Raw genomic sequence first — 57671 nt, 5'->3', positions numbered from 1 at the left:
GAGTGCGGCGCGCACGTCTTCCACGCGGCGGGAGGTGAGCGATTCGGGCACCGGCGGTACCGCCACGTCCACGCGCATCAACTGGGTAAGCCCCGCCGTCACGGCACCGAGCATCGACACATCCATGTTCAGACAGATGGCGGCCACGTAATCACCGCGACTGTTCTTCAAGCCGATGGATGTGCTCTTGGCCGGCCGCCCGTCGGGAAACCGGTTGGCGTAGTTCTCAATGACTTCGGGAAAGTCCGGGTCGGCCATGCGCGCCAGACCCAGCTCGGTCACGGCATCGCCCACCTGACGGCCCGAGAGGTTGTTGGCGATGGCGACAACGGAATGATCAGGGTCGGTCAGGTCATGCAACACGACCTCCACCAGTGGCGCCAGGGTCTTGCCCAGCGCCTCGACGATCTTGCGGCCTTCGCGCAGCAGAAGGTGGTTTTCTTCAGCGAGTGTCATGGCATTGACGATACGTCAGTTACTGACATTTCGTCAATATCATGTGGCCTACTCAAAACTCTGCTTACTGGGCGGGCGCGTTGATGAAGCGCACCAGCGCCGTCATGGTCGGCTCAGGCGCTTCTTCCATCAACCAGTGGCCAGAGCCCTTGACGGTGACGCCGTTCACGTTCGTGGCCACCAGCTTGGCCTGCTCGATCAGGAAGGCGCCGGAAGCCTTCTCACCCGCCAGCACGAGCATCGGCATCTTGAGCGGCGTCTTGGCAAAGCCGGCAAAGTCCTCCGCATCCTGCGGGAAGGTGTGGAAATACTCGAACCCCGCAGCCATGCGGCCCGGTTGGCCGTAAGTGCGCGCATAGAACTGACGATCGGCCTCGGGCACCGAGTGCGTCGGATCGGCGGCAAAGTCGTTCCAGAAGTGCTCGAAGTAGATGCGCTCACGGCCCTGCACCAGCTTGAGCGGCGTGTCGCCATAGAAATGGAAGTGCCACAGGTCGCGCAGCAGCCAGACCTTCTGCCAATCCCCCACGCCCGGCAGGAAGGCATCCATGAGGGTGATGCTTTCCACCTCATCGGGGTACTGCGCGGCGTAGGCGTACGCCACCATCAGGCCGATGTCGTGGCCGACCAGCTTGACCTTGTGGTAGCCCATGGCCTGCACCATGGCGTGGATGTCCTGCGCGAGCGTCTTCTTGTCAAAGCCCGAGGCGGGAATCGACGACGTGCCGGCACCCGGCAGGTCTGGCGCCAGCACCACGCGGCGATCGGCCAGGCGTGGGATCAACGGCAACCACATATGACTGGTCTCGGCATAGCCGTGCAGCAGCACGACGGGGGTTTCGGGGCCATTGCCGGCTTGCAGCGTGTGGATCTGCAGGCCGGCGGCATCGACGATGCGGTCGTGCACAGCGGGGGCGGCCTGCGCCTGCAGTGCGGCCAGACCGATCAGCGCGGCGCCCAGGTGGCGCGCCAGGGTAGGAAGAATCTTCATGATGGTCTCCAGCGCGAGCCGCATACAGCGTGCGTGCGGCCCGCAGGAACAAGGGGATGGGCTTAGAGCTGGCTCATGCCGCCGTCGGCAATGATTTCCGTGCCGACGATGAAGGCCGATTCCGGCGCCGACAGGTGCAGCACCGTGGCGGCAATCTCTGCGGGCTGGCCAAAGCGGCCCAGCGGAATCTGGCTCTGGATCTGCGCGGCCGTGGCAGCCAGCGCATCGGCAGGCAGGCCGAGCTTGCCGTAGATGGGCGTGCTGACCGGGCCGGGGCTGACCACGTTGACGCGGATGCCCGAGCTGAGCAGTTCACCCGACAGCGTCTTGGCCAGCGAGATCAACGCCGCCTTGCTCGCCGCATACACCGACGAATTCGGCATGCCGATGCGTGCGTTGATGGAGCCATTCAACACGATCGAGGTGCCCGGGTTCAGGATGGGCAGCAACGCCTGAATCTGGAAGAACGCACCCTTGACGTTGGCGTTGAAGGTGGCGTCCCACATGGCCTCCTCCACGTCCGCCACGGCTGCAAACTTGGCCATGCCTGCGTTGATGAAGACGGCGTCCAGACGCACACCGGCTTCCTGCAACTGGCGTGTCAGGTCGCGTGCAGCAGCCACGGTGCCGGTTTCGTTGCGGATGGCAATCGCATTGCTGCCAAGCGTGGCGCGCGCCGTCTCCAGCGCTGCTGCATCACGCCCGGTGATGACCACGTGCGCGCCTTCCTGCGCAAATGCCTGGGCGGCTGCCAGGCCAATACCGCTGTTGCCGCCAGTGACCAGAACGGTCTTGCCTTCGAAGCGATTCATGATGTCCTCCAGTAGGAAAGTTGAACTTGAACAATCGCGTGACTGCAGTGTGGACGGGGGCAAGCGGTTTGCCATACGATCCGGACGATGAACATGTTCGAAGGAATTGCACATGTTGACGGACGAAGAATTGGCTTTGCTGGAGGCCATCCGCCAGACGGGCAGCCTGTCGCGCGCGGCGGCGCAACTGGGCAAGGCGCCCTCCACCGTGTCGTATGCGGCGCGGCAGTTGGAGCAGCGTTTCGACGCCCTGCTCTTTGATCGGCGCCGCTACCGGCTGCAGCTCACGCGCGCCGGGCTACTTCTGACCGAAGAGGCCGCGCGGCTGGCGCAGGATGTGTCGCGTGTGACGCAGCGCGTGCGGCAGGTGGCCAACGGCTGGGAAGACCGGCTATGGATCGTGACCGACGAGTTGCTGGAGTTCGAGTCGCTCATGCCCGTCATGCACGCGTTTGACGCATTGCAATCAGGCGTGGCGCTGCGCGTTACGCATGAGGTGTTGGCGGGCACGTGGGAAGCGCTGCGCGACGGCCGCGCCGACTTGGTCATCGGGGCAACCAACGAGCCGCCGGCCATCCCCAACTTGGGGTGGTTTGAACTGGGCGTGGTGGAGTGGGTGTTTGCGGTGTCACCGCGCCATCCGCTGGCGGCCATCCAGGCGCCACTCACGCGCGAGGAAATCGCCCGGCACCGCGGCGTAGTGGTGGCTGATTCCTCGCGCCAGATGGCCGGCCGCGCCTATGGCACCGTCGGCGGGCAAACCACGCTGGCCGTGCCGAGCATGCACGCCAAGACGCTCGCGCAGCGTGACGGCCTGGGCGTTGGCTGGCTGCCGAAACATCGGGTGACGTCGCTCCTTGCACGCGGCGAGCTGGTGGAAAAACGCACCACCGACCCGCGCGAGCCCAACCTGCTCTACGTCGGCTGGCGCAGCGGCGATGGACTTGACGAAGGCAGAGCGCTCCAATGGTGGCTGGAGCAACTGCGTCAACCACGCCTGGCCAAGCGTCTCGTGCAAGGCATCGACGCCTTCGCCTGAAGATTCGCCCTGCCGGGTGATCTCGCCTATGCTGGGATGGCGCTGGCGCCGCATCGCACAAAACCGGCGCATCATCCACAGGCCGCCAACTGTTGCGGAATGATCAACACCGGGGCATTTGCCCTCAGACAAACCCTCGGTTTGGTCAACGCAAGTATTCCCCCGGCGTTAATCGGTCACGCACGTATCTCCGTGCCTCGTTGAGGGTCTCGTTATGAAACTGTCTGCGTTGATGTTTTCGATGGGCGCGCTGGTAATGGGCTCGGCGTTTGCGCAAGGCACCGCCGCGCCGGCCACGGCACCGGCCGCAGCACCTGCCGCTGTCCACGCGGTTTGCAAGGACGGCACACCGTATTCCGGTGCAACGCTCAAGGGGGCCTGCCATGGCCACGGCGGCGTAGACAAGAAGGCCAGCGCTGCCGGCGCCTCCGCCCCTGCAGCACCGATGGCCGCAGCGCCCGCCGCAGCCGCCCCGGCCATGCCTGCAGCTCCGGCCGCCCCCGCCGCAGCCACCGCACCCGCCGCCAAGCCAGCGGCAGCAGCAGGCGCTGTCGCCCCCGGCGGCGGCCCCGACAAAGTTTGGGCCAACACCACCACCAAGGTCTACCACTGCCCGGGCGACCGCTACTACGGCAAGACCAAGCAAGGCTCGTACATGACGGAGGCCGATGCCAAGGCCCAAGGCATGCACCCGAGCCACAACAAGGCCTGTACCAAGTAAGCCGAATCCGTCGCGCTCGGAACGTCTAGAGCGCGCCCTGCACGCCGCGGCCCACCTGGGTCGCGTCGTACTCCTTTTCTGCCTCACCGTTGCACCGCATGCCCCCCCGCTACGAACATCCTTCCACCGCCCTCCAGCGCCCCGACCACTACGCGCCGTTGAGCGCGCCGCCACTGCCTGCGCAGCAACGCGTGCTGCGTGACGTGATTGCGGGGTTCTCGATCGCCGGCCTGCTGCTGCCCGAAGCCGTTGCGTATGCAGGGATTGCCAGCCTGCCGCCACAGGCCGGGTTGATCGCACTGCTCTCGGGGCTGGTGGTGTATGCGCTGGTCGGATCGAGCCGCTTTGCGATTGTGTCGGCCACATCGTCGTCGGCAGCCGTGCTGTTTGCGACGGTGCTGTCAGAACCTGGGAACGCGGGCACGGCGCTCACGCTGGCGTCGGCGCTCATCGTTGCCACAGGCTTGCTGTTCATCCTCGCAGGCGTGGGGCGGCTGGGCGGCATGTCGGATTTCATCGCGCGGCCCGTGCTGCGCGGCTTCACCTTTGGGCTGGCGCTGACGATTGCCATCAAGCAGTTGCCGAAGATCCTCGATGTGGCGGTACACCACAGCGACACGCCGCGCATTGCGCTCGACCTGCTCAGCAGCGCAGCCAGCGCCAACCCTTACAGCACGACACTGGGTGCCGTGGCGCTTGCGTTGCTGTTTGGCCTCGGGCGCTGGGGGGGCCGCATTCCGGCCACGCTCGTCGTCATCGTACTGGCCATTGCGGCGGGCTACTGGCTCGACTGGCATGCGTATGGCATTGCCGTGGTCGGCCACATCGACTTGCAGAACATCACCTTCGGCGTGCCGGATCTTGGCCGTGCGGAGTGGATGCAAAGCTTCGAACTCGGCTTCGCGCTCATGCTCATCCTCTATGCCGAGTCGTATGGCTCCATCCGCAACTTCGCGCTCAAGCACGGCGATGGCATCTCCGCCAACCGAGACCTCGTCGCGCTGGGTTGCGCCAACCTGCTCTCTGGCCTGCTGCACGGCATGCCGGTAGGTGCCGGGTATTCGGCGACCTCCGCCAACGAGGCCGCGGGTGCGCAATCACGCCTGGCCGGGCTTTGCGCGGCAGCCGTGGTGGCGCTGATTGTCTGGCTGTTCCTGCCGCAACTGGCGCGCATTCCCGAGCCGGTACTGGCGGCCATCGTGATCTTTGCGGTCAGCCACTCGCTGCACCCGAGCGTGTTCAAACCGTACTGGTCGTGGCACCGGGATCGGCTTGTGGTGATTGCCGCCCTGCTTGCCGTGCTGGTGCTGGGCGTGCTGCACGGGCTGCTGGCCGCGATTGGCGTCAGCCTGCTGCTGACGCTGCGCAAGCTTTCCGAGCCGACCGTCAGCCTGCTCGGCCGTCTGCGCGACAGCCATGACTTTGTTGACGTGTCCTTGCACCCCGATGCCAAGCCGCTGCCTGGCGTGCTGATCGTGCGGCCAGAAGTGCCGCTGTTCTTCGCCAACACGGAGCGCGTATTGGGCAAGGTGCGCACGCTGATGCAGGCACCGCAGCAACCGCCACTGCGCGCAGTCATGCTGAGCCTGGAGGAAACACCCGACGTGGACGGCTCCGCCATTGAGGCGCTGCGCATCTTTGCTGCGGAATGTACGGCGCGCGGTTTGCAGTTGATGTTCGTGCGGCTCAAGCCGCGTGCACTGACGGTACTGCAACGTGCCACGGATGACACGCTGCGGCCCGAGATGCTGCACGAGCTGAGTGTGGATGAGTGTGTGCAGTCGTTGGCGGAAGACGGCGCCGGCCGCTGACGGCGGACTCAGTCGCCACCACCACCCCCACAACCACCGCCGTCGCCGCCGCAACCGCTGCTATCGCCACCAGCTCCGGCGCAACCACTACTGCCACCACAACCACCGTCGCGCTTTCTGCCAAAGCCCTCGATGGAGCCGTCAATGCGGCGACTGGCAAAATCAGCGCCGCATTGCATGACCTCGCCACCGGGCAGGATGGCGGCGCAATCCGGCACGTAGTGAAAGCCATTGGGAATGGCAAGTTGGTGGTCGATGGCAAACAGCAGCGGCAGCCGATCGGGATTGCGCGGGTTGATCGACTCCTCCCGGCAAGCCCACCACCATGTGCGGCGCAGCCCGACGTTGGAACGCTTGCGCAACGGCGAGAGTGCGGCAGAGGGCAAGTGGTGCAGAAACTTGCCGAATGCACGTCGGCAGAAATCGCGGTATTCGCGTGTGTAGAGAATGAACTCGTGCCACAGGTCATCGACCACGCGCGAGGGCATCGACACGTAGTCGCAATCACTGCGCAGGTGGACAAGGAAGAACTGTCGCAACCCGCGCACGACCTGCTCGCGCTGGGCCGGGGTCAGATCGGGATGCTTCTCGGCAAAGCGCTCCAGCAGGCCTGGCGGCCAGCGGTAGTTCTGGATAAACGCTTCACGATGTTCGCTCTTGAAGCGCCCTCGCACTGAAAATGCAGCCAGCGTGGCAACCAGGCCAACCACGATGACCCCGGTTTGGAGTGCTGCCATCCGATCCCCCCGAATCGCGCTAATAGGCGCGGTCATTATGCCGCGCCATCGCGGCCCGCAACGTTATGCGTCCGTAACGCCCGCGGGGTCTTGGTCGGCGGTACTTGGCAGCACGCGTAACTAGTACTGATAGATCAGCTGAAACCCACCCGTCACGCCAGCCGTGTGGAACGTAGCCGGCTTGTAGATTGGCGTGCCGACAAACAAGTCGTACGAGATGGACCCGACCGACGTCCCCCAACCGCCTCGCATACCGATCACTGCACCGGCCAGCTGGGTACCGGCGAGGCCCGATGCTGCCGGCCCATACACGCGCCCGTAGTCCACACCGCTGTAGAGCGATAACCCTGTATTGCCGATCGGCGCCTGGAGTTCGTTCCGCCAGTAGAAGCCTTTGTCACCGGCGAGCAGCGTTTCACCGTCAAAGCCGCGAACGGTGTAGCGGCTGCCGATCGTCAGCGTATCGATCGAGTACAGGCGATCGTTGGTGAACTGGCCGCGGAACGTGGTCACGTAACGCAGGGGCTGCGCGCCCACCTTGAAGGGCACTGACAGGTTGGCATCCGCCACCAGCATCCGGTAGCGCCACGTGGGGCCGCCGCCATCGGCCAGCGTGTCCTCCTGCGCGCCCAGATCACCCACGCCCTGCCGGACCATCAGGCTGCCGTCGAACTGTGCAGCGCCGAAGTAGTGGCGATCCGTCAGCCCCGCCTCGACAATGGTGTTGTTGCGCCGCTGTTGAGGGATCTCCGTGTCTTCGATGAAGCTCTTGCCGAAGCGCTTGGACAAGCGGAACTGCACCCCTAGCACATCGTTCTGCGAGCGTTCGATCACGCGCTGCAGCTTGAAATCGAGGTTCTGCGAATTGCCGCTCGATACGAAGGTCTGGTTGACCCCCGCGATCTGCTGGAAGTACGTGCTGGAATAGGCAGAGATGGTCGCCGTCCAGTACCCCCACGGCATCGAGTAGAAGCCGTTCCAGCCATGCGTGCCGTGGCCCTTATTGCTGAAATCCAGGTCTTGGTTGTAGCCGATGTTGAACAGGTCATTCAGGCCGAGCGGATTGTCGATGCTCACGCTCAGGTTGCCCTGCAGCCGGCCGGTCGACTTTGTGCCGGAGTTATCGACAGAAGCCACCACCGTCCACGGCTTGGCGCGTTTGACCGAAATCACCACATCGCTCACGCCCGGGGCCTGGGTCGGCTCGATCTGCATGTCGACGTCCTGGCTGGCGACGCGCTTCATCTGCTCCAGGCCCTGTTCCAGATCGCGCAGGTTGAGCAGATCGCCCGCGCGCACGGGGAAGGCGGTCTTCCAGGTGCCGCGCATCGCTGGATCAGCAAAACGCACTTCGCCGATAAGGCCGGGCACCAACGCTAAGTGCAGCGCGCCGCTGGAGAGGTTCTGCTGTGGAACCAGCACGCGGGTGGTGACATACCCACGGCTCAGGATCGCTTGCGATACGCCTTTGACGAGAAGTTGCACGCCGTCCTTGCCGATGCATTGACCGCGATAGTGGTCCAGCCATGCCCGGGCGAAAGTGAAAGCGTCTTGCGGCAGGTCCGATGCGCCCTTCGCTCGCGCGGCTTCCGACAGGTCTGGTGAGACCTCCAGTGCGAAACGTTCGATTCGGAAGCACGGCGTTTCAGCGGGAAGCGCGGGAAACTCGACGGGCTCAGCCTGCTGGGCGCGGACCGTTGGGACCTGCACGGTTTGTTCGCGTTCGCGGGCGTCTTGTTGTTGGCGTAGGCGTTGTTCCTGCTCTGCGTTGGCAGCGGCGGCGGATTGCCCGACGGTGCCTGGGGTTGTTTGAGCAAAAACGACATCACTTACGAGTCCCGCCCCGCCCACCAGCGCCAGGATGGTGGGCAATATTCTTTTTGCAAACTGCATGAACGTTCTACTGATGGAGTGTTGCTTACAACGACGAGATGGATAACCCTCACCGCACCCTGAGCATCACCATTGAAGTTAATTTCCTGGACCGATTCAGCCTAAAACTCCCCCACAATTCTCACACCAGAATCATCTTTGATCGCATAAACCTCCTCCATCTGAAATGACAATATAAAAAAAGCCTCCGTTCTTTTATCAATCATTTCCAGAAATTTATGCATTTCCAAACTGCACTTTTCATACTCACCGATCACATAATAGAAGCTCGCTCTAACCCCTATTTTCCAATTTTTCGCAAAATCCGCCCCTTCCGTTCTTGGGGCTACCTGCCCCTCGTCCGCCACCCATCTCACAATCGCATACATGTTCGATTCCGGAAAATTCCCACGGATACTACCCATATCCTCCTCGTACACTAAAAAATGCATGTCTTGCAAGATGCCAAGCACACAACCCTTGTCAGCCCGAACATCAATTTCGATATCAAGAGAAAAAGACAATTTACCCTCCCAGCACGGTCACGCGACCATCCTTAATTATGATGACTGAATTTGCCTTGCCCACAGGGTTTCTTTGAAGATACTGCGCAACCTCAGATGCCGACAGGGGTGAGTCTGCCAAATTGATCACGACATTTGGCGCCTGTTCCGCTGTCTTTTCCACTACCTTGTCACGAATAGTTTGCAGGTTCCCCGACTTCGGCGCGTAAACGTCAGCCACTTGGCCATTTATCGAAAGATCAGGGTTCGGACCAGGCTTTCCCGTATTCGGCAACTGATTCACATCCAATCCGTGATCCGCCAAAATTTGCGCCGCTTCATTCTGGCGGTTTATTGACCTCACCTGATCCTTCGATGCATTGGCGGGAGGGGCCTCAGGACTACCACTCAGCGTCCCCTGCCCTGGTTTAAGTTGGCGCTCCCCAAGAGCAAATTGCGCATCATCCGCAAGAGTTGCTCCACCACCCAAGAAATTTCGATTTGTGGAACCGGTGGGCTGTGTTACAGCAGTCCCATCCGAAGCCAAAGCACCCAACACCTTACCACCCGCGACCCCAACAGCGATGCCGGCCCCTGTAGTAAGCGCGTCAGTTACCAGCGGATTCGGACGCCCTGGCGCGTTCGGGTTAAAGGAGTTAAGCACCGCCTGCCCTTCGGTGGACGGGATACTTCCAGTAATCTGGCCGGTACCAGTGTTGAACTGATTAAGGCCGAGACCAGTTACTCCCGCACCGACCGGAATACCGGCACAGGTGACAGCCGTCGTTGGGCAACCTGCAATAGCCCCCGCTGTAAGCGCGACGCCACCTGCTGTACCAAATACACCGCCAACTACGTTGGCCGCCCCTTTGATCGCAGGAAGGGAGGTGTAGACATCTGTAATCCTGTCCCAAGAGCTATAGGGGATGAACTGTCCCGTCGCTTGAATGGTTTGAATTTCCTTTGTGTATTGTGCTCCTTGCGTTTGCATTGCCTGCAAACGCGCGTAGTTCGCGTCTGAAGCAGGCACACCATCAGCGCAATGGACCAGGTAGCACGCCGCTGCGTCCAATCGATCTTGCTCTGCTGGCGACTTTCCTTTCTTGAGAGCGGCTAGCGATTTCGCTTCCTCTTGGTGCAACTGCCGATTGAAACGATCCGTGTTGGCAGCGGTCGCGGCTCCAGCCCCGCCGCCAACTGCAAAACCAACCCCACCCGCCGCAATATTCGCCGCGAGGTTGCCGATAGCATCATTCAAATCCGTACTGCCCGTGTTCACGCTGCCAGCTACACTCTTGCTCAGGTCCTGCAACTGCGGCGCCAGCTTGGACGACACACCCGCACCTACGGCACCAGCCAGTGCATTGCCTCCACCCAGCCCAGCAATCACCGCACCACCGGCCATGTGCAGCGCAGCGCGGTAGTCACCGCCCTCCTTCCAATTCGCGACATCCGTCTCTGCAGCAGCAATCGCTGCTTTGTTGGCGTCCGAAGGGTTTTGCTTGTAGGCATCATTGGCAGCATTGAGTCGCGCCTGTGCCTCCTTCTGCTTCTTGTCGGCAACATCCCCCACCGTCTTCGCAACCGCCTCACCCGCAGCTTGGGCAGCCGCCATCATGTCAGCCTGCTTGCCCAGGACTTCGTTGAGGTCTGGGTTCTTGCCAACAGTGGTATTGGTCTTTGTCGTATCACGGTTCAGCGTGGCAACGTCCTGCTTCTGCGCATCCTTGTTGGTGATTGTGATAGCACCTTGCGAGACGGCCGCCTGCGCCACGCCATCCTGACTACCGCTGTCGCTCTGCGGAATCATCGGGCTGATACCGCCAGTGTTCTTGCCCGAGGTCTGACCGGAACTCGGCTTGCTGTTGCCGCTGCCTGCGGTGAAACCCGCCGACACACCAACCGAATCGGCGCTGTACTCGGAGTGGTTCTTGGTATCGCTCCACGTCAACGTGCCAGTGGTCAGTTGGTTCTTGTCAGGTGCGGCAGTGCTGGCAATCACGGCCCCCTTCAGGTCCGTATTGCCCTTGACGTTGATGTCGAAGCCGCCATCGCCCGCACGGATACCCGACTGCTCGGTCACGTTGGCATAGTTGCCGTCGGCGTGCCCCTTGCTTGCCGAGAAGTTAGCCGAACCGCCGCCCTGGCTGATGCTGAACCCGCCACCCATGCTTTCCTGCTTGGCGGACATTTGAGCCGTATCCTGGCGGCTGGCCAGATTCAGGTTACCGCCCACGTCCATCGACACCTTGCCCCCGCTGACGACACCGCCCTGCACGTTGGTGTCGTTGCCCGATGCGATCGACACCGATTCGCTGCCGTTGACGTGGCTGTTGACTTGCGTGGCGCTGGAGCTATCCGAGTTCCCCTTGGACTTGGAGGCCGATGCCGATACACCGAACCCGGCACTGTTCTGGCCAAAACCGTACGACACACCAACGCTCGCGCTGCTAGATTCGTTGCGACTGTGGCTTTCGTCCGTATCCGTGGCCGAGACAATGTTGACGTCGTGCGCGGCCTTCAATGCGACCTGTTTGGCGTTCACATCGGAGCCAGCGATGTTGATGTCGCCGGCGGTCTTGTTGCCGTTGGCGTCTACGCCAGTCGCCGTGAGGCTGGCTTTGCCACCCGCCGTCACGGTCGAGCCGGTGTGCTGCGTGGCATCGTCGGTGGACGTCTGCTTGCTCTGGCTGGTGCCCCAAGACAGCGTGGCAGCCGCCCCGGCTGTTGCGCCACCAGGGCCGGTAAGTGCACTTCCTGCGTCAAATGCATCCCGCGCCGATGCAATGCCCCACAGTGCTGCAGCACGGCCATCCTTGCTCTGCCCCGCATTCTCAACCTTCTGCACCGCGCCTGTAGCCGCTCCGATAACGCCACCGGACACACCCAGCGTAAAGCCGCTCTGCTTGACCTCATGGGTCTCGTCGTGATGCGTCGCGCCTTGTGCAGCATCGATCGTCACGTCGGCGCCCGTGCCAGTGAGGTCCTTGGCCGCAATCACTTGACTGCCAGTTACCTTCAGCGCGTTACCCGCGGTCAGATTCACATTGCCGCCGGTGCTGCCGACCATGCTGCTGGTCTGCGTAACGGCGTTGTCGTTGATGGTGTCCTTCTGGTTTCGGTTGCCATAGGAGAGGCCCGAGCCGGTGGCGCCAAAGCCCGACTTGGTGGTCTCCTCGTAGCTGTGGCTGGAGCTTGTGTTCTGCGCCGTGGTAATGGTGAGGTTGTTCCCTGCCTGCAGATTCACATCGTTGGTACCAGCCACGGTTGAACCTTGCACTGTCAGGTCACGTCCGGCCACAGCCGTTACCGAATCGCCGGAGATGGATGACCCAACCGCGTTGGTGCTGCGCGTGTTCTGAATCTTGGTGTTCTGCTCGCTGGACATGAAGCCCGAGCTCTTGTTCTCCAACCAGAAGTCCGACTTGTGCGACTCGGTCACCGCGCCGACCGTCACGTCCCCCGTACCCACAAGCTTGGCAACGCCATTGCCGGTGCTGATGGAAGACCCCAGCACGGACACGTTGCCCGGCCCCTGGTCGCTGACCATCGTGATGCCGTTGGCCTGCAGCACCTGATTGACGACCTGCGTTTGGCCGGCACCCAGCGTTGCGCTGTTGCCTGCCTGAATCGCACTGCCGCTGGCCTTCTCGTCGTAAGAGGACTTGGTGTATTGCGAGCTGCCGCCCAGCGACCCTTCACTGTGTGTATGTGAATCGAGTGCGGCTGTCTCCGTCACATTGCGGCCGGCCACCACGGTAGCGTTATTGCCAGCCTGCACGGTGGAAGACGTGAGCGTTACGTCGCGCCCTGCCACTGCCACCACGTTTTGCCCTGCCGAAACCGTGCTGCCCAGGTTCGAGACGGTCAGGTCATGTGAATAGCTCTGGCCACCGCGCGACACGGTATCCTGGGTCGTGCCGAGCTGGACCGTGCCCAACGTCAGATCACGGCCTGCTACTAGCGTGGCGGTGTTGCCGGCAGTCACCGCACCAGCTTGCATGGTGAGATCGCGGCCGGCCGCTACCGTGGCATTGTTGGTGGCGGAGATCGTACCCACCGAACCCACGCCGGTCGCGCCCGCGCTGTAGTTGTTCGGGCCGATGGTCTGCAGGTTGGAGATCGTCTGTGTGGCGTTGATGACATCGCGCCCGGCGATCACGCCCACGTTCTGGCCCGTGATGGTGCCACCAATATTGCGCACGTCCTGCACGGCCTGTACCGCCGTTGTGCTGCCCGCCCCACCAATCGTGCCCTGGTTGACGATGTTGTCGCCCAGTACCTGCGTGGCAACGTCGCCCACGATGTGCCCGCTGTTGGATACGTCGCCTGAGGCATTAAGGCTGACGGTCTTGCCAGCCACCAGTGCACCTGTCGAATTCAGATCAACAGCATTGGCCTGCGCCAGATACAGCTTGGGCACCAGCACGGTCTGATGCGAGCCATCAGGCAAGGTCACGTCCTGAGACACCAGCCACACCATGTCGGTGGTCAGTTGCGCCATCTGCGCGTCCGAAAGGCCAATGCCGGGGGTGAGGTTGAACGACTTGGCGTACTTCACACCGGCATCCATCAGCCCCCGGTATTCGTCCAGCTGGTTGGTATAGCCAGCCAGGAAGACACGACCTGTCAACTGGGTAATCTGATCGCGGACAAGCTTCTCCTCATAGAAGCCATCACCCAATCGCTTCTGTGTCTGCTGCGGGTTCAGGTTCAGCGCGCTTAACATGTAGTCGCTGGAGATGAACTGGGTGTACTGCGTAAAGCGAGAATCGGTTGCGACCAGGTACGTTGCACTGGGTGCCGGTTGAATGTGGAACAGGCCGTTGATCGGCAGCGTGAGGTTCGGAATGCCACCGGTGGGGGTGCCCAGGGTCTGCGGCGCGTGCGCGTTGCCCGTTGTCGCGCCGACGGTGCTGGTTGCTGTACCGCTCAATGCGCCCGAGCTTGCGGTACCGCTGCCTGCACTACCCACTGCGCTGCCGGAATTGCCTGCCACCGTGCCGGCGTTTGCGGTGCCGCTGCCGGCGCTGCCAACCGCGCTACCGGCGCTGCCCGTCACTGCACCTGCATTGGCCGCGCCACTGCCAGCACTGCCAACCGTGCTGCCGGTGCCGCCCGTCATCGCACCTGCATTGGCCGCGCCACTACCGGCACTGCCAACCGTGCTACCAGAACTGCCGGTCATGGCTCCAGCATTCGCTGCCCCATTACCTGCACTGCCAACGGTACTGCCAGAACTGCCGGTCATGGCGCCAACACTTGTTGCACCTGTGCCGGCACTACCTACTGCGGCACCAGCTGCACCACCGCCCGTCACCCCGCTGCCGGTCACGGTCTGACCCAGGCGGTTGACAGTAGTGACGTTGATGGTCTGTGCCGTGGTCTGCACTGCCTGATTGGACGTAGCAATTGCCGGCAGCGCTGTGACCGTTGTGGAGCCCACGGGCGTGGTCGGATAGGGCACCACCTGGGTGTCCTGCTCGCCGCCAGTTTTCTGATGCCAGTAGAACGTGGATTGCTCAGTTGTGGTGACCGACTGTTGCAGCACGGTGCCCTGATCCGTCACCGCACCGCCAATCGCAGTGCGAACCAGATTGCCACCGGCGGCCATCGTGGACGACTGATTCAGGATCGAGCCGCCATTGCTGTTGATGCGGATGCTGCCCGAGGCACGGATCTTGGCTGGATCACTGGCCGAGATGAGTTGATCCGTGGCCCTGGTCGTGACGGTCGTGCGTTGCGTCTCGTTGTAATCCCGACTGTCGACACCCAAGTCCAGGCGCACGCGAACCTGATCCGGACGCAGGTTCTTGTTTGGATCCCAGTCCGGCCAGAAGGTAATCGAATAGGTGCTGCCGTTGTCCTGGATGGATTGATACCACTGCGTCGCGTTGGTGGTCAGGTTGCGAGTATGCGTTGCATCCTGCCTGCACTGGGGGTCTTCTCTCCCGCACTGGTTGAACTCAGGCGGGTTGATGTACCGCTCGGTGGGTGCCGTGCTAAAGGACAGCGTCTGATTTGCTGCGTTTAGATTGGTCACGGTGGATTTATCGACCGTGATCGTGATCGGCTGCGCCAGCGCGTTAGTCTGGCTTGCGCTAATCGGCGAACCTTGCCCGTCCCAGCTCCAGCTCGGGATGGTGAGGCTTCGATGACTATTGAGGTCTGAGCCCGACAGACCCGCATACCAAGTCACAAGGGTCTGGCTCGTTGTCTGCGGTGTACCCGGCGCCGTCACGATACTGGTGCGCGTGTTGTAGACCGTGCGCGCCGCAATATCAATGTCGCCATCCGCATCAATGGTTGCCGAGCGGTTGGTCAGCGTACCTACCTGATTGGCCAGCAGACCGGAAGCCGGATCTCGTGTGCCATCGCGAGCAATCTGCAGGCTACCTGCGCTGTACAGCGTTGCGCCATCCAGGTTCGATACTGAGTTCGTCGCGTAAATGTTGAGGCTCTGCACTGCGGCCATCAATGCCGCTGCGCCCGAGTTCGTGATGTCACCTGCCTGCACCTGCACCGCGTTGCCGATAATCGTACCGGTGTTGACCAGCGCAGTGCTGTTGGTTTGGACTGCGTTGCCTTCGATACGACCCGCGTTGCTGATGGTGCCACTGGTCGACACAGTGGTTGTAGAGCCTGTAATGTCACCACCGGCCACGTTGACCACGTTCGCGCCTTGCACAGTAGTGTTGCCAGCCGCGCCCAGCACCCCGCTGTTTGTGAACGTACCACTGGCGGACACGGTCATGTTGCCGTCTGCGCGCAAGCGATTGTTGGCACCATTGGTGTAGTTGCCCACAACGTTCAGCGACAGATTGCGTCCGGCCGTCATTTCGCCATCGCCGGAAACAACGCCTTGCACGGAAACGTCTCGGTTCACGCGCACGTTGCCGCCGGCATTCGTCATCGATGCAACGCTGATGGTTGCGTCCTTGCCCCCCTGCAACGAGCCACCGTCGTTCGTGAGCGTGGCGCCAGTCTGGTTCAACGTCAGGCCTTGACCACCGTAGATCAGACCACCACGGTTGTTGACTGCGTTGGTGGTGTTGAGTGCCAGCGCACCACCCGCTGCAACGCTGCCGTTGGTCGTGTTGGTCAGCGTCTGGGTGCCCAGCGTCACGTCACCATTGCCCCCCAGTGCACCACCGGCATTGTTGATGCTCGTGGTTGCGGTAATGGTGGTAGCACCATCCCCCGCGTTGACCAACCGCCCAGCAGCATTGTTCAGGCTGGCACCCGAGACGGTGGCCACGCCGTGTGCGCCGTTGGCGCTGATCACGCCGGAAGCGTTGGTCACCACACCCGACGCGGTGGCAGAAAGGTTGCCACTGGTCTGCGCCGAGCCGTTGGTGTTGTCAATCTGCCCCCCGCTGGCAAGCGTCAGTCCGGTCTGGCCGAAAACCGTACCCTGTTTGTTGACGAGATCGTTTGTTGTGGTAAGCGACGCGGCGCCAAGTGCGGAGACACCACCCAGGGTGTTGTTCAGAGAGTTGGCTTTCGCGACCAGCGCCCCGTTGGTCTGAATCTGACCATGGTTTGTGTTGGTCAGCGCGCTCTGTGCCGTGAGCGAAAGCGTGCCTGTTCCCGCATGCAGCAGCTTGCCGTTGTCGTTGGCAATCGTCTGTCCACTGAGGGTCAAGTTGTTGGCGTTGGCGGCAATCGAGCCGCCCGTGTTGTCCAACGTGCCGCCGGCCTTGAGCGTGCTGTCAGCCTGCCCGAACTGCTGGATCACGCCGCCTCGGTTGAGGAGATCGCCTGTCGTCGTCAGACCAAGCTGGTTGCCTTCGATCTGGCCGGATGTGTTGTTCAACGAGTCTGCGGAGACGTTGGTCGCGTTGCCGGACAACAGACCCAGCTGGTTCGTCAGCGCACCGGCGACGGTGGCCGTCAGCCCGCCACTCGCCGTCGTGCTGCCATTGCTGTTGTCGAACGATTGTGCAACGAGAGTCGCATCACCCTTGGCCGAGATCGCGCCATGGTTGCTCAACGTGCCCGCCGTCACGCCCAGGCTTCCGTTGCCGCCGATCAACCCTCGCCCGGTGACGCCGTTCGGATTGGCGTTGAGCAGGGTCTGTTGTACGGCAACCGTGGTTACACCATCGCCCACGTTCACCACACGGCCTGAGGTGTTGTCCAGCGATACCGCCGATACGGTCAACGTGCCATGCGCACCGTTCGCCTCGATGTTGCCGCCGACATTGGTCAACACGCCGCCTGCCTGCACCTGCGCGTTGCCGCCGGCATGCAAGGTTCCGTTGGTGTTGTTCAGCGCCCCTGGGGTGGTGATCGTTTCGGTGCCTTGCGCGGCAATGAATCCATTGGTGTTGTCGAGCGAACTACCTTGCACCAACAACGCACCGTTGGTCTGTGCTTGTCCGGCGACGTTGCTCAAGGCGCCCTGGCTATCTAGCGTGAATGTGCCGGCACCAGCATGCTGCAACTTGCCGCCATCATTGGTGATCACCTGCGCGTTGATCGAGAGGTTGTTTGCGTTGGCGGCAATCAGTCCGTTGGTACTGTCAAGCGCGCCACCAACCTTGAGCGTCGTATCGGCCTGGCTGTACTGGTTAATCGTGCCGCCACGGTTGATCAGGTCACCCGTGGTCGTGACACCCAGTTGGTTGCCTTCGATCTTGCCCGCCGTGTTGTCCAGCGAGCCCACCGTCAACGCCGTGCTGCTGGCGGACAGGGTACCGTGCTGATTGCTCAGCGCACCCGCGATGTTTGCCGTGAGCGCACCACCTGCCGTCACGCTACCGTTGCTGTTGTCGAGCGATTGCGCCGTGAGTGTCTGGGCGCCCTTCGCGCTGAACGCACCGTGGTTCTGCAGGGTTCCCGCTGTGATGCCCAGTGCACCGTTCCCGCCAATCAGGCCCTGCCCGACGGCATTCGTCGGGTTCACGTTCAGAAGCGTCTGTTGCACGGAGACCGTGGTCGCACCATCGCCCACGTTCACCACGCGGCCGGAGGTGTTGTCGAGCGACACGGCCGACACGTTTAACGTGCTGTGCGCACCGTTCGCCTCGATGTTGCCGCCCACGTTGGTCAATGCACCACCCGCCTGCACCTTGAGCGCATCGCCTGCGCGCACCGTACCGCTGGTGTTGTCGAGCGCTCCGACATTAGCCAGCAACGCGCCGTTGGTCTGCGCCTGCCCGGCGACGTTGCTCAGCGCGCCCTGGCTGTTCAGCGTGAGCGTGCCTGCCCCGGCATGCGACAGCTTGCCGCCGTTATTGTTGATTGCCTGTGCGTTGACCGTCAGGTTCTGCGCGTTGGCTGCAATGGAACCGTTGGTGTCATCCAACGCGCCGCCCACCTTGAGCGTCGTGTCGGTCTCGCTGTATTGATTGATCGACCCGCCACGGTTGACAAGATCGCCCGTGGTTGTGAGGTTCAGTTGATTGCCCTCGATCTTGCCGGAGGTGTTGTCGAGCGAGGCTGCATTGATTGTTGTCGTGTCGGCAGACAACACCCCGTGCTGGCTGGTCAGAGCACCTGCGACGTTGGCGGTAAGCGTGCCGCCCGCGATCGCGCTGCCGCTGCTGTTGTCGAACGACTGAGCGGTCAGCGTCTGATCGCCCTTGGCACTCAGCGTGCCATGGTTCTGGAGCGACCCTGCTGTAATCCCCAACGCACCATTCCCACCGATCAAACCTTGCCCGGTGGCGTTCGTCGGATTCGCATTCAAGAGTGTCTGCTGCACAGAAACCGTGGTTGCGCCATCGCCCACGTTCACCACACGGCCCGAGGTGTTGTCCAGCGAGGCTGCGGACACACTCAACGCACCATGCGCACCGTTCGCCTCGATGTTGCCGCCAACATTAGTCAACACACCACCGGCCTGCACCTTGAGCGCATCGCCTGCGCGCACCGTGCCGCTGGTGTTGTTGAGTGCACCGGCAACGGTAAGCGTTTGCGCACCTTGCGCTGTGATAGATCCACTGGCGTTGTCGAGCGAGCCCGCATTTGTCAACAGCGTGCCGTTGGTGCGAATTTGCCCTGCAACGTTGCTCAACGCGCCCTGGCTATTCACGTTCAGGGCACCGGCGCCCGAGTGCAGCAGCTTGCCACCATCGTTGGTGATTGCCTGCGCGTTGACCGTCAGGTTCTGCGCGTTGGCCGAGATGGCGCCATTCGTGTCGTCCAGCCTGCCGCCAACCTTGAGCGTCGTGTCGGCTTGGCTGTACTGGTTGATCGACCCGCCGCGATTAACAAGATCGCCCGCGGTGGTAATACCCAACTGGTTACCCTCGATCTTGCCGGAGGTGTTATCCAGTGAACCCACCGTGAGCGTCGTGCTGCCTGCAGACAACGTGCCGTGCTGGCTGTTCAACGCACCAGCGATATTGGCGGTCAGCGCGCCGCCCGCAGTCACGCTGCCGTTGCTGTTGTCGAACGACTCGGCGCTCAGCGTCTGGTCGCCCTTGGCCGAGATCGCGCCGTGATTGTTGAGCGTGCCGACCGTCACACCAAGTGTCCCGTTGCCGCCGATCATCCCGCGTCCGGCAACGTTGCCGGGGTTGGCATTGAGCAGGGTCTGCTGCACAGCCACCGTGGTTGCACCATCGCCCACGTTCACCACACGGCCTGAAGTGTTGTCCAACGATGCTGCGGACACGCTCAACGTGCCGTGTGCATTGTTCACCTCGACGTTGCCGCCGACGTTAGTCAACACACCGCCCGCCTGCATCTTGAGCGCATCGCCCGCACGCACCGAGCCGTTGGTGTTGTCCAGCGTGTTGGCACTGGCCAGCAGGGCACCATTCGTCTGCACCTGGCCAGCGACGTTGCTCAGGGCACCCTGGCTGTTCAGCGCGAAGATGCCCGTACCGGCATGCAGCAACTTGCCGCTGTCATTGGTGATCGCCTGCGCATTGATCGTCAGGTTCTGCGCGTTGGCTGCGATGGCGCCGTTCGTGTCATCCAGCGTGCCGCCAACCTTCAAGGTGGTGTCGGCCTGGCTGTACTGGTTGATCGACCCGCCACGGTTGATGAGATCGCCCGTGGTTGTGAGACTGAGTTGATTGCCTTCGATCTTGCCGGTCGTGTTGTCCAGCGAACCCGCTGTCACCGTTGTGCTGTTCGCAGACAGTGCGCCCTGCTGATTGCGCAAAGCGCCCGCAATGTTGGCTGTCAGCGCTCCACTCGCGGTTGCGTTGCCGTTGCTGTTGTCGAACGACTGGGCGGTGAGCGTCTGATCGCCCTTGGCCGAAAGGGTGCCGTGGTTCTGCAAAGCACCCGCGGTGACACTCAACGCTCCGTTCCCACCAATCAGCCCCTGACCGGCCACATTCGTCGGGTTCGCATTCAAGAGGGTCTGCTGCACTGAGACCGAGGTTGCACCGTCGCCCACGTTCACCACACGGCCCGAGGTGTTGTCCAGCGAGGCTGCGGACACGTTCAACGTGCTGTGGGCATTGTTTGCTTCAATGTTGCCGCCAACATTGGTCAATGCACCGCCTGCCTGCAGCTTGAGCGCGTCGCCCGCGTGCACCGTGCCATTGGTGTTGTTGACTGCGCCGACGGCGGTAAGCGTTTGCGCGCCCTGCGCGGTGATCGAGCCGCTGGTGTTGTTGACCGTACCGGCACTGGTCAAAAGCGCGCCATTGGTGCGAATTTGCCCGGCAACGTTGCTCAACGGGCCCTGGCTATTCACGTTCAGGGCACCGGTGCCCGAGTGCAGCAGCTTGCCGCCATCGTTGGTCACCGCCTGCGCATTGATCGACAGATTCTGCGCGTTGGCAGCAATCGACCCGTTGGTGTTGTCAAGCGTGCCACCAACCTTCAGGGCTGTGTCGGTCTGGCCGGTCTGGTTGATCGCACCGCTGCGGTTGACGAGATCACCCGCAGTTGCAATGGCAAGCTGACTGCCTTCGATCTTGCCGGAGGTGTTATCGAGCGAAGCTGCCGAAACCGCCGTGGTGTTAGCCAGCAATGCCCCCTGCTGATTGCTCACCGCACCGGCGATCTGGGCCGTCAATGCGTTGCCGGCCGTCACACCGCCGTTGCTGTTGTCGAGCGTACTGGCTTTCAGTGTGGCGTTGGTCGCCGCGTTGATCTGACCGTGGTTGACCAGTGCGCCCGTGGTGATACCGACCACACCATTGCCGCCGATCACGCCGCCCTGGGCACCATCTGCAGTGGTGCCGGCGGCATTGGTGATCGAAGTACCGGCGACGAGCGTCAACCCATCGGCGTTTAGCGAGATCAACCGGCCTGCGGTGTTGTCGATCGTGCTACCAGAAACGGACAATGCGCCGCCAGCCTGCAGCGTGCCTTGCGCATTGCCAACCGTGCCTGCCGATTGAACGCCAAGAGCCGCCTGGCTCATGAGCTGACCGCCCGTGTTGGAGACACTGCCTGCGTTGATCTGTACCGAGCCGCCGCCTGTCAGGCGCCCAGCGTCGTTGACGAAGGCACCCGTCACATTGGCGTTGATCGAGCTACCCGCGTGGGTAGTGGCCCCCGTAAGATCAGCGTTGCCCGTTGATGTGAGCGCAAGGCTCCCATTCGCGGAGGTCTGGCTGTGGGCGAGGCTGACGCCCGCCCCCTGGAACATCGCGTTGCCACCTGCCACATTGGTGCCGTTGGCTGACAGGGCACCGGTCGTGACAACGTTCAGATCTGCCACCTGGGTGACTGCACCACTCTGCGCCACGCCTGCGCCCAGGCTACCAGTCGAATTCAACGCCCCAGCACTAACAGTTAGGCCCTGCTGTGCTGCAAGCGCTCCGCTGTTCGTGAGCGTGCCATCGGACGATACCGAAACGGCGCCACTGCCGTAGGTTGAACCCGAATTCGTGATATCGCCACGCACTTTGACGCTCAGGTTGCCGGTGGCGCTCGTGGTTCCGGCCAGGATCAGTTGCCCCTGCGAGGTGAGCGTCAGATCGCCCGCCTGTGCAGCGGTGACGCCCCTGAGCGAAACCCCAACGCCATTCTCGGTGGATGCCAGGAAAATCTTGTTGGCATACATACCACCCAACTGGCTCACATCGATACCCAGCGCAGGTGCTGGCCCTGTGCCTGCGATCGGCGTCGTAGCCAACGTGTTGCGATCGACCTGGTTGGCGCCGGCAATCACGTTGAGCTGGTTGGCGTACACAGCCGCATTGGCCTGCACCGCACGGGCAATCAGGTCGACTTGATCGACATTGCTGGCGTTCAAGCCAGCCCCCTGAATCGAGATCTGGCCGCCCGTAACACGGTAAGCATCCAGACTGCCGCTGCCGCCAAAGACTGGCGCCCCAGTGGTCAGCGTCGCGCGGCTCGTATTGATAAAGCCGCCCCCATTGACGAGGATGCCGTTCGGGTTGGCGATCACCACCTCAGCACGCGGGCCGGCCACCTCCAGATACCCTTGCAGCGTGCTGGGCGACGTGCTGGTGACCTGGTTGACGATCACACGTGCAGAACCGCCAGGCAACAGGTTCGGGTTGCCGTTGACGTAGCCTGCCTGCTGCGTTTGCGTGATCGCCGTCGCATTGTTCAGGATGGTCCCTTGGTTCGGGACGTTGAACTGCGAGTAGGTGTTGAGCGAAACACCGCTCCCATTCGGTCTGGCGATGTTGACCTGCTGCAACCCGTTCTGGGTCTGAATCACCTGCGCGCCCGAGCCAGGAGCAGCAACGACCTGTGCATGCACGGTGTAGGACACGCCCATCGCACAAAGCGCCCCGAACAACACGGGAGACATCGCAAAGCGGACGACACCCGCTACCGACGCAATTGGCCTTGCCCCCGACCGCTTTCCTGCGCCACGACCTTTCCCGGTGGACGTTGCGGTCTCTTCAACGGCAACGAGCATGCCGCGTACGGCGTTGAAGACGGTTCGGTAGCAATTCGCGTTCATGACGATCGGCCAGCAAGTTCAGAGCGGCAGCGATCGTTTTGAATGTCTTGTTCAGGCACATCCCCCCAAAGGGTAGCCTTTGGGGGTTTCCGGGTTTTGTATTTCTAAATTCTCATAGAAGTATTTATTACATCTTAGTGACTATCCGGCTTTACGACACATTGTGAAGATTCAGTAAAACGCCATCTTTGGCTTGCATCTCAGCATAAGTTGTACGTTTGCCACATCAGAGATTGATGATGGAGCCGGCCAACTCTGCGGTTAGTGATTGACCTCGGCTCCATCCCACACCCCCGTCTGCACCACCTCCCGCACATAGTCCGCAAAATCACGCGGCGCCCGGCCCAGCGCACGCTGCACGCCATCGGTCACGTGCACGTTGCGTCCATCGAGCACCTCTGCAAACAACCCACCAAGAAACGCCGCAAACTCGCGCGGCACGTAGTCGGAGAGCATTTCCACGTACGCATCCGCCGCCATCGGCTGATAGTGGATATCGCGGCTGAGCGCATCGCTCAGGATCTCGGCCACTTCGGCAAAGGTCAGCGCGCGCGGGCCGGTCATCTCGTACAACTGACCGATGTGGCGCGCGTCGGTAAAGGCGGCGATGGCGGCATCAGCCAGATCGCCAGCATCAACAAACGGTTCGGCGACGTTGCCGCCGGGCAGCGCAATCACACCGGCCAGCACGGGTTCCAGCAGATGGCCTTCGCTGAAGTTCTGGTTGAACCAGCTGGCGCGCAGCAACGTCCACGCGAGGCCGCTGTTCTGCACGATGGCTTCGCAGCGTTGCGCGGCAGGCTCGCCACGGCCCGAGAGCAGCACGAGATGGCGCACGCCGGCTGCCTTGGCCGCCACAACGAATGCGTGGATGGCCGTCTCGGCGCCTGGCGCGGCCAGGTCTGGTTGGTAGGTGATGTAGACGCCGTCCATGCCGGCCAATGCTGCTGGCCATGTGGTCGGGTCCGCCCAGTCAAAGGCCGGGTTGGCATTGCGCGAGCCCTCACGCACGGTCACGCCGTGCGCACGCAAACCCTGTGCAACGCGCGCACCCGTCTTGCCGGTGGCGCCCAGAACGAGGACGGAGGACACGGGGAAAGCTTGGACGATCTGCATGGCAAGACTCCTGAAGGTTTTTGGGTGGAAGACGCCTCCAGTATGGAAAGCTGGCCCACTTCGGATGTGACTTGGCGTCCGCCGTTGATGCTCGATCGTCCAGATCAGCGCACAATGCGCACGTTGTTGCTCAGGATGTCGCCATGACTTCGACAAACACGCCACCCCCCTGGACCCACATCGACCCGCTGGGCGAAGCGCTGCACTTTCTGCGCATGAGCGGCGTGTTCTATTGCCGCTCGGAGTTCTCCGCGCCGTGGGGGCTGGCGCTGCCGCCCATGCCCGACTGCATGATGCTGCACGTGGTGGCCAGCGGCCGTGCCTGGCTGGAGGTGGATGGCGAGCCGGCACGCGCGCTGGCCCCCGGCGATCTGGCCATCGTGCCGCGCGGCACCGGGCACCGGCTGACTAGCCAGCCGGGTGTGGCCTGCGCGGGCCTGTTCGAATTGCCGCGTGAACTGATGAGCGAGCGCTACGAAGTGCTGCGCCACGGCGGCAACGGCGAACCCGCGCAGATGATCTGTGCAGCGGTGCGCTTCGGCCACCCGGCTGCGCAACGGCTGGCGGCAGTGCTGCCGGCGGCGCTCTGCATCGACAGCCGGCAATCACCGCACGCGCAATGGATCGAGCAAACCCTGCGCTTCATGGCCGCAGAAGCCCGCATGCCCCAGCCCGGCGGTGAAACCATGGTGACGCGGCTGGCGGACATTCTCGTCATCCTCGCCATTCGCGATTGGATTGAACGCGATCCGGCTGCACGCAGCGGTTGGGTAGGGGCCTTGCAGGACAAGCAGATCGGCCGCGCGATGGCGCTGATCCATCGCGAGCCCGCGCGGGAGTGGACGCTCGGCGCCCTGGCCAACGAGGCCGCAATGTCTCGCTCGGCATTTGCCGCACGCTTCACTCGGTTGGTGGGCGAACCGGCGATGCAATACGTTGCACGCTGGCGCATGCAGATTGCGTTGGGCTGGCTGCAGGAAGAGCGTCTGCCGCTGGCCGAGGCCGCCAGCCGGCTGGGTTACCAGTCGGAGGCGGCATTCAGCCGTGCGTTCAAGCGGTTCAATGGGGTGACGCCCGGGGCCGCTCGCCGCAGCGCGACCCCGGAAGCGATGGCCTAGCGCGCAGTCGGGCCGGGCGCGCGGGCGCCTTCCAGAATGATGCGTGCCAGCTTGGCGTAGTCACCGTCAAAGTGATGGCCCCCGGGCAACTTCACAAGCTGGACCTGCTTTGGGTCCAGGCCCGGGCAGTTGGTGTCCTTCTCTTCCTTGCCATAGATGCACATGCCCAGGCCAGCCGGCAGCTTCTGCACTTCGGGCAGGATCAGCAGGCCCGACGCGCTGCTCGACACCCAGTTGGTCATGTGGAACTCGAAATCGGCACGCTTGCCCAGGCCCATCATCACAGCGAGTGCCACATGCTCGCGCGATGCCGCAGGCAAGCGGTTGACGATGAAGGGCAGCACATCCGCACCCTGTGAATAGCCAATCAGCAACGCCTTGCTCTTCTTCCAGCGCGCGGCGTAGAAGCGCACCAGGCGATCCATGTCGGCCGCGGCCGAGGCCGGCGTGCGCGGGGTCCAGAAGTAGCGCAGCGAATCGATGCCGACCACGGGCACACCCGACTTGGACAACGCGGCGGCCACCTCCTTGTCGAGCCCGGCCCAGCCGCCATCACCCGACAGCAGGATCGCAAACAGCTCCGACGACGTGCCCGGCTGCGCGGCCACTTCAATGATGGGCAGATCCGACACGGCTGCGGGCGGCTGCGGGGGCGGCGGCTTGCGCTGCGCGTTCAGTTTGGCGAAGGCGGCCTTGAACGGCTCGCTTGCAGTCACAGGGGGGACGTTGGCGGCGCCCGGCGCAGCCGGTTGCACAGCGGGCAGCGCAACCGACTGCGCACCGGAAATCGTGTCGATGAAGGCCTGCGTGGCGCGTGCCTCGCACAGCGGGCCGGAGCGGCGTGCAAACGGTGTGAGCGTACCCGACTGCAGCGCCACCCACGGCGCCGACAACTTCGTGGCCGGCAGCAGCACCACGCCTGCGTTCTCCGGCGGTTTGGTGCGTTTGGCCGTGGTGCGGCTTTCGCTCTGGCGGCGGCTGAAGTGCACGCCCTCGCCCTTGCACAGCGGCTTGCGCAGCTCCAGCACCGGGCAGAACTCCATCGACATGGCTGCGGCAAAGATGTTCGGGCGTGCCTGCGCAATCATTGCGTAGGCCAGCGCACCGCCTTCGTTGTCACCCACGAGGATGGGCGGGTAGTAACCCGGCACCTTCTCGTAGGCTTGCAGGAAGCGGCTGAAGTTTTCCAGATCGCCATCAGGGAAAGCGCAATCGCCCAGGTCTGCCTCGAGGCTTGAAAACAGTGCGGGCGTGGAAAGGCCGGCCACCAGCGCGCCCTGCTCTGCCAGGCTCTGCGCCATGCGCGAGGTGGCAGGCGTCCAGCCCTGATCGCCCGAGAGCATCAGCACGACAGAACGGATCTCGCCCTTGGGTTTATAGACCGGCACATCACGAAAACGCCCGTGCGTGACGAACTCGACGGCGCCGGGCGCGGCAGCCGGTGTAGCCGGCGCCACCACAGGCAGCGACAGCACGCCACCATTGGCAGCCTTGTTGGCGGTCACGGCGGTGGCGCTCATCTGCAGGCGCGGCAGCATTTCGCCTTGCGGCGGCACGGCCGTCACACCACTGGCACCCGTCATGCCCACGGGCGGCACCAGCACCGGCCCCTGCACCGGCGTGGGCTTGGGTGCGGAAGCGGCCGCGGGCGCCTCCGCCGCCACGGTCAACGACGTCGCCACGGTCAACGACGTCGCCAGCCAGCACGCGATTGCCGTGGCGGCCATCGCCACCACGCGCCGCCCGGTGTGTTGCACTCCCCGATGCCGCGCCTCTTGCGTGCGCGGTGCTTGCCAACTCATTTGGAGATCACTCCCTTCAACCCGCCGCCGATCAGCGCGGCAACGTCAGTCAATGTGAATAGCGGCGCCAAGCCGCCGCGCACGAGCAGGTAGCGGGGCTCCCACATCGGCTCGAATTTGTCCTTGAAACTGCGCAGCCCACGGAAATTGTAGAAGCGCGCGCCGTGGCGGAACATCATCCGTCCGAAGCGGTGCCAGCGCGGCGCAAGCTCATGCTCGACCATGCCCGACATCGGCGCCATCCCCAGGCCGAAACGCTGATAGCCCTCGGCCTGGAAGTGCAGGATCAGCTTGCCGAAGAGGAAGTCCATCGTGCCCGGCGGCACGGTACCGCGCTGGCGCATCAGGTCAACGCTTGCCTCAATGCGCAGCACATCGGGACACATCAGCGTGGCAAAGGCGAGGATGGCGCCCTCGCGCCGCACGATGGCCACCGGTTGGCTGAGCACATAGCGGTCTTCAAACGCGCCGAGCGAGAAGCCCTTCTCGCGCGCGTTCTGGTTGTGCAGCCATTCATCGGAAATGGCGCGCAGTTCTTCCAGCACGGCCGGCACACCTTCGGCCGGCACGATCTCGAACGACAGCCCTTCGCGCTCGCCGCGCGTCACGCCATGGCGCAGGTTGGCGCGGCGCGAGCCCTTGAGGCTGAACTCGGGCAGCGACACGTAAGCCTCTTCGCCCAGCTTGTAGGCACGCAGGCCCGCATCGAGATACAACGGCAGCGTTTGCGGGCGCGTCTTATAGAACGCTGCGCGCCCACCGTGCGCATCGGCCATCTCGATAAAACGCCAGATCAGTTCGGGCCACTCCTGCTGCGCGCCAGCCGGGTCGCCCAGCGCCACCCAAGAACGTCCTTGCTTGGCATACATGATGAAAGCGTTGCCCGACGGCGAGAACAGCAGGCTCTTGTCACCCATCAGCGCCAGCACGGCGTCTGCGGCGGGCTGCTTGCGAATGATCTCTGCGGCGCGGGCCAACTCTTCCGTGCTCGGGCGAAGGGTCTCGCCCGACTCGCGGCGGAAGAGCTGCCACATGCCGAAGCCCAGACCCGTGACCGCCACCGCCATCAGTGCGCGAATGGAGCGCGGCGCATCGCCGTCAAAAGTGAACTGCCACCAGAGCTGGTTAGCGTAGGCCACCTCGCGATAGGCGAAAAAGAGAATCCACACGCAGGCGGCAAACACGCACGCCATGGCAACCAGCCAGCCCACCTCCAGCCGCTGCGAGAACAGCGACGACGGCCGATCAAACTGCCGGCGCGAGATGACCAGCAGCACTGCCAGCGTGACCAACACGACCATCTCCGACACCGCAATGCCCTTGGGCAGCGCCAGCACGCCGGTAAGCAACGACAGCACCAGCGCCGCCCACCACGCAGCGTCCAGCCGGTGCAGCAGGCCACGCGCGACAAACAGCATGATGAGCCCCGCCACGCTGCCGATCATGTGCGACGCCTCCACCACGAACAGCGGCACGTGCATGCGCAGCAGGTCTTCGGCTTCATCCGAGGCCGGGGTCACGCCGGAGACGAGCAGCATCACGCCCGCCACCATGGTCAGTGCAGCCAGCAGGCCGGGCGACAGCTTGACCGCCGCGCGGCCGAATGGAGCCCCGGCCCCTGAGCGCAGCTCGAACACCCCCAGCATGGCAGCGGCCACCATGAGCGGCAGCAGGAAATAGATGGCGCGGTAGACGAGCAGCGCGGCCAGCACCTCGGCCGGCGGCGCCTGACCGCTGCAACCCAGCAGGATGACCGCCTCGAACACGCCCAGGCCACCCGGGCTCTGGCTCAACACACCCAGCGTGACGGCCAGCGCGTAGAAGGCAACGAAGGTCGGCAGGTCAACCGCCCCCGCCGGCATCAGCACCCACAGGGCTGCCGCAGCCGCGGCCATATCCGCCGCTGAAATCACGAACTGGCGCGCCGCCAGCCCCGGCGGCGGCAGGCGGATCTCCCACCGGCCCAACAGCGTGACGTGGCGCTGCCGCATGCACAGCGCCAACAGCACCATCACACCGGCCAGCACCAGCAGCGCAACCGCCTCCAGCAGCGCAGCAGGCAGGCGCGTGATGTCAGCAATGTGAGCGGCACCCCAGAGCAAGCCGACCGCGCCGAAGGCCGTGGTGGACACACCCAGTGCACTCGCATCAAAGGCCACCGCCTCGGTCACACGGGCGGCATCCAGGCCGGCCGCCGAGTACAGGCGCGTGCGCACCGACCCGGCCGTAAGCGAACCCAGGCCGATCGTGTTACCCAACGCATAGGCAATGAAAGACGTGGTGGCGACCGTGCCCCGGGCCATCTGTGCGCCGGCGTAACGCAGGCCGGACGCGTCGTAGCCCGTGAGGGCGACATAGCTGAGCGCGGTGGCCAAAATGGCCAGCCACACGTGCGCGCGTGGTGTGGCCTGCAGCGCGGCAACCATATCGGCGTAATGCACATGGTCGAGCAGCGCATACAGGCTGTCGAACACCAGCGCGCCGAGAATCAGCACGATGCAGATCACGGCCCAGCCGCCCAGGCCAACGCTGCGGCCAGCGTCAGAAGCAGAATCCGGGCGAGAAACAACCGCAGAGTCAGCAGGCGCGGGCGCAGCTTGCTTGACCGGCGATCGGTGTGGTTTAGGGCTGGCGTCGTGGGACGCGGCGTCAGGCATGGTGTGAAACGAGATTCCGCTGGCTTGGCTGGTTTGGGTCAGGCGCCCGATCCCAACCTGATGAGCGGAATACGAGCGCCGGCGGTGTGCCATTGGCGAATCCCACGGCGCGCAGACGGGAGACAGCGGCGAGCAAAGCGCCCGACCGCCACATGTGCGGCATCGACATCATGAATTGACCCCGACTTGCCGGTGCTGGCTTATTGTCGTCCGCGCCGGAATCGTGTCCGACCGGCGCACCGGTTGCCCCGCAATACGCGCGCGCTGAATTCGCACGATTGTGTTTCTGATGCCACGTAACACGGACAAAGCCGCCGTTCCGTTGACACGCAAACCCCTATTTTACGGCGATGGCGCGCTCCCCGGCGCTTTCGGTGCCACGTCCGGCTTGCCGGTATCGATGGAAACCGGGTCGCTGGCCGGAAAAGTCTCTTCCAGGCCCTCGTCCAACAGGGCCTCCTCGTGTGAATCCGGCACGGGCGGATGCGGGTTGGCGGGAACAGGGGCGGACGAGACGCGGTCGTCTGGCATGGCGTTCTCCAAGAAGGCTTACCCAGCATAGACAATCCGGGCAACCGGTAATCAGCAGTGACGATGAGCGAAAACCGCTGTACAGCGTGGCACGGGCGAGTGTCGCCGGGTCATGCACTGCCGCACGCGACGTGCTCGACACTCAGGAGATGCTCAGCAAGCTGCGGACCCGGTCTCGACATCAATACGACAACTGCTGCGTCGCAGCGGCCGCGCAAACGATTGCAAACCCGACAAATGCTCTAGGCGATATTGCGTAGCCAGGTGGAGTCCGGTACACAATCAAGACGACGTTTTCAATCGTTTCACTTTCATTTTTCTTGCGAACGCGCATGCCACTCCAGCGCACCATTGGCGCCTTTTTGCGGCACCCACCCCTGCTGATCATCGGTGCCACGGTGCTGTCGCTGTTGCTGGCCGCCCTGACGGCCCTGTCGCTGTGGGAAATGCGCGTGGATGCGCTGGCACGTGCCCGTGACGCCGCCGACAACCTCTCGCTGATCCTGCAGCGCGACATCGCCCGCAACATCGAGGTGTACGACCTGTCGTTGCAGGCGGTAATTGACGGCATGCAGGACCCGAAGATCGTCGCCCTGCCGCCCAACATCCGGCAGCTCGTGCTGTTCGACCGCTCAACCAACGCGCAGGACCTGGGCTCGCTGCTGGTGGCCAACCCGGCGGGCGAAGTCATCATCGATTCGCGCTCGGTACCGCCGCGGCATATCCACGTGGGCGACCGCGATTACTTTCAGGTGCATCAGGGCTCCCCGGATGTCGGCCTCTACATCAGCGAGCCATTCAAGCCGCGCATCAACGGCGTCGAAGCATCACTGGGACTGAGCCGGCGCCTGAACGGGCCGCATGGCGAATTCAAGGGCATCGTGGTCGGCACGCTGCGGCTGAACTACTTCCGACGGCTCTTTGACGGCCTCAACCTTGGGCCGCGCGCTACCGTAACGCTGGTGCGCGCAGACGGCACGCTGCTCATGCGCCGCCCCTACAACGAACAACTCATCGGCCGCAGCGTGGCGGAAAGTTTGGCCTTCCAGCGGCGCCTGCTGTCAACCGAAGGGTCTTACGTAGAACTGGCAGCGCTTGACGGCATCGAGCGCCTGTTCAGCTTCCGCCATATCGGCGAGCAACCGCTGATCGTGGCAGTCGGCCTGGCCACCGAAGACATCTACGCCGAATGGCGGCAGCGCGCCTGGGTGATCGGCAGCATCGTGCTGCTGCTCGATGCAGTGTTCATGACACTGTCAATCTTGTTTGCCGGGCAGTTGCGCAAGCGTCTGGAAATGGAGCAGCAACTGCAATGGCTGGCCAACACAGATGGCCTGACGAGCCTGGGCACGCGTCGCGCGCTGGATGCCGCACTGGAGGTGGAATGGCGCCGCGCCAGCCGCAGCCGCGCACCGCTGGCCGTGCTGATGATTGACGTGGACGAGTTCAAGCATTTCAACGACCGCTATGGCCATGCTGCCGGCGACACCGCATTGCGCACCGTGGCACGCTGCATCAACGACAACATCAAGCGCCCGGGCGATTTTGCCGGCCGCTACGGCGGCGAGGAGTTCTGCGCCATCCTGCCCAACACCGATCTGGCCGGCGCGGTGCGCGTGGCCGAGAACATCCGCGCTGCCGTATTGGCGGCCGACGAGCCCAACGTGGGCAGCGCACACGGCAAGCTGACGGTCAGCATCGGCGTGGCCGCCCACTCGGGCATCGACACAGCCGAAGATACCGCCGAAGACCTGGTGCGGTTGGCCGACGGGCGACTGTACGAGGCCAAGGCTGCCGGGCGCAACACGGTCATCCCGCGTCAGGAACGGCCCAAGCTGGCGGTGGTGTAGGCGCTGCGACTTGCGCAGCAGGCATTGATGCCAGTACCTTATGGCACCCCCACTTCGGGGGCATGCCACCATCGTGCAAGGCTTCTGCACAATGGCGGCTCAGAGGAACTGGCCATGAGCAAACCCCCTCATTCCCATTTCGATACAAGCGCGCTCCCGCGCGAACATCAGTTCGCAGCATGGCGAGACGCCGTCAACGTATTGTTCGACACCCGGTCGGCCGCGCCACGGTCGCACGGCTTTCGCGCCAGCGTGAATGCCTATCTGTGCGGCGAGGCGGGCCTGGGCATGATCAGCGCGCAGGCGCAGCACTATGACCGCTCGCGCTCCAAGCTCGGGCGCGACGGCATCGACGTCTACGTGCTCCAGTACTACCTGGAAGGCAGTTGCGCACAACGCGACGGCGCCAGCGGCACCGCTACCCGGCCAGGGGACCTCTTCATCGTCGATGCCGCGCAACCCCTGGCGACCAGCACCAGCGACAGCCGCTTCCTGAGCCTGGTCGTACCGCGGCGCCTGCTGGCGCCGCAACTGCGCTCGCCTGACGAACTGAGCATGCGCCTGTTGCGCGGCGATGCGCCCATGGTCAGCCTGCTGCGCGACCACCTGTGCGCACTGTATCGAACTGCCGGACAACTAAGTGCCGCAGAAGCGCAGGCCGTCATTCCGGGCACCCTGCAACTGGCGGCTGCGGCCATCAATTGCGAGGTGACGGAAGCCAATGCCACGGCCGTGAAGGAAAGCCTGTTCGCATCGATCTGCCGGCACATACAGCAGAACCTGGCGGATCTCTCGCTCACACCTGAGGGCGTAGCAGTGCAGTTCGGCGTTTCGCGCGCCACGCTATACCGGCTGTTCGAGCGCGAAGGTGGCTTCTTCAACTACGTGCGCCTGCAGCGCCTGCGGCAATGCCATGCGATCCTCGCGGATCGCTCGCAGACACATCGCTCGGTGGCCGAGATCGCGCAGACCTATGGCTTTTCCGACGCATCAAACTTTGCGCGCGCATACCGCCGTGCGTCGGGCATGTCGCCGCGTGAGACACGCATGCTGGCCCTGGAAGGCCGTGCCGCCACGCTGCCGTTCGTGCAGCACAAAGACTGGCGGACATGGGTCATGCAGATGCGCTGAGACACGCGCGCGACGACCCGCCCGACTCCACTCCCCCCACAAGACTTGAAGCGCGCTCGTCCTGAGACGCGCAGACAGGTTCCCGCGACGGCCGTACCGGTTCACCGCCAGTGCGGCGTTCTTCATTGAACCCCAGCCAGCGTGCGTGCGAGCATCCGCCCCGACCTGAATGGCGCCGGCGCGCTTGCGGCAAACACGCCCCACGTGCTCTCTCTTCGTCGGACAGGTCGGAGCGGCGCACGCACCTGCGCCTTGCACAACACACAACGACAAAACGGGGGTCTCGTGAAAGACATAACGGGAAAAACGCTTGCCTTGACGCTGTTCGCCACGGTGGCCTTGGCCGCATGCGGCGGTGGAGATTCGGGAACCAATACGGCAAACAACAGCGGCGGCAACACCGGCGGCAATACGCCACCGGCATCCACCTGTGCGGAAACCGGCGTTGACGCCAAATACGCTTGCCAGACCGGCAGCACAGAGCCGCTGTATGCCTACCAATGGGCACTCAAGCAGGCAACAAGCTTCTTTGCGGCATTCGGTCTGGTCGCCAACGGCACGACCGACATCAACGTGGAAGATGCGCACAGGGCGGGCATCAAGGGCCAGGGAGTGAACGTGCTGGTGCTCGACGATGGCATCGACGTGCACAACGAAGACCTGTACGCCAATGCCAACTCGGACATGACGTACAACTTCGACGATGGCTCGAACGACCCGACGCCTGCGAATCTTGCGGCCAACGTGGAAGCAGCCCATGGCACGAACGTGGCTGGCATCATCGCCGGCGCGCAGAACGGCAAGGGCGTAATGGGCATCGCACCGCGCGCAACGCTGGGTGGTGCGCGGTTCCTGATCAAACCCCTTCCAGACCTCACGGATGCCTATGGCGGCGCCGGCTGGTCGAAGAACGCGCACCTGATCAACGCCTCATACGGCGCCAACCCGCCCGAGCCCATAGATTACGACACTGCGGCCTCCACACAGGCAGCGGTGCGGGCCTTCCCGAACCTGCGCAGCGGGCGGGGACTGGTCATGCTCAAGGCTTCCGGCAACGAGTACCAGGGATTTGTCGAGAACGGGGTGTTGGTCCGTAGTTGCCCCACAATCGGTGGACAATCCGGTCTGATCAGTTGCGAGAACCCGGCCAACGATACCGAGGCGCTGGAACCGGGCGTCATCGTCGTTGGTGCGGCCAATGCGCAAGGCATCAAGGCAAGCTATTCAAATGCGGGGCCCGTCAACTGGATCACGGGCCTGGGTGGTGAAAGGGGCAACGGCGGCAAATATGGAGAAGTCGGAAGCGGTCCGAAGATCTTCTCCACCGATTTGAGCGGGTGCGCGCGCGGCTACAGCCGCACTGGTACCGATGAGACCTACGACTTCGCGGTTCCGGGCACCGCCACCAACACCAAGGACAACGCCAAGTGCGACTACTCCAGCATGGATGGCACGTCGGCGGCCACGCCCACACTGTCCGGCGTGGTCGCGCTGATGCTGTCGGCCAACCCGAACCTGACCTGGCGCGATGTACGTGAGATCCTGCGCGCCACCGCCAAGCAGATCGACCCGAACTACGGCAGCCGCGACAACCGCAACGCCAAGGTGGATCTGACCAGCGGCACACTGACGGCCGACACCGGCACCACCCTGGTCGATGGCGCAACCACGGCTCGCGTGGACTACGGCTGGCAGACCAATGGCGCGGGCTACGCCTACTCCACCTGGTACGGCTTCGGGCTGGTGGATGCTTCGGCGGCCGTCAAGATGGCCAAGGCATACACCGCGTACAAACCTGCCGCTCTCTCGGTACCGGACTTTGCAGCGGCCTTTGGCAACGTCAATCAACTGAACTACGGCTCGGTGCAAAAGCTGGGGCAGTTCAACGTGTCGGGCAGCGACAAGGTGGATGCGCTGCAACTGCGCGTGTCGGGCTCGGTATGTGTGGGCAGTGTCGGCTTCTTCGTGAAATCACCATCGGGTACGGTGTCGGCGTTGTCACTGCCATACAACGGCTACTACAACAACGGCGTCAGTGCCGTGAACAAGTACGGCCTGGGCAGCTATGCCTTCTATGGCGAGAACGCGGCCGGCACGTGGGAGGTCTACGCCGTGAGCGGCGTACCGACCAACGCGTGCTCAACGTATCAGCCCCAGGGTGGTGCACACACCGTGACCCTGACCACGCCGCTGGCCGTGGAGTATCGCGTGATTGCCGCCAAGTAAGCCCGTTCGGAGACCTTTCAACATGATCAATCCAACTGTTATGAAAACCGTGGCACTGGCGGCGCTCCTTTCGATGGGGGCGGCGTGCCAGGCAGCAGACCTGGCGGTCGGCAAACACCTGACGACGCAGGAGCTGGCGCAATATGCAAGCGCACCCGTAGTGCAGCTCGAATCGCAGTCGTTCAAGGTGCTCTCCAGTGGCACGCGCACAAAGTCTGCAGGCGCTACATCCGCGGCCGTCACGCAAGTGGCCAACGAGCGAGGCGTGGTCGGCGAGAGCCGCAACGAGGTGGTTGTCTCGCAAGTGTCGGTCGACAGCGTGCGCCAGGCGGTAGTTGGGCTCTCGGCGGCGCCCGTGTCAGCGGAGTACTACGGCCACCTGAATATCAGCACTCTACGGTTTGCGGTATTCCAGGATGCCGTGACCGCGCGTGCGCTGCTCAAGAAGGCATTGCCGCAGGCGCGCGTGGACGTGCCGATCCAGTATGCAAAACCCGTAGCACGCTAGACCCGCTTCTCGCCAGCCACAACGCCCCGCCCTGCGCGGGGCGTTGTGCGTGAAGGGGCGTATCATCCTGGCCTTTTCCGATACATCGACATCATGGACAAGAGCCCAGGCAGCTTCGAAGCACTGGCTGCACGCGAAGGCGGCTTGCAGCATCGTCTCTCTTCCGCGCAACTCACCATGATCGCCATCGGCAGCGCGATCGGCACTGGCTTGTTCCTGGGCAGTGGTGCAGCCATCCAGTTGGCCGGCCCCGGGGTGATCGCCAGCTACGCCATTGGCGCGGTCATTGCGCTGCTGCTGATGGGATGCCTGGCCGAGATGGTTGTCGCCCACCCCACCACCGGTTCGTTCGGCGCATATGCCGAGCACTACGTCAGCCCGCTCGCCGGATTTCTGGTGCGCTATGCGTACTGGGCGGCGGTCGTCTTCGTGATCGGCGCGGAGGTAACGGCGGTTGCCGTGTACATGGCGTACTGGTTTCCGGGCGTGCCTGCGTGGGTGTGGATCGTCGGGTTCTCTGCCGTGCTGGTATGGATCAACGCGAGCAGCGTCGACGTGTTTGGCGTGGCGGAATACTGGTGCTCGATGATCAAGGTGGTGGCCATCGTCGCGTTTCTGGCGGTGGCGAGCTATGCAATCTATCGCGCGCCCGACGGCGGGCCGATCGGCTTTCACAACTACGTGGATGCGGGCGGCTTCCTGCCGCACGGCTGGTCTGGCGTCTGGTTTGGCGCCGTGGTCAGCATCTTTAGCTTCTTCGGCATCGAGCTGATTGCCGTGGCCGCTGGTGAAGCACGCGAGCCCGAGGCCGCCGCTACCAGCGCGTTCCGCTCCACGCTGTTCCGGCTGGTGTTCTTTTACCTATGCACGCTGGCGTTGATGCTGGCCGTGGTGCCATGGCAGCAGGCAGGTACCGGCAAGAGCCCGTTCGTGCGGGTGATGGAAATCCTGGGCATTGCCGGCGGCGCGGGTGTGATGAACTTCGTGGTGCTCACCGCGGCGCTGTCATCGATGAACGCGCAGCTGTATGTGTCCACGCGCATGCTGTTCAGCCTGGCGCGCGGCGGGCAGGCGCCCAGTGCGCTGGGTGAGGTGAGCAAGCGCGGCGTGCCGCTGCGTGCACTGGCCGTATCCAGTTCGGGTGCGGCATTGGCGGCCGTGCTGAGCGTGGTGCTGCCGGGCCACTCGTTCCTGCTGATGATGTCGTTGGCGATGTTCGGCGCGCTGTTCACGTGGCTCGTCATCTTCGTCACGCACCTGCGTTTCCGTCGGGCGGCGGAGCGTGAAGGACGCGCGCTGCGGTTCCGCATGTGGGGCTTTCCGGTGCTGACCGCCATCGGCGCCATTGCCATGGTGGTCATCATCGTCAGCACGGCGTGGATGGCGGATTTCCGGATGACGCTGGTGGTGGGAGTGCCGTTTCTGGTGGTGATGGCGGGTGTGTTCCGGTGGGTGCGACGCGGGTAGCCGCTTGAGTGCCCCCTGTTCGAGCGTTCGACCAACTCGCTCTCATATGGGGCACGTGCGTGCCCGCGTATCAGCTCTCGGCACGCAACTGATCCTCCACCAGCGCCACCCAGCATGCCGCGCCAATCGGGATCAGCTTGTCGTTGAAATCGTAGCCGTCGTTGTGTAGCGAGCAGCCAACCCATTGGCCTCCCAGACCGTTACCCAGCGCGAAGTAACAGCCTGGGCGCTTCTCCAGCATCCATGCAAAGTCTTCACTGCCCATCTGCGAGGACGGCGGCACCTGGATGACACGCTCTTCACCCAGCACGCTTGCCACAGCGCGGCGCGCAATGGCGGCCTGCTCCGGCGCATTGCAGATGGCCGGCACCAGCCGCTCGTAGACAATCTCCGCTTGCACGCCATAAGACGCGGCCTGGTGCGTAATGACCTCGCGGATGCGCGTCTCCAGCAATTCGCGCACCTCCGGCTTGGTGGCACGCACGCTCAGTTTGAGCATGGCTGTTTCCGGGATGATGTTGTGGGTCGTCCCTGCCTGCATCTGACCGACACTGATGACGGCCGCATCCACCGGCGCGACATTGCGTGAGACGATGCCCTGCAACGCCACCACCGTCGCTGCCAGGGCCAGCGTGGGGTCCACGGCCAAGTTAGGCATGGCGCCATGGCCACCGCGCCCGCTGAAAGTGACCGTCACGCGATCCGATGACCCTCCAAGCGGGCCGCTCTGCACCACGGCCACACCCAGCGGCAACCCAGGCGCGTTATGGAAAGCGTAGATGGCGTCGCAGGGGAAGCGCTCGAACAGCCCGTCCTCCATCATCGCCACGGCACCGGCCAGGCCCTCTTCATCGGGCTGGAAGATGAGGTTCAAGGTGCCATTGAAGTTTCGCGTGGCCGCCAGGTGCTCGGCGGCAGCAAGCAACGTGGCAGTATGGCCATCGTGGCCGCACGCATGCATGCGGCCGGCCACCTGGCTGGCATATGGCAAGCCTGTACGCTCCTGCATCGGCAGTGCATCCATGTCGGCGCGCAGGCCGATGGTGCGCGTGCCGTTGCCCACCTTCAGTTGACCCACCAGGCCGTGGCCACCAACGCTGTGTACGTCATAGCCCCATTCACGCAGTAGGCCGGCGACGAGCTGGGAGGTATTCGGCACATCGCCGCCCAACTCCGGATTGGCATGGATGCGATGGCGCAGTTCGGCAAAGCGGTCAGCACCCACATGCAGGGCCTGCGGAATGCTGGGCGAGTTCGGATCGAGGTACATGGTGCGATGTCAGGAAGGGTTCGGGTTGAAGCAGCAATGGCGCGACTCAATCGCGGCCGGGATATGTCGGGAACAGCGTCAGCGCGCACAGGCTGATTGCACTGCTGGCCAGCAGATACCAGGCCGGTGCCATCGGATTGCCGGTTGCGCCCAACAACCAGGTGACGACGAGTGGCGCAAAACCGCCGAACAGGGTCACCCCCAGGCTGTACATCACCGACATGCCGGTCGCGCGATGCTGACGCGGGAAAGCTTCCATCAGTAGTGCAGCACCCGCGCCATTGCTGATCGCCATGATCGCCACGCCCATCGCAATGAGCGCCATGGTGAGCGCCAACCCCGGCCCGGAAGACAGGAGCATGAAGCCCGGATACACGCACAAGAGGCTGACCGCGGACGCGGCATACAGCATCGGCTTGCGCGTTGGCAGGCGATCGGCCAGCAGGCCAAACAGTGGCGACATGACCAGCATGGTCGACCCCGCCACGCAGGCCGTGAGAAACGCCGTTACCGGTGGCATGTGCAACGACTGGATCAGGTAGGTGGGCATGTAGAAAACGAGGATGTACATCGACGCAGTGGCCCCCGTCATCAGCAGCATGCCTAGCACCAGCGTGCGTGCATGCTGGCGAAGCACATCGACCACGCTCCCGTGTGGGGCGGCCTCGTGCGTCTCCTTCAAATGCCGGCGGATGTACATGCCGACCGGAGCAATCAGCAACCCCAGCATGAACGGCAGTCGCCAGCCCCAGTTCTGCATGGCATCAGGGCTGAGCACGGCGCTCACACCGGCCGCGGTCAACGCGCCGAGCAGCGCCGCAGCACCCTGTGTAGCTGCCTGCCAGCTCACCAGAAAGCAGCGTCGGCCCTTGCTGGCCGATTCCAGCAGCAACGCTGACGCCGCACCGATCTCCCCACCGGCAGACAGGCCCTGCAGCAAGCGACCGAGCACCACCAGTACCGTTGCCGTCACACCAATCGTCGCGTGGCTGGGTGTGAAGGCAATCAACGCAGTGCCGACTGTCATCAACACAATGGTCAGTGTGAGCGCAGCCTTGCGGCCGCGCCGGTCAGCCATGTTGCCGATCAGTACAGCGCCGAGGGGGCGCATGACAAAGCCTGCGCCGAACGTGGCAAACGACAATAGCAGCGAAGCCAGCGGACTGCTCGACGGAAAGAACAACCGCCCGATGGTGGCGGCAAAAAAGCTGTAGACCGTGAAGTCGTACATTTCGAGCCCGTTGCCGATGGCAGCAGCAACAACAGCGCGGCTCGAATGCGAGGTGACGGTGGTGGTGCCGTGGCTGGGGGCACCAGCGGGCACGGCGATCTGGGCATCCATCTCGATAGTCTCCTCCAGTCGAGCGGACTTCTGTGAGCGTCCCGCAATGCGCTGGATTGAAGGGCAATAGTAGGAGCGATCGCCCCGATTGCGCCTCTCGCTTTTTTTCATGGCTATAGCCGTTGGCTATGGCAGGATCGTGCCTGTAAGACGTGCTGCGCAGCCCAACGACCATCGCCCGACATCGGCACTGTCGCTACCTTGGTTGCCCCTGGAGGATTCCGCAGTACAGTTGCCGGCTGGCGGCGCTGGACCTCAACCTTTCCCTGCGCCGTGTATCGAGGACATACATGAAGCTCAACCAGCTACGCGCACTGGTCACCATTGCCGAGACGGGCAGCATCCAGGAAGCCTCGCGCCTGCTTCACGTCACACAGCCAGCGCTCAGCAAGGCCATCAAGGAGCTGGAAACCAGCGTGGGCGCGACGCTTTTCGTACGCTCCAGCAAGGGCATCCGGCTTACGCCATACGGCCAGCGCCTTATCGGGCATGCGCGCTTGATCAACGAAAGCGTCAAACGCGCGCGCGAAGATCTGGAAGACATGAAGGGGTCTGTCACGAGCGAATTGACGGTGGGCGTCACCCCTGTCACCGCGCTCATCGGTCCGGTGGCAGACTGCCTTGTGACTTTCCGGCGCGAGTTTCCCAACGCGCGATTGCGCATCCTGGAGGCACGCCCCGGCCCGTTGCTAGAACTGCTGCGTGAAGGGGCCATCGACTTTGCCCTGACGTCTCAGTTGCAGTCCAGCGAGCGAGGACTCGACCATGACGCCGTCTGCCGCCTGCAAACGCTGATCGGCGTGCGCAAGGGCCATCCGCTGCAGGGCAAGCAGCCTCTGCATGCCCTGCAGCAAGCAGAGTGGCTGGCCCCCGACTCACTCGCCGATGAGCACTCGCCTCTGCACCGACTGTTTTCTAACGCGGGTCTCGCGCCGCCCGCACGCGTGGTTGAGTGCAACTCCATGACACTGCTGCTCGAGCTGTGCTGGAAATCGGATGCGCTACTCCTGCTATCGAGTGAATCGATGCGCTCATCCATCATCCGTCAGACAATCGACTTCATCGAGACCGATCAGCCAATGCCCGAGCGCATCGTCTCGCTGCTCACGCGGGACCGCCACGTCCTGACAGCACTCGGTGCACGCTTGTATGACGCGCTGGCGCAAGCGCTACGGCAAGCGTATCCGGAGCAGCCGTGAGCACGCGAGGTACCGCGCCTGATCAAGCCCGTGCCAACGCTTGATCCAGATCCGCCAGCAGATCGTCGATATGCTCGATGCCGATCGACAGCCGGATGGTTTCCTGCCGCACCCCGGCCTTGGCCAGCTCAGCCTCGGAGAGCTGCCGATGCGTGGTCGACGCGGGGTGTGTGGCCAGCGACTTCGCATCACCAATGTTCACCAGCCGCGTGAATAACTGCAGCGCATCCTGAAAGCGCGCGCCCGCAGCAAACCCACCCTTCACGCCAAACGTCAGCAGCCCCGGGGCCTTGCCGGAGAGATACTTCTTCGCCAGCGCGTAGTCGGGATGGTCATCCAGGCTGGCATGATTGACCCATTCCACCTTGGCATGCCCCTGCAGATGGCGCGCGATGCGTGCGGCGTTCTGCGTGATGCGGTCGATGCGCAGGCCCAGCGTCTCGATGCCCTGCAGGATCAGGAACGCATTGAACGGTGACAGCGCAGCGCCGGTATTGCGCAGCGGCACCACGCGCGCCCGGCCAATGTAGGCCGCTTCGCCCAGCGCTTCGGTATAGACCACGCCGTGGTAGCTCACATCCGGCTCGTTCAGGCGCTTGAAGCGCGCCTTGTGCTGCGCCCACGGAAACTTGCCCGAATCCACAATCGCGCCGCCCAGGCTGGTGCCGTGTCCGCCCAGGTACTTGGTCAGCGAATGCACAACGATGTCGGCACCGTGCTCGATCGGCCGCACCAGGTACGGTGTCGGCACCGTGTTGTCGACGATGAGCGGCACGCCATGCCGGTGCGCAATCTCCGCCAGCGCTGCAATGTCAGTGATGTTGCCCAGCGGGTTGCCGACGGTCTCGGCAAAGATGGCCTTGGTGCGGTCATCGATCAGCGCTTCAAACGAGGCCGGATCGCGCGGATCGGCAAAGCGCGTGGTGATGCCCGACAGCGGCAGCGTGTGCGCGAAGAGGTTGTAGGTGCCGCCGTACAGCGTGCTGGCCGAAACGATGTTGTCGCCCGCCTCCGCAATCGTCTGGATCGCATACGTGACGGCCGCCTGCCCCGACGCCAATGCCAGCGCGCCGATGCCACCCTCCAGCGCCGCGACGCGCTTCTCCAGCACGTCGTTGGTCGGGTTCATGATGCGCGAATAGATGTTGCCCTGAACCTTCAGGTCGAACAGGTCAGCGCCGTGTTGCGTGTCGTCAAAGGCGAAGGCGACGGTCTGGTAGATCGGCACGGCCACGGCCCGTGTGGTCGGGTCAGCGCTGTAGCCGCCATGAACGGCCAGGGTGTCGAGTTTCCAGTTGGGTGGGGTGGGCTGCGTCATCGAGGCGTCTCCGGAGGGTTGATCCGGCGAGCATATGGGCAGCCCTGCGGCGCACAAACGATCGTTTTTGTCTTTGCTTATGCCGCAGTCGCATGGACAGTTTGAGCGATGTTGTGCCCCTGCGCAGCCCGAAGGACAACCGGCCTAGTCCGTCGCGAGTCTTGCGTAGAGCGCGAAGTCTCCCGGCGCGCCCCGGACCATGCGAAACGAGCGCAGCAGTCCCTCGTATTGATATCCGCACGCCTCCAGTACACGTGCCGATCGCGCATTGCTGGCCAAGACCGTCGCCTGCACGCGAAGAAAGCCGTAGTGGACGAACGCCCACGTGGTAACCGATGTGCAGACTGCACGCGCAATGCCCCTCCCCCAGTGTGACGGGCAAAGATCGTAGGCAATCTCCGCCGTCCGGTTCACGTCGGAAATACTGTGAAAGCCAATCGTGCCGATCAACGCGCCGGCACGCTCATCAACGATCGCCATACGACGGATCGATTCGGGTGCGGTGGACGCATAGCCGTCGAACTGCGCGTTGAGGTCGGCTGCAGACGACAGGTTCCAGCTCATGTGCTCAACAACCTGAGGGAGCTTCAGATATGCATACCAAGCGTCGAGGTCGGCACGCTCAAGTTGCCGAAGCATGATGCCTGGGTAGCCGGAAGGTGGAGCACACTCGATTTTCAACCTACACCTCGAATGGTTCGTTCAGCGGCATTGTATTGACCTTCATCGCGGCACGCCGACAGTTCGTGAGCCTGATGGTACTAGCCAAGGGCCTTTCTCCGGTGCCGACCATAACCACACCAGCCGGAAAGCGGGGATGGCGGCAGTGGTCGGCATCGGCCCAGAACAACAACCCGCAGCCTACCCAGGCACACCCTCCACCAACCTGCGCAGCGCCGCATCCCGAATCTCCAGCACGGCAAACACCCCAAGCTTGCGCAGCGCCGGCACAGCTTCAAGCAACAAGCGCTCCGCCTCAGCACGTTCAGCAGCATCCGCCTTGGGATCAAGCCAAGCCTGCGCGTTGGCCAGGAAAGCCGCCACCGTGCCTTTGCGGATCGTCAGTCCATCAATGTCGGCAAAGTTGGCGGTGTCGGATAGAACATCTTCGGGTCGCATGGTGTGCTCCAGGGGTGATTGACCACACCACTGTAGCGCCGATAAATTGGCGTTACTCAGCCATATAGGCCATTCGATACGCTTTTCAGGCCATGCCATCCCAACCCTTGCTTTCTGCCCAGCGTGTGCAATCGGCCGGTGGTCGGTGGCTTTACGCGGTCGATCAAACCAGCCATTCGCCACGCGCCACGGCACCGCACAGCCATGCGCGCGGACAGCTGTTCGGGACAGATGCGGGCGTGCTGACCGTGCAGACTGCGGAAGGCCGTAGCGTCGTACCTGCAGGACAGGCGATATGGATTCCGCCCGGCGTAGAACACGGTGCAGAGACGCACGGACCATTCGCAGGCTGGGCCGCCTACCTCGCGCCCGATGCATGCGAAGACTTGCCAGAGGTGCCGTGCACGCTGTCGATGTCTGCGCTGCTCCGTGCCGCAATTTCCCGTGCGGCAACATGGGCTGACGACGTGCTTGACCCCGCGCAGCAACGCATTGCCGCCGTAATTTCCGATGAACTCCGCGCACTCCGGCCGGTGCCCGGTGCCTTGCCGATGCCCACTGATGCGCGCCTGCGCAAGATCGCCCACGCACTCATTGCCGACCCATCCGACACCCGGCGCCTGCAGGATTGGGCCGATTGGGCCGCTATTGCCCCACGCACGCTCACCCGGCGATTTGCCGGCGAGACAGGCTATGCATTTGAAGCCTGGCGCCATCGATTGCGCATGATGTGTGCGTTGGAACGACTGGCAGCCGGAGCACCGGTCACAACGATCGCGCTCGATCTCGGCTATGACAACGTCAGCGCGTTCATTGCCCGGTTTCGCGCGACGTTCGGCATCACGCCGGGGCGGTATGCCGCCGGCAGATGCACCACGCTCACGCTTACTTCTTCACCAACGGACAAGCCGACTCCGCCAGCGTGTTGAACGCCTGCTCACCCGGAATCGTCTGCGCGAGCTTGTAGTAGTCCCACGGGCGGGTCGATTCCGACGGCTTCTTGACCTCGAACAGGTAGATGTCGTGAATCATCATGCCGTCGGCGCGCACGTAGCCGCCCTTGGTGTACATGTCGTCAATCTTCATCGACTTGAGCTTGGCCATCACGCGATCGGAGTCATCCGTGCCGGCAGCCTGCACGGCCTTCAGGTAGGTAAGCGTGGCGGAATAGTCGGCCGCTTGCAGGGCGCTCGGCATCTTCTTGTACTTGGCGTAGAAACGTTCGCCAAACTGACGCGCGGCATCGCTGGAGTTCCAGTACCACGGATCGATTAGCTGCATACCCTGCGCCGTCTGCAGGCCGAGTGCGTGAATCTCGTCGATGGTCATGACCAGGCCGACCACGCGCATCTTCTTGTCCAGGCCAAAATCCTTGGCGGCCTTGATGGCGTTGATGGTGTCGCCGCCCGCGTTGGCCAGCGCCACGGCCTGCGCGCCTGAGCTTTGTGCTTGCAGCAAGTACGACGAAAAGTCCGGCGCGCCCAGCGGGTGTTTGGTGCCGCCCACCACCTTGCCGCCACCCGCCGCAATCACGCGGCGCGATTCGGCGTCCATGTCCTTGCCGAAGGCGTAGTCGACCGACAGCAGGTACCACGCGTTCACGCCCTGCTTGCGTAGCGCGCCGATGGTGCCGCGCACGTGCGCGTTGGTGTCGTACGCATAGTGCACGGTGTAGGGCGTGCATTCTTCGTTGGTCAAGCGCGGGGTACCGCCACCGAGGTTGATGTACACGCGCTTCTTCTCTGCCGCGATGCGGTTCATCGCCAGGCCCGCCGCCGAGTTCGGGCCGGCAAAGAGTACGTCCACGCCATCGCGATCGATCCACTCGCGCGCCTTGGATGCCGCCACGTCGGCCTTGTTCTGGTGATCGGCAGAGACGATCTCGATGGGCTTGCCGAGCACCTTGCCGCCGAAGTCCGCCACCGCCATGCGAATGGCTTCCAGCCCACCGGGGCCGTCCAGATCGGCATAGACGCCGGACATGTCGGTGATGAAGCCGATCTTGACCTTGTCGTCGGAAACCTGTGCGTGAGCGAAAGAGGAAGCGATGGCCAAAGCCACCGCCGCCGTGGCGCGGCGTGCGTGCATGTGTGTCTCCTGGTGTGTTTTGTTGTGGGTGCATGCCAGTGGCTGCACCTATTTGGAGCACATGGTATCGACACCACCCACCGCGAACAGCCCCGGCGGGCGAAACACACTGTCAAGTGAGAGTCGACAGTGGTGGGGGATTGGTACGAAGACAGGGCGATTCAAACCCGCCGGAACACGAGTTGATGCAGAGAACAAGCTGCGGTTGATACCGATGCGACCAAAGCAACACACCCCACCGAGGTGCACTCTTCTTGTGTGTAATGGTCGTTTTGCCCAGCCACATAGGTCTTGCATGAAAACCTCCCGCCTTGCCCTCGCGGCGCTTTTGCTGTGTGCCGCACCGCTGTCCCACGCCGCCGATGCTGACCCCAAGGTGCTATCCGCTGCCGAGAACTATCGCGGCGACGCGCTGCAACTGCTCGAACGCCTCGTCAATATCGATTCCGGCACCGGCAATGAGGCTGGCCTCAGCCAGGTCGGCAGCATCATCGCAGACGAGCTGCGCAAGACTGGCGCACAAGTGCAGACCGTGTCTGCCGCACCGGCCGTGGGCAACAACATTCTCGCCACGTGGAAAGGCACGGGTAAGACACGCATCCTGCTGATGGCGCACATGGATACGGTGTTCAAGGACGGCACGGCCCGCGCCAAGCCCTTCTACATCAAGGACAAGCGCGCCTACGGCCCCGGCGTGATGGACGACAAGGGCGGCGTGGTGGCCGGACTGTATGCGATGAAGATCCTGCAGCAGCTGGATTTCAAGCGCTACGGCCAGGTCACGCTGCTGCTCAACACGAATGAAGAGACCGGCTCCAAGGGCACGCGCGCACTGATCGAGCGCGAGGCCAAACAGCATGACGTCACCCTCAACCTGGAGCCAGGGCGCCCCGCCGACGGGCTTGTCGTGTGGCGCAAAGGCAGCGGCACCGCAGAAGTGGATGTGAAAGGCAAGGCAGCGCACGCTGGCGTGGCGCCGGATTCGGGCCGCAACGCGGCCACCGAGCTGTCGCACCAAGTCCTTCAGCTAGGCAAGCTGGGCGACAGCGCCAAGCAGACCACCGTCAACTTCACGGTGATGAAGGCGGGCGGCGCCACCAATGTCATCCCCGATCAGGCGACGGCTTACGCTGATGTGCGCGTCGCGGTGCCGGAGGAATTCGACCGCGTTGAACGCGACCTGGCACGCGTGTCGGCCAACAAGCTGATCCCGGACACGGAAGTGAAGACCCGCCTGGAGCGCGGCTTCCCGCCGATGCCGCGCAACGCCGCATCGGACAAGCTCGCTGCGCAGGCACAAGCCATCTACGGTGAAATTGGCCGCAAGCTCACGCTGGAGGGCAGCGGGGGCGCGGCCGATTCCAGCCTGTCCGCTGGCGTCGGCACGCCCACGCTTGACGGCTTTGGCATCGTCGGCGGTGGCATCCATACGCCGGAGGAATACGCAGAAGTGGAAAGCGTCGTACCTCGGCTTTATCTGCTGTCGCGGATGATCATGGAAATTTCAGCGGCCAAGTAGGCGCCCGTTCGACGAGCCGCAAACAAAAAGCCCGCCCGAGCATGACGCCAGGGCGGGCTTTTCTTTAGAGTTGCGCGCGAATGGCTTACTTGCGCAGGCCCTTCACACGATCCGCAGTCACGTCTGCCGGCTGTCCACCAAAGCTGGTGCGCAGGTAGTTGGCCAGCGCGGCCAGCTCTGCATCATCCATCTGCGCGAAGCCCGGCATTTCCTGCATGGCTTCCGTGCCCGGGAAGCGCTGCTCTTCAATGCCGTCGAGCATGGCAACGATCAGGTTATGCACGTCGGCATTGCGCACGGTGGAGTTGCCCAGCATCGGCACAGCCACGTGCGGCTTGCCTTCGCCATCGCGGCCGTGACAGCCGGCGCAAACAGCCAGGTAGCTCGCGCGGCCAGCCTTGAGCTGGTCGGCGTTGTCCGCCGTGGCGGCCACCGGCTTGAGCGGTTGCGGCGCAGGCGGCTTGTCGCCAAGCAGGTAGGTTGCCACCGCACCCACGTCCGCCTGGCTGAGGTACTGCGAGCTCAGGTGCACGACCGGGTACATCTCACCAAAGGCCGAACCTTGCTGCGCGATGCCGGTGCTGAAGAACGCTTGCAGATCTGCCGGCGTCCATCCGCGTGCGGCCAGGCCTGCGGGCGAGATGTCCGGTGCGACCACGCGGCCGAGATCCGCACCACCCAGCGGCTTGCTGGCACTCAACTGGCCCGCAAAGCCGCGCGACGTATGGCACTCCGCGCAGTGGCCAAGCGCGTTGGACAGATAGCGCCCGCGCTGCCACGACGCCGAGTTACCGGTTGATGCGTCCGGCAGCGTGTCCTTCAGGAAGAACAGGTTCCAGCCCGCCATGGCCAGGCGGATGCTGTACGGGAACCGCAGCTCGTGCTCGCGGTTGGCGACTGCCACAGGCTTGAGCTGCATCAGGTACGCATACATCGCATCGGTATCGCTGCGCGACAGACCGCGGTACGACGTGTACGGCATCGCCGGGTAGAGGTGCTTGTCGGGCGCTACGCCGTCATGCAGTGCCTTGTAGAACGCGTCGGCGCTCCACTTGCCGATGCCGTGTTCCTTGTCAGGCGTGATGTTGGTGCCGTAGAACGTACCGAACGGCGAGGCCAGCGGCACACCGCCCGCGAACGGCGCACCATCCTTGGCTGTGTGGCATGCCGCGCAGTCAGCCGCACGCACGAGGTAGCGGCCACGGTTGATCAAGTCCGCGCCGGTCAGCTTGGTGGGCGGCGGTTGATCAGCGGCGGCCGGGATGTCGGTGGAGCGGTCACTGCACGCTGCCAGCGCGGCAGCAGCCAGCAGCGGCAACACGGCCAGGCGAGCCACGCGAAGCAGGTTGCGATGGTTGGGGCGAGCCATGGTCATCGTTATCACTTACCGTCCTTGACGAGTCCGGGCGTGCTCAGGACGACGTCCTTGACGGCCTCGAAATAGCGCACGTAGCCAGTGCAGCGGCAGATGTGGTCGTTCAGCGCTTCAGTGATGGTCTCGTCGAGTTGTTCACGCGCCACCGGCTGGCGCTTGAGGCGCTCCACCAGCACCGTCGCGCCGTTGACAAAGCCCGGCGTGCAATAGCCGCACTGGAAGCTGAAGTGCTCCAGAAACTTCTGCTGCACGAGCGAGAGCGATACCACCTCACCCTTCTCATTGCGCGTGGCATGGCCTTCCACCGTGCGCACCTTCTTGCCCTGGAAGAAATGCGCGCCCGTAATACAGGTGCGGACTTCTTCGCTGGTGCCGTCCGGCTTGTCGAGGATGACCGTGCACGCGCGGCACACGCCCTGCCCGCAGCCCAGGCGCGAACCCGTCAGGCCTGCGTATTCGTGCAGGAAGTCGATCATCATCAGACCTTCAGGCACTTGCACGGGGCCGAGGTCCTTGCCGTTGAGGTGCAAGGTGATCGGTTGGGTGGTGATGCTCATGCCAGTACCTCCTGAATCTTTTCCGCGGTCACTGGCAAGCTGGTGAAGCGGTGTCCGATGGCATGCGCGATGCCGTTCACAATGGCGCCCACCACAGGGATCATCACCACCTCGGCAATGCCCTTGGGCGGATCGGTTTCCGACAGGGGCGGCAGCACCGTCCCGGTCTGCGTCCACACGGCCACGTCTTTGGCGCGCGGCAGTTGGTAGCGATTGAAGTTCCAGGTGCCGTTGCCGGGGCCGTCTTCATACAGCGGCAGATACTCGTGCAGCGCGTGGCCAATACCCATCGCCAAACCGCCCTGCAACTGCCCCGATACGAGCTGCGGCGAGATCTGCGAGCCGCACTCCATGATCGAGTGGTGCGACAGCAGTTCCACCTTGCCGCTGGCTTCGTGCACCGACAGCTCGACCAGCGTGCCGACCGCGCTGTAGTACGTGACCGACGCGTTGTTCCGCTGCGTGGGCGCGATGTAGACCTTCTTGCGATCAAGCACGTGGTAACCGCCGGCCGTCGTCATCTTGGCCTTGTGCGCAGCATCGGCGCCTTCGCCATAGCGCACGGACAGGCCGTCGATGGGCACGCGCGTGGCGGTACCGTTGACGTCGAAATCAGCCTCGCTCCACTGCCAACGGTTGAACACGTGTACCACGGCACCTGTCACCAGGCCAAGGTCGTGCGCCTTCTTGGCGATCTGCTCGTAGGGCAGTGCTTCCAGGCCACCGGCCGTGAGCTTGCCGTCCACCCAGCGCGCGTCTTCCACGCGCACCACCAAGGATGCCGCCTGGCCGCCGCCGATGCCCTGGCTCCAGATCGCCATCGCCGCCGGCCACAGGCCGTGCATGAAGACGATGCGTGCCGCTTCACGCGTGCTATGCGTGAAGTAGTACGCCGAGTTGGTTGCACTGGCCGGCGATGCATAGGCCGGAGACCAGCGCGGGTTGGCCGCCAGCTTGTCCTGGTCGGCCTGGCTCATGATGTACGGATCGCCACTGGTGGTGACGGGCAGGTCGGTCCAGTCCGTGACCGCCACGCGCACTTCCGATGCCGGACGGCCCAGCCAGCGCATCACCGCCATGGCCTGCGAGGTCGACATTCCCGTACCGATCTCGGCCGCGACATGATGCAGCGCGATCTGCCCGTCTGGGCGGATTTCCACCTTGGCGAACGAAGCCTCCGCACCAGTACCGAAATCCTTCTGCACGCACGCAAAGCCCACGCCGTAACGCTTGCCCGGGTGGGCGGCCTCGAACTCGGCCTTCTTCTTCGCGCGGTTCACCCACATCGGGTGCACGCGGGCAGCCTCCAGCACTTCATCCACACGGATGGCGCCGGCAGGAATCGCGCCCTGCGTGTTCTTCATGCCCGAGCGCAGCGCGTTCTTCAGTCGGAACTCGATCGGGTCGAGCTTCAGTTGCTCGGCAAACTCATCGACCATCACTTCGGTGGCGGCCATGCTCTGCAGCGTGCCGTAGCCGCGCGCCGAGCCCGCGTCGATAGCGCGCGAGGCGATCGCCACGGCGGTCAGGTCGTTCTTCGGGAAGTAATAGATCGACTGCGCAGCCGTCGCGCCCACCATCGCCACCGAAGGCGAGAAATTCGCGCGGCCGCCGCCGTTGGCCTCGAAGTGGCCCTGGAACGATTGGAACAACCCCGTCTTCTTGTCCACCGCGATGCGGTAGCGCATCTTGAACGCGTGGCGCTTGATGGAGGTCTGGAACTGCTCGTAGCGGTCGTTGGCCAGGCGCACCGGCTTGCCTTCGGCGTACAGCGCCGTCACCAGACCGTAGAACGGGAAGTTGTAATGATCTTTCGAGCCGTAGCCGACCGTGTAGCACGGGTGCACGATCACCTGCTTCACGGGGAAGGCACCGCGGGCCTTGGCCAGCATCTCGGCCGTGCTCTCGCCCACTTCCACCGGGCTTTGCGTGGGCACGACCATGTGCAGCGTCTGCGTGCTGCTGTCGTACCAGCAGTTGGCGTTGTCGGCTTCCATGGCCGAGGTGTCGATCGACTGCGTGTTGTACTCGCGCTCGAGCACCAGCCAATCTTCAGACGGCTTGTCCAGCTCGGCAGCAATCTGGTTGGCGTAGAAGATGCCCTGCTCGCCCAGCTTGCCGTGGTCCACGCCATCGGGCCACACGGGCTCGTGCTTGCGCATCATGCTCGGGAAGATCGGCGCGTTCTTCAAGCTGGAGAAGACGTCGTCGTCAAACGGCCCCGCGCCGCCCACACGCACGAAGCGGAAGGTGCCCCACGGGTCGCGCTCCAGCGGGCCGGTCACCGCACCGTAGCGGATGATCTTGTCCTGGAACTTGAGCTTGTCCTTCGCAAAGCGGAAGCGCGCGAAGTCGTGATAGATCAGGATGGCAACCGCATGGCCCAGGTAGGCGGGCGTCTTGCCCTTGGGCAGCAGCATGTCTTCGCCATAGAAGGCGGGGAAGGCAACGCCGTCGCGCGCCAGGTCTTCAGCAGTCACAACGCGATCGGGCTTCAACGCATCGCCCAGCAGGCCCAGGTCAAAGCCTTCGTACGTGCGATCGGCCAGCGTGGTGCGCAGGATGAATGCGTGCGATTGCTGCTGAGGCCAGTGCGGCATGTCGCGCGAGCGGATATCACGCGCGAACACCTTGTCGCCCGTCACCTTGGCGATGCCGTCAATGCGGAATTTGGGAGTACCGGTCTTGGGGTCCCACTGGACCGGGGTGAGGATCTTTTCTTCAAACAGGGCCGCAAATGCGCGGCCGCCCAGCGGTGCGATATACACCGAGACGCCGGCCACGACAGTCGCTTTCAGAAAAGCGCGGCGCGACGGATGGGTAAGCGGCATGAACTTCTTCCTCGAAGGAATGCTACGGCGCACCCGAGTTCGGCGGGTGGCGTGGGGAGGGATGGGGGCCAGGGGGCAAGTGATTGCCAAGCGGCTCCGCCTCTTTCGATTTTGGTATCCGCCTTGATCCAAGACAAGACGCGATGCCGAATATCGTCTATTTGGCGGACGTTATCTGCCTTGGCACGGTTTTGTGCATGTGCAGCAGCGCGTGGCCACTGCACTGGTCGCGTTTAGCACCAGTCCGCGGCCTGCGCGCTGACGCGCGCGCGCACAAAATCGATCAGCGTGCGCATGGCGGGTGAGGCGTACCGATTGGGCAGCGTGAGGATGAACAGGTGCGCGCCCAGCCCGCCCACCTCATAGCCGGGCAGCACGCGCTCGAATGGCGTGGCGGCGGCACGCGTCACGTAATTCGGCAGCAAGCCGATGGCCATGCCGCGCGCCACCGCATCGGCCAGAAACGGAAAATCCTCCGACTGCATGCGCGGCTCCACCGTCACACTGTGCTGCGTGGTCTTGCCGCGCACGGTGCGTGAAAGCGCCAGCGTCAGACGCCGCCCCGGCATGGGCGGGCAAACAATGGCTTGTTCGACCAGCGCCTCGGGCGTTGCCACCGGGCCATGCGCCTTCAAATAGGCCTTGGTCGCGAAAAGGCTCCAGCCGATCGGGCAGACCTCGCGCGCGATGGTGTCCTGCGGCGGCGCCGAGGTGATCTTGAATGCCACGTCAATCTCCGACGCAATCAGGTCATTGACGCGGTTGTTGAACGTCACGCGCAGTGTCACGCTTGGGTGCTCGCGCGCAAATTCGAGCAGCATGTCCCCCAGGAAGAAGCGGCCAAGACCCGTCGGCACACTCACCCGCACATGGCCGCGCACGGTCTGCCCCAGGCCATCGATGGAGGCGCGCGCGGTCTCCACCTCCTGCAGCATGCGGCGGCCGTGCTCAAAGAGCGTCTCGCCGGCCTGCGTCAGCTCCAGGCTGCGCGTGGACCGGCGCAGCAGTTGCGCGCCGGTCTCGCGCTCCAGCACCTTCAGGCGGTTGCTCAGGTTAGAGCGCGTCATGCCCAGCTTTTGCGCGGCGGCAGTAAAGCTGCGCGCTTCCACAATCTCGACAAACAGGTGGATGAGGTTGAGGTCCATGATGGAGGCTGGAAGGCTCGGCTGAGAAGCGAGATCGACGGGCAGTGTTGTTCAATGGTATTCACCAGTGTGCGCAATACTAAGCGGATTGTTCAGTGCGATTCAATCCGGCATGCTGCGCAGATAAAGCAGAGGTCCGACCCAATAACGAGACCTCCCCCCCCAAGGAGACACGCATGACCGCCAGCCTCATCTTCGAAGACCGCCCTGTCGATGCCGATACCCTGCTCGCGCGTGGCTCCGCCCTTGCCGGTGGACTGCGCCGCATGGGTGTGCAGGAGGGCGATGTGATCGGCGTGCTGATGCGTAACGCACCGGCCTACATTGACGTGATGCATGCATGCCGCATTGCGGGCTGCCACTTCTGCCCGATCAACTGGCACTTCACGCCGGCCGAGGTGGAATTCCTCGTGCGCGATTCGGGGGCCAAGGTACTGATCGGCCATCGTGACCTGGTGGACGCGGTGGAACCGCTGCTGCCGCCGCACGTGCAACTGCTGCGCGTGGACGCCGAGGGCACCGACCGCGCCGACGGTTATGCCAACTGGCTCGCGTTGCAAACACCGTACGATGGGCCGCTGGTATCGCCGCGCGGGCACATGGCCTATACGTCGGGCACCACGGGGCGGCCGAAGGGCGTGGTACGGCAAGCCGTGCCGCTGGAGCAACTCGACACGCATCTGCAGCAGGCGCGTGCTGTCGTCGCCGCCACCTTCGGCATCGTGCCGGGCTGCCGCGCGCTGCTGCCAGCACCGCTGTATCACAGCGCCCCCAGCCTCTTCGCCCAGCAGGCCGCGCAGATGGCGGAAGTGCTGGTGCTGCATCCGCGCTTTGACCCGCTGCGCGTGCTGGAGCAGATCGAGCGCTACCGCATCGACACCGTCTACCTCGTGCCGATCATGTACGTGCGCATGCTCAAGCTGACGGAAGAAGAGCGCAACCGCTACGACCTCGCCTCACTGCGCTTCGTGGCCTCCACCGGGGCACCGTGCGCTCCCGAGATCAAGCGCCGCATGATCGACTGGCTCGGCCCCGTCATCTATGAGACGTATGCCTCCAGCGAGACCGGCATGATCACCGTGATGGACCCGCGCGATGCCGCCGCCCGCCCAGGCAGTGCCGGCCGCCCGGTGTGCGGGGCCGAGGTACGCATCCTGCGCGAAGACGGCACACCCTGCCCCACCGGCGAGATCGGCCTGATCTACAGCCGCCAACCCGCCTACCCTGACTTCACCTACCGCGGCAACGACGAGGCGCGCGCCAAGATCGACCGCAACGGCCTGGTCACGCTCGGCGACATGGGCTACCTCGATGCAGACGGCTACCTGTACGTGTGCGATCGCGCATCGGACATGGTCATCTCGGGTGGCGTGAATATCTATCCGGCTGAGATCGAGCACGCGCTGCTGCGCCATCCTGATGTGGTGGACTGCGCCGTCTTTGGCGTGCCGTGCGATGAATATGGCGAGCGCCTTGTCGCCGTGGTGCAGACCGAGCGTGAAGGGCTGCAGGCCGAGCCCGTGATCGACTGGCTGCGCGGCCAGATTGCCGGCTTCAAGATCCCGCGCCAGATCGAGTTCACGGCCGCCCTGCCACGCGACGACAACGGCAAGATCGCCAAGCGCCGCCTGCGCGATGCGTGGTGGGGTGACCGGCAGCGGCGCGTATAACGCCGCTGCGGGCGTCGTCACTCAGACCACGGCAGCGGTTTTTGCCGCGCCCGACTTGGCAAACAGCGTGCGCTCCGTGAACTTGATGTTCTGCGGATCGTAGTACGGGTCGGCCCATGCGCCGGTCGTCTTCAGCACCAGCGGGTTGGCGGCCGTAGCCTTCGACTCGCTTGCACGGAAGCGGTAGTGATCGAACAGGCGGATGGCTTCAATCGCATACGCCGTGACGATGGCCGGATCGTAGATAGCGATCAGGCTGTCGCCGTTCTGCTCCTCGCCGCCCTTCGACAGGTTGGAGGAGCCGCAGAACACCACCGGCTCGTCACCGTTGAAATCGCACACGACAAACTTGTGGTGGATGTGCTGGCCAGTGCCGGCATCCACTTCCTGCTTGAACGGTGCGGGCGCCTCGTCCTTCAGGTAGGCGAACGACACGGTTTGCGTGGGCACATCGCGACCCGGTGCGAAGGCGTCCACACCACCCTGCTTGTCGATCACGCCCAGCGAGAGCAGCCCCGCCTTCTGCGGCACGACGTGTTCCAGCGTGGTCAGCATCTCGCCGCCGCCATCGGTGGCCATCACCGCAAACAGTACGGACGACAGTGCGCCCTTCACACGGTCAGCCGCTTCGGAGAGCAGCGCATCGGTCTGGTGCGGCGAGAACCCAAACCGCGCGCGCGGCGTGCTGCCCTGTGGCACAGCTTGCCAGTTGCCTGCCAGCGCATCGGCGCGGAAGGCGGTGGCCACCTTGCGGCTACCGGCGGCGTCTTCACCGTACTGGCCGATCAAACCCCACATGCGGTCGAACACCTGCGCGTAGAGCTGTGCGGGTTCTTGCTCAAACACCAGCACGCTATTGGCCTGCACGTACAGCCCGCGCAGCGAGAAATTGGCCGAGCCTGCCAGCACGCGCACCGGCTTGCCCGTGGCATCGCGCAGCAGGATCGCCTTGTGATGCTGGAAACGTGCAAGGTGCGTGCGGCGAACGTCCGCACCGGCTTGCTTGAAATAGTCGGTGGCCTGCGTCTCAAACGCGTCGTCAGTGCCATGCCCTGTTGGGTGCGCACCGGTGCCGACGTAGTTGTCCTGGATCACGCGGACCTTGCGGCCGTTCTGCGCAAGCCACGCAAAGGCACGGATGATGTCCGGCTCGTCCAGGTCATAGGCCAGCACGTCGATGCCGTAGCCGTCGGATGCCTGGCACTGGTTGAGCAGATCGATGATAAGGCGGCGGCCGGTGGCCCCAAGATAGGCGTACTTGTTCTGGTACGGCTGCGTGTCATACAGCAGCGGCGATTTGGCCTGCGCACGGTTGTCCGGCGCCAGCGCCGTGTTGCCGCCGTAGTGGTCGATAAACGCCTGCGACGACACATAGCCGCGCACCATGCCCACCGTGGCCCAGTCGCTCATCGGCTGCTGCAGCGTGATGGTCACGTTGCGCGTGGCGCGCGTCTCAAGCTGCACAGGGTGAGTGGACGCAAAGTAGCGCGCGTGCACGGTGTAGGTGTACTGCCCGGCCGCGTGCGGCGGAAAGTGAACCCAGTGGAACGACTGGAATGGCGCGTCGATGGAGTCGGCGTATTTGCCGGCCTGCAGGGGGGCATCCGCGTGGATGGGCGCGCCGAACGTGAGCCGGTTCGGTACCCAATACGGCGCGCCACCCTGCGGCGTGCACTGGATGGCAAAACCGGCCAGATCAGCGCGGTCTGCATCGGCCACGTCAAAGGCAAACAGCACCGCGCTGTCGCCCTGATACACCTTCACCTGGAATGAATCGACGGATGTCGGCATTGGGGGTCTCCTGGGGTGGCAAAGCATCCAGTTTTTATAGCACCGCGATCGTGACAATCCTCTGACGCAAACGGCGTATTTTGCAGGCGCCATGCGGGTTTACGGGCGATGAGTTCCACGCCGATTCAATCCGATCTGCACGCACGCCTGCAACTAGATGCGGTTTATGCCCCCCTGCGTATGTCGCCCATACGTCGCGTTTAATAGCCTCCCCTTACCGTTATGTAAATATGTATACAACGACAACAAAAAGGGAGGTTTCGATGCACCGTTTTTCGCCGTTCCGATTCAAGCTGGCCCACACGCTGCAACTTGCGCTGGTGCCGTTGCTGCTGGCCGCGTGCGGCGGCTCCGACGCCGAGCCACCCCAGGCCATCACGCCCGCCGCACCGCAAGCCACCCTGACGGTGACCGGCGACGCGGCCACCGGCGGCACGCTCACCACGGCCCAGTTGAAGGCCCTGCCCGCCACCACCAGCACCGACAGCTTTAGCAGCGGCAGCGGCCCACAAACCCACTCGTACACGGGCACCAGCGTGTGGGGTGCGCTCAACCAGATCGGCATCAAGACCGACCCGAACGTCAAGAATGACCTGCTGAACAAGATCGTCGTTGCCACGGGCACCGACGGCTACCGTGCCGTCTTCGCGCTGGGCGAACTGAGCCCGGACTTCGGCAACCGCGCGAGCCGCGTGGTTTATGCGGAAACCATCAACGGCGTATCTGGCGCGTTGCCCACTGCCGATGGCCCGTTGCGTATCACCTCACCCGGCGACACCAAGGGCGGGCGCTACATCTCGAACCTCATGCGGTTGGATATCCGCAGTTCGGGCTCCACGGTGGCCGGTACGGGCGGTGGCGCATCCACGCAGTTCAAGGTGAGCGGCGCAGTGCAGCGCCCCGGCGCGTTCGACCTGACGGCCCTGCAGAACCTGCCAGTGGTCACGCGCACGGTATCGGGCGTCACCTACACGGGCGTGAGCCTGTGGGACCTGCTCAACACCACGGTGGGCGTCGTCAACAACCCGGCGGTGAAGAACGACTCGCTCGCCAAGTACGTGGTCGCCACCGGCAGCGACGGCTACAAGGCAGTGGTCTCGTTTGGTGAGATGGACCCGAACTTCGGCAACCAGCCCGACTTCATCGCCTATGCGGCCAACGGCGTGCCGCTCACCACCAACGGCTTTGCGCGGCTGGTGCTACCGAATGACGGCAAACAGGGGCGGTTTGTGTCGAGCCTG

General features: G+C 63.7%; 36 protein-coding genes (2 of these 36 cut by a window edge). 14 read left to right on the top strand and 22 right to left on the bottom strand.

The window, feature by feature from the left end; translation table 11 throughout:
* The 3 genes from R2N11_RS13070 to R2N11_RS13060 form a co-directional block, all read right to left on the bottom strand.
* Positions 1-456: the 5' portion of a helix-turn-helix transcriptional regulator gene (locus R2N11_RS13070; RefSeq protein WP_199030723.1), read on the bottom strand. The gene continues 189 nt to the left of window position 1, outside the view; only the first 456 of its 645 coding nucleotides appear in the window; its start codon is at positions 454-456; the stop codon falls past the left edge of the window.
* A gap of 64 nt (positions 457-520) precedes the next feature.
* Positions 521-1447, bottom strand: coding sequence for an alpha/beta fold hydrolase (locus tag R2N11_RS13065; protein ID WP_316681351.1), 927 nt, complete (start codon positions 1445-1447; stop codon positions 521-523).
* A 62-nt stretch (positions 1448-1509) separates the two neighbouring features.
* Positions 1510-2259, bottom strand: a complete 750-nt coding sequence (locus R2N11_RS13060; RefSeq protein WP_199030725.1) for an SDR family oxidoreductase — start codon at positions 2257-2259, stop codon at positions 1510-1512.
* A 112-nt stretch (positions 2260-2371) separates the two neighbouring features.
* Between R2N11_RS13060 and R2N11_RS13055 the strand changes: the two genes are divergently transcribed.
* The 3 genes from R2N11_RS13055 to R2N11_RS13045 all read left to right on the top strand — a co-directional run bounded on the left by R2N11_RS13055 (position 2372) and on the right by R2N11_RS13045 (position 5830).
* Positions 2372-3298 carry a LysR family transcriptional regulator gene (locus tag R2N11_RS13055; RefSeq protein ID WP_199030726.1) on the top strand — a complete coding sequence of 309 codons (927 nt, stop codon included), beginning with the start codon at positions 2372-2374 and terminating at the stop codon, positions 3296-3298.
* Between the two features lie 214 nt (positions 3299-3512).
* Complete coding sequence (locus R2N11_RS13050; protein ID WP_199030727.1) at positions 3513-4019, top strand: DUF3761 domain-containing protein; 507 nt, start codon at positions 3513-3515, stop codon at positions 4017-4019.
* 98 nt (positions 4020-4117) lie between these two features.
* The gene (locus R2N11_RS13045) at positions 4118-5830 is read left to right on the top strand and encodes a SulP family inorganic anion transporter (RefSeq protein WP_316681350.1); all 1713 of its coding nucleotides are present in this window, start codon (positions 4118-4120) and stop codon (positions 5828-5830) included.
* A gap of 8 nt (positions 5831-5838) precedes the next feature.
* On the opposite strand, the gene R2N11_RS13040 is transcribed toward R2N11_RS13045, so the two are convergent.
* From R2N11_RS13040 to R2N11_RS13020, 5 genes are all read right to left on the bottom strand, one after another.
* Complete coding sequence (locus R2N11_RS13040) at positions 5839-6567, bottom strand: glycine-rich domain-containing protein (protein WP_316681349.1); 729 nt, start codon at positions 6565-6567, stop codon at positions 5839-5841.
* A 120-nt stretch (positions 6568-6687) separates the two neighbouring features.
* Positions 6688-8460, bottom strand: coding sequence for a ShlB/FhaC/HecB family hemolysin secretion/activation protein (locus tag R2N11_RS13035; protein WP_316681348.1), 1773 nt, complete (start codon positions 8458-8460; stop codon positions 6688-6690).
* 101 nt (positions 8461-8561) lie between these two features.
* Positions 8562-8963 carry a hypothetical protein gene (locus R2N11_RS13030; RefSeq protein ID WP_316681347.1) on the bottom strand — a complete coding sequence of 134 codons (402 nt, stop codon included), beginning with the start codon at positions 8961-8963 and terminating at the stop codon, positions 8562-8564.
* Position 8964: 1 nt separating this feature from the next.
* Entirely contained in the window at positions 8965-22800 is a 13836-nt protein-coding gene (locus tag R2N11_RS13025) for a hemagglutinin repeat-containing protein (RefSeq protein WP_316681346.1), read from the bottom strand.
* A 261-nt stretch (positions 22801-23061) separates the two neighbouring features.
* Positions 23062-23916, bottom strand: coding sequence for an NAD(P)H-binding protein (locus R2N11_RS13020; RefSeq protein WP_316681345.1), 855 nt, complete (start codon positions 23914-23916; stop codon positions 23062-23064).
* A 143-nt stretch (positions 23917-24059) separates the two neighbouring features.
* Here R2N11_RS13020 and R2N11_RS13015 point away from each other — a divergent pair, with 143 nt between their 5' ends.
* Positions 24060-25034, top strand: a complete 975-nt coding sequence (locus tag R2N11_RS13015; RefSeq protein WP_316681344.1) for an AraC family transcriptional regulator — start codon at positions 24060-24062, stop codon at positions 25032-25034.
* Here R2N11_RS13015 and R2N11_RS13010 read toward each other — a convergent pair.
* The 3 genes from R2N11_RS13010 to R2N11_RS13000 all read right to left on the bottom strand — a co-directional run bounded on the left by R2N11_RS13010 (position 25031) and on the right by R2N11_RS13000 (position 30024).
* Positions 25031-26761 (bottom strand): virulence factor, encoded by a 1731-nt coding sequence (locus R2N11_RS13010; protein ID WP_430715444.1) that lies wholly within the window; start codon positions 26759-26761, stop codon positions 25031-25033. The two genes, R2N11_RS13015 and R2N11_RS13010, sit on opposite strands and share 4 nt — an antisense overlap.
* Positions 26762-26832: 71 nt before the next feature.
* Positions 26833-29493: a bifunctional lysylphosphatidylglycerol flippase/synthetase MprF gene (gene mprF / locus R2N11_RS13005; protein ID WP_316681342.1), complete on the bottom strand. Its 2661-nt coding sequence runs from the start codon at positions 29491-29493 to the stop codon at positions 26833-26835.
* 342 nt (positions 29494-29835) lie between these two features.
* Positions 29836-30024: a hypothetical protein gene (locus tag R2N11_RS13000; RefSeq protein WP_199030988.1), complete on the bottom strand. Its 189-nt coding sequence runs from the start codon at positions 30022-30024 to the stop codon at positions 29836-29838.
* Between the two features lie 332 nt (positions 30025-30356).
* Here R2N11_RS13000 and R2N11_RS12995 point away from each other — a divergent pair, with 332 nt between their 5' ends.
* From R2N11_RS12995 to R2N11_RS12975, 5 genes are all read left to right on the top strand, one after another.
* Positions 30357-31874: a sensor domain-containing diguanylate cyclase gene (locus R2N11_RS12995; RefSeq protein ID WP_199030989.1), complete on the top strand. Its 1518-nt coding sequence runs from the start codon at positions 30357-30359 to the stop codon at positions 31872-31874.
* 114 nt (positions 31875-31988) lie between these two features.
* Complete coding sequence (locus tag R2N11_RS12990; RefSeq protein WP_316681341.1) at positions 31989-33005, top strand: helix-turn-helix domain-containing protein; 1017 nt, start codon at positions 31989-31991, stop codon at positions 33003-33005.
* A 315-nt stretch (positions 33006-33320) separates the two neighbouring features.
* Positions 33321-35231: a S8 family serine peptidase gene (locus R2N11_RS12985; RefSeq protein WP_316681340.1), complete on the top strand. Its 1911-nt coding sequence runs from the start codon at positions 33321-33323 to the stop codon at positions 35229-35231.
* A 22-nt stretch (positions 35232-35253) separates the two neighbouring features.
* Positions 35254-35739 (top strand): hypothetical protein, encoded by a 486-nt coding sequence (locus R2N11_RS12980; RefSeq protein ID WP_316681339.1) that lies wholly within the window; start codon positions 35254-35256, stop codon positions 35737-35739.
* 93 nt (positions 35740-35832) lie between these two features.
* Complete coding sequence (locus tag R2N11_RS12975) at positions 35833-37206, top strand: amino acid permease (protein ID WP_316681338.1); 1374 nt, start codon at positions 35833-35835, stop codon at positions 37204-37206.
* Positions 37207-37276: 70 nt separating this feature from the next.
* Here the strand turns inward: R2N11_RS12975 and R2N11_RS12970 are convergent, their stop codons facing one another.
* Positions 37277-38476 (bottom strand): M20 aminoacylase family protein, encoded by a 1200-nt coding sequence (locus R2N11_RS12970; RefSeq protein ID WP_199030994.1) that lies wholly within the window; start codon positions 38474-38476, stop codon positions 37277-37279.
* 46 nt (positions 38477-38522) lie between these two features.
* A complete protein-coding gene (locus tag R2N11_RS12965; RefSeq protein WP_199030995.1) occupies positions 38523-39818 on the bottom strand; it encodes an MFS transporter in 1296 nt (431 codons plus the stop codon).
* 290 nt (positions 39819-40108) lie between these two features.
* Between R2N11_RS12965 and R2N11_RS12960 the strand changes: the two genes are divergently transcribed.
* Positions 40109-41017, top strand: a complete 909-nt coding sequence (locus R2N11_RS12960; protein ID WP_199030996.1) for a LysR family transcriptional regulator — start codon at positions 40109-40111, stop codon at positions 41015-41017.
* Between the two features lie 22 nt (positions 41018-41039).
* Here the strand turns inward: R2N11_RS12960 and R2N11_RS12955 are convergent, their stop codons facing one another.
* The 3 genes from R2N11_RS12955 to R2N11_RS12945 all read right to left on the bottom strand — a co-directional run bounded on the left by R2N11_RS12955 (position 41040) and on the right by R2N11_RS12945 (position 43454).
* The gene (locus R2N11_RS12955; protein ID WP_316681337.1) at positions 41040-42335 is read right to left on the bottom strand and encodes an O-acetylhomoserine aminocarboxypropyltransferase/cysteine synthase family protein; all 1296 of its coding nucleotides are present in this window, start codon (positions 42333-42335) and stop codon (positions 41040-41042) included.
* 144 nt (positions 42336-42479) lie between these two features.
* Positions 42480-43016, bottom strand: a complete 537-nt coding sequence (locus tag R2N11_RS12950) for a GNAT family N-acetyltransferase (RefSeq protein ID WP_316681336.1) — start codon at positions 43014-43016, stop codon at positions 42480-42482.
* Between the two features lie 180 nt (positions 43017-43196).
* Complete coding sequence (locus tag R2N11_RS12945; protein WP_316681335.1) at positions 43197-43454, bottom strand: hypothetical protein; 258 nt, start codon at positions 43452-43454, stop codon at positions 43197-43199.
* Positions 43455-43546: 92 nt separating this feature from the next.
* Here R2N11_RS12945 and R2N11_RS12940 point away from each other — a divergent pair, with 92 nt between their 5' ends.
* On the top strand, positions 43547-44383 hold the full coding sequence (locus tag R2N11_RS12940; RefSeq protein WP_316681333.1) for an AraC family transcriptional regulator: 837 nt from the start codon (positions 43547-43549) through the stop codon (positions 44381-44383).
* Here R2N11_RS12940 and R2N11_RS12935 read toward each other — a convergent pair.
* Complete coding sequence (locus R2N11_RS12935) at positions 44340-45542, bottom strand: ABC transporter substrate-binding protein (protein ID WP_316681332.1); 1203 nt, start codon at positions 45540-45542, stop codon at positions 44340-44342. The genes R2N11_RS12940 and R2N11_RS12935 overlap by 44 nt on opposite strands.
* 295 nt (positions 45543-45837) lie before the next feature.
* Here R2N11_RS12935 and R2N11_RS12930 point away from each other — a divergent pair, with 295 nt between their 5' ends.
* Positions 45838-47061 carry a M20/M25/M40 family metallo-hydrolase gene (locus R2N11_RS12930; protein WP_316681331.1) on the top strand — a complete coding sequence of 408 codons (1224 nt, stop codon included), beginning with the start codon at positions 45838-45840 and terminating at the stop codon, positions 47059-47061.
* An 85-nt stretch (positions 47062-47146) separates the two neighbouring features.
* On the opposite strand, the gene R2N11_RS12925 is transcribed toward R2N11_RS12930, so the two are convergent.
* The 4 genes from R2N11_RS12925 to R2N11_RS12910 all read right to left on the bottom strand — a co-directional run bounded on the left by R2N11_RS12925 (position 47147) and on the right by R2N11_RS12910 (position 52969).
* A complete protein-coding gene (locus R2N11_RS12925; protein ID WP_430715443.1) occupies positions 47147-48430 on the bottom strand; it encodes a cytochrome c in 1284 nt (427 codons plus the stop codon).
* An 11-nt stretch (positions 48431-48441) separates the two neighbouring features.
* The gene (locus R2N11_RS12920) at positions 48442-48993 is read right to left on the bottom strand and encodes a (2Fe-2S)-binding protein (RefSeq protein ID WP_048933684.1); all 552 of its coding nucleotides are present in this window, start codon (positions 48991-48993) and stop codon (positions 48442-48444) included.
* Positions 48990-51824 carry a xanthine dehydrogenase family protein molybdopterin-binding subunit gene (locus tag R2N11_RS12915; RefSeq protein ID WP_199031003.1) on the bottom strand — a complete coding sequence of 945 codons (2835 nt, stop codon included), beginning with the start codon at positions 51822-51824 and terminating at the stop codon, positions 48990-48992. Before R2N11_RS12915 ends, R2N11_RS12920 begins: the two co-directional genes overlap by 4 nt.
* Before the next feature lie 233 nt (positions 51825-52057).
* Positions 52058-52969, bottom strand: coding sequence for a LysR family transcriptional regulator (locus R2N11_RS12910; RefSeq protein WP_316681329.1), 912 nt, complete (start codon positions 52967-52969; stop codon positions 52058-52060).
* Between the two features lie 176 nt (positions 52970-53145).
* On the opposite strand from R2N11_RS12910, the gene R2N11_RS12905 reads away from it, so the two are divergent.
* On the top strand, positions 53146-54639 hold the full coding sequence (locus R2N11_RS12905; protein ID WP_316681328.1) for an acyl-CoA synthetase: 1494 nt from the start codon (positions 53146-53148) through the stop codon (positions 54637-54639).
* 21 nt (positions 54640-54660) lie between these two features.
* Here R2N11_RS12905 and R2N11_RS12900 read toward each other — a convergent pair whose 3' ends face one another.
* Entirely contained in the window at positions 54661-56430 is a 1770-nt protein-coding gene (locus R2N11_RS12900) for a phospholipase D-like domain-containing protein (RefSeq protein WP_316681327.1), read from the bottom strand.
* A gap of 263 nt (positions 56431-56693) precedes the next feature.
* On the opposite strand from R2N11_RS12900, the gene R2N11_RS12895 reads away from it, so the two are divergent.
* Positions 56694-57671, top strand: the 5' portion of a protein-coding gene (locus R2N11_RS12895; protein WP_316681326.1) for a molybdopterin-binding oxidoreductase. 39 nt of this gene lie beyond the right edge of the window; the window shows 978 of its 1017 coding nt (coding positions 1-978); it begins with the start codon at positions 56694-56696; its stop codon lies off the right edge, out of view.

It is taken from the genome of Ralstonia flaminis (genome assembly GCF_958415495.1).
Taxonomy (GTDB): domain Bacteria; phylum Pseudomonadota; class Gammaproteobacteria; order Burkholderiales; family Burkholderiaceae; genus Ralstonia; species Ralstonia flaminis.
Note: the sequence above shows the minus strand (reverse complement) of the source record. Positions and strands in the feature narration are given on the sequence as shown.

Excerpts from the sequence above, each read along its gene's own strand:
- R2N11_RS12990 (WP_316681341.1), top strand. The coding sequence starts at position 31,989 with ATGAGCAAACCCCCTCATTCCCATTTCGATACAAGCGCGCTCCCGCGC.
- R2N11_RS13050 (WP_199030727.1), top strand. The coding sequence starts at position 3,513 with ATGAAACTGTCTGCGTTGATGTTTTCGATGGGCGCGCTGGTAATGGGC.
- R2N11_RS12960 (WP_199030996.1), top strand. The coding sequence starts at position 40,109 with ATGAAGCTCAACCAGCTACGCGCACTGGTCACCATTGCCGAGACGGGC.
- R2N11_RS12900 (WP_316681327.1), bottom strand. The coding sequence starts at position 56,430 with ATGCCGACATCCGTCGATTCATTCCAGGTGAAGGTGTATCAGGGCGAC.
- R2N11_RS13055 (WP_199030726.1), top strand. The coding sequence starts at position 2,372 with ATGTTGACGGACGAAGAATTGGCTTTGCTGGAGGCCATCCGCCAGACG.
- R2N11_RS13000 (WP_199030988.1), bottom strand. The coding sequence starts at position 30,024 with ATGCCAGACGACCGCGTCTCGTCCGCCCCTGTTCCCGCCAACCCGCAT.
- R2N11_RS13020 (WP_316681345.1), bottom strand. The coding sequence starts at position 23,916 with ATGCAGATCGTCCAAGCTTTCCCCGTGTCCTCCGTCCTCGTTCTGGGC.
- R2N11_RS12910 (WP_316681329.1), bottom strand. The coding sequence starts at position 52,969 with ATGGACCTCAACCTCATCCACCTGTTTGTCGAGATTGTGGAAGCGCGC.
- R2N11_RS12925 (WP_430715443.1), bottom strand. The coding sequence starts at position 48,430 with ATGGCTCGCCCCAACCATCGCAACCTGCTTCGCGTGGCTCGCCTGGCC.
- R2N11_RS13060 (WP_199030725.1), bottom strand. The coding sequence starts at position 2,259 with ATGAATCGCTTCGAAGGCAAGACCGTTCTGGTCACTGGCGGCAACAGC.
- R2N11_RS12915 (WP_199031003.1), bottom strand. The coding sequence starts at position 51,824 with ATGCCGCTTACCCATCCGTCGCGCCGCGCTTTTCTGAAAGCGACTGTC.
- R2N11_RS13065 (WP_316681351.1), bottom strand. The coding sequence starts at position 1,447 with ATGAAGATTCTTCCTACCCTGGCGCGCCACCTGGGCGCCGCGCTGATC.
- R2N11_RS12965 (WP_199030995.1), bottom strand. The coding sequence starts at position 39,818 with ATGGATGCCCAGATCGCCGTGCCCGCTGGTGCCCCCAGCCACGGCACC.
- R2N11_RS13045 (WP_316681350.1), top strand. The coding sequence starts at position 4,118 with ATGCCCCCCCGCTACGAACATCCTTCCACCGCCCTCCAGCGCCCCGAC.
- R2N11_RS12955 (WP_316681337.1), bottom strand. The coding sequence starts at position 42,335 with ATGACGCAGCCCACCCCACCCAACTGGAAACTCGACACCCTGGCCGTT.
- R2N11_RS12970 (WP_199030994.1), bottom strand. The coding sequence starts at position 38,476 with ATGTACCTCGATCCGAACTCGCCCAGCATTCCGCAGGCCCTGCATGTG.
- R2N11_RS13010 (WP_430715444.1), bottom strand. The coding sequence starts at position 26,761 with ATGGCCGCCACGGCAATCGCGTGCTGGCTGGCGACGTCGTTGACCGTG.
- R2N11_RS13015 (WP_316681344.1), top strand. The coding sequence starts at position 24,060 with ATGACTTCGACAAACACGCCACCCCCCTGGACCCACATCGACCCGCTG.
- mprF (WP_316681342.1), bottom strand. The coding sequence starts at position 29,493 with ATGCCTGACGCCGCGTCCCACGACGCCAGCCCTAAACCACACCGATCG.
- R2N11_RS13040 (WP_316681349.1), bottom strand. The coding sequence starts at position 6,567 with ATGGCAGCACTCCAAACCGGGGTCATCGTGGTTGGCCTGGTTGCCACG.
- R2N11_RS12935 (WP_316681332.1), bottom strand. The coding sequence starts at position 45,542 with ATGCACGCACGCCGCGCCACGGCGGCGGTGGCTTTGGCCATCGCTTCC.
- R2N11_RS12980 (WP_316681339.1), top strand. The coding sequence starts at position 35,254 with ATGATCAATCCAACTGTTATGAAAACCGTGGCACTGGCGGCGCTCCTT.
- R2N11_RS12995 (WP_199030989.1), top strand. The coding sequence starts at position 30,357 with ATGCCACTCCAGCGCACCATTGGCGCCTTTTTGCGGCACCCACCCCTG.
- R2N11_RS12975 (WP_316681338.1), top strand. The coding sequence starts at position 35,833 with ATGGACAAGAGCCCAGGCAGCTTCGAAGCACTGGCTGCACGCGAAGGC.
- R2N11_RS12930 (WP_316681331.1), top strand. The coding sequence starts at position 45,838 with ATGAAAACCTCCCGCCTTGCCCTCGCGGCGCTTTTGCTGTGTGCCGCA.
- R2N11_RS12940 (WP_316681333.1), top strand. The coding sequence starts at position 43,547 with ATGCCATCCCAACCCTTGCTTTCTGCCCAGCGTGTGCAATCGGCCGGT.
- R2N11_RS12945 (WP_316681335.1), bottom strand. The coding sequence starts at position 43,454 with ATGCGACCCGAAGATGTTCTATCCGACACCGCCAACTTTGCCGACATT.
- R2N11_RS13025 (WP_316681346.1), bottom strand. The coding sequence starts at position 22,800 with ATGAACGCGAATTGCTACCGAACCGTCTTCAACGCCGTACGCGGCATG.
- R2N11_RS12905 (WP_316681328.1), top strand. The coding sequence starts at position 53,146 with ATGACCGCCAGCCTCATCTTCGAAGACCGCCCTGTCGATGCCGATACC.
- R2N11_RS13035 (WP_316681348.1), bottom strand. The coding sequence starts at position 8,460 with ATGCAGTTTGCAAAAAGAATATTGCCCACCATCCTGGCGCTGGTGGGC.
- R2N11_RS12920 (WP_048933684.1), bottom strand. The coding sequence starts at position 48,993 with ATGAGCATCACCACCCAACCGATCACCTTGCACCTCAACGGCAAGGAC.